The organism is Phyllobacterium chamaecytisi (genome assembly GCF_020164455.1).
Classification (GTDB): domain Bacteria; phylum Pseudomonadota; class Alphaproteobacteria; order Rhizobiales; family Rhizobiaceae; genus Phyllobacterium; species Phyllobacterium chamaecytisi.
In genome coordinates this window covers 115,343-173,013 of sequence record NZ_JAIQWW010000009.1, presented here as the reverse complement: position 1 = coordinate 173,013, position 57,671 = coordinate 115,343, and the positions used below count along the sequence as shown (strand labels likewise).

General features: G+C 57.1%; 52 protein-coding genes and 4 pseudogenes (2 of these 56 running past the window's edge). 30 read left to right on the top strand and 26 right to left on the bottom strand.

Annotated elements, in window-relative coordinates:
- The 3 genes from LB462_RS15960 to LB462_RS15950 form a co-directional block, all read left to right on the top strand.
- Positions 1–256 carry the final stretch of a DUF2161 domain-containing phosphodiesterase gene (locus LB462_RS15960; RefSeq protein ID WP_224509772.1) on the top strand. Its footprint begins 425 nt before the window's first position, so the window shows 256 of its 681 coding nt (coding positions 426–681); the start codon falls outside the window, past its left edge; the stop codon is at positions 254–256.
- 631 nt (positions 257–887) lie between these two features.
- A complete protein-coding gene (locus LB462_RS15955) occupies positions 888–2,249 on the top strand; it encodes a hypothetical protein (protein WP_224509957.1) in 1,362 nt (453 codons plus the stop codon).
- On the top strand, positions 2,246–6,715 hold the full coding sequence (locus LB462_RS15950) for an autotransporter outer membrane beta-barrel domain-containing protein (protein ID WP_224509770.1): 4,470 nt from the start codon (positions 2,246–2,248) through the stop codon (positions 6,713–6,715). The genes LB462_RS15955 and LB462_RS15950 overlap by 4 nt, the downstream gene beginning before the upstream one ends.
- Positions 6,716–6,895: 180 nt before the next feature.
- Here the strand turns inward: LB462_RS15950 and LB462_RS15945 are convergent, their stop codons facing one another.
- Together LB462_RS15945 and LB462_RS15940 are read right to left on the bottom strand one after the other, a co-directional pair.
- Complete coding sequence (locus tag LB462_RS15945) at positions 6,896–7,156, bottom strand: DUF982 domain-containing protein (RefSeq protein ID WP_224509767.1); 261 nt, start codon at positions 7,154–7,156, stop codon at positions 6,896–6,898.
- A 377-nt stretch (positions 7,157–7,533) separates the two neighbouring features.
- Positions 7,534–7,719, bottom strand: a complete 186-nt coding sequence (locus tag LB462_RS15940) for a hypothetical protein (protein WP_224509764.1) — start codon at positions 7,717–7,719, stop codon at positions 7,534–7,536.
- A gap of 653 nt (positions 7,720–8,372) precedes the next feature.
- Here LB462_RS15940 and LB462_RS15935 point away from each other — a divergent pair.
- The 6 genes from LB462_RS15935 (at position 8,373) to LB462_RS15915 (ending at position 13,575) form a co-directional block, all read left to right on the top strand.
- On the top strand, positions 8,373–8,657 hold the full coding sequence (locus tag LB462_RS15935; protein WP_224509761.1) for a hypothetical protein: 285 nt from the start codon (positions 8,373–8,375) through the stop codon (positions 8,655–8,657).
- A 5-nt stretch (positions 8,658–8,662) separates the two neighbouring features.
- A complete protein-coding gene (locus LB462_RS15930; RefSeq protein ID WP_224509759.1) occupies positions 8,663–11,035 on the top strand; it encodes a sensor domain-containing protein in 2,373 nt (790 codons plus the stop codon).
- A gap of 246 nt (positions 11,036–11,281) precedes the next feature.
- A complete protein-coding gene (locus tag LB462_RS15925; protein ID WP_224509756.1) occupies positions 11,282–12,298 on the top strand; it encodes a sensor histidine kinase in 1,017 nt (338 codons plus the stop codon).
- A gap of 530 nt (positions 12,299–12,828) precedes the next feature.
- A complete protein-coding gene (locus LB462_RS31565) occupies positions 12,829–12,969 on the top strand; it encodes a hypothetical protein (protein WP_370637189.1) in 141 nt (46 codons plus the stop codon).
- Between the two features lie 205 nt (positions 12,970–13,174).
- Complete coding sequence (locus tag LB462_RS31225; RefSeq protein ID WP_255626674.1) at positions 13,175–13,297, top strand: hypothetical protein; 123 nt, start codon at positions 13,175–13,177, stop codon at positions 13,295–13,297.
- Positions 13,294–13,575 (top strand): hypothetical protein, encoded by a 282-nt coding sequence (locus LB462_RS15915; protein ID WP_224509753.1) that lies wholly within the window; start codon positions 13,294–13,296, stop codon positions 13,573–13,575. Before LB462_RS31225 ends, LB462_RS15915 begins: the two co-directional genes overlap by 4 nt.
- A 423-nt stretch (positions 13,576–13,998) precedes the next feature.
- Here the strand turns inward: LB462_RS15915 and LB462_RS15910 are convergent, their stop codons facing one another.
- On the bottom strand, positions 13,999–14,169 hold the full coding sequence (locus LB462_RS15910; protein WP_224509751.1) for a hypothetical protein: 171 nt from the start codon (positions 14,167–14,169) through the stop codon (positions 13,999–14,001).
- Positions 14,170–15,092: 923 nt separating this feature from the next.
- On the opposite strand from LB462_RS15910, the gene LB462_RS15905 reads away from it, so the two are divergent.
- The 5 genes and pseudogenes from LB462_RS15905 to LB462_RS31560 form a co-directional block, all read left to right on the top strand.
- A complete protein-coding gene (locus tag LB462_RS15905; protein ID WP_224509748.1) occupies positions 15,093–15,548 on the top strand; it encodes a phasin in 456 nt (151 codons plus the stop codon).
- 621 nt (positions 15,549–16,169) lie between these two features.
- Positions 16,170–16,463, top strand: coding sequence for a co-chaperone GroES (locus LB462_RS15900; protein WP_224509745.1), 294 nt, complete (start codon positions 16,170–16,172; stop codon positions 16,461–16,463).
- A 73-nt stretch (positions 16,464–16,536) separates the two neighbouring features.
- Positions 16,537–18,138: a chaperonin GroEL gene (groL, locus tag LB462_RS15895; RefSeq protein ID WP_224509742.1), complete on the top strand. Its 1,602-nt coding sequence runs from the start codon at positions 16,537–16,539 to the stop codon at positions 18,136–18,138.
- Between the two features lie 171 nt (positions 18,139–18,309).
- A complete protein-coding gene (locus LB462_RS15890; RefSeq protein ID WP_106666230.1) occupies positions 18,310–18,519 on the top strand; it encodes a cold-shock protein in 210 nt (69 codons plus the stop codon).
- A gap of 161 nt (positions 18,520–18,680) precedes the next feature.
- Positions 18,681–18,800: pseudogene (locus LB462_RS31560) on the top strand (DUF6481 family protein); the annotation flags it as partial.
- 42 nt (positions 18,801–18,842) lie between these two features.
- Here the strand turns inward: LB462_RS31560 and LB462_RS31220 are convergent.
- From LB462_RS31220 to LB462_RS15845, 9 genes are all read right to left on the bottom strand, one after another.
- Entirely contained in the window at positions 18,843–18,974 is a 132-nt protein-coding gene (locus tag LB462_RS31220) for a hypothetical protein (protein WP_255626669.1), read from the bottom strand.
- A gap of 1,368 nt (positions 18,975–20,342) precedes the next feature.
- The gene (locus tag LB462_RS15880; RefSeq protein ID WP_224509740.1) at positions 20,343–21,605 is read right to left on the bottom strand and encodes a hypothetical protein; all 1,263 of its coding nucleotides are present in this window, start codon (positions 21,603–21,605) and stop codon (positions 20,343–20,345) included.
- A complete protein-coding gene (locus tag LB462_RS15875; RefSeq protein ID WP_224509737.1) occupies positions 21,602–23,083 on the bottom strand; it encodes a trypsin-like serine peptidase in 1,482 nt (493 codons plus the stop codon). The genes LB462_RS15880 and LB462_RS15875 overlap by 4 nt, the downstream gene beginning before the upstream one ends.
- Before the next feature lie 194 nt (positions 23,084–23,277).
- Positions 23,278–24,102: a glycoside hydrolase family protein gene (locus tag LB462_RS15870; protein WP_224509734.1), complete on the bottom strand. Its 825-nt coding sequence runs from the start codon at positions 24,100–24,102 to the stop codon at positions 23,278–23,280.
- Positions 24,103–24,265: 163 nt separating this feature from the next.
- Positions 24,266–25,159: a hypothetical protein gene (locus LB462_RS15865; RefSeq protein WP_224509731.1), complete on the bottom strand. Its 894-nt coding sequence runs from the start codon at positions 25,157–25,159 to the stop codon at positions 24,266–24,268.
- An 8-nt stretch (positions 25,160–25,167) separates the two neighbouring features.
- Complete coding sequence (locus LB462_RS15860) at positions 25,168–25,734, bottom strand: hypothetical protein (RefSeq protein WP_224509728.1); 567 nt, start codon at positions 25,732–25,734, stop codon at positions 25,168–25,170.
- A 25-nt stretch (positions 25,735–25,759) separates the two neighbouring features.
- Positions 25,760–27,196 (bottom strand): DUF2272 domain-containing protein, encoded by a 1,437-nt coding sequence (locus tag LB462_RS15855; RefSeq protein WP_224509725.1) that lies wholly within the window; start codon positions 27,194–27,196, stop codon positions 25,760–25,762.
- 13 nt (positions 27,197–27,209) lie between these two features.
- Positions 27,210–27,854: a hypothetical protein gene (locus LB462_RS15850; RefSeq protein ID WP_224509722.1), complete on the bottom strand. Its 645-nt coding sequence runs from the start codon at positions 27,852–27,854 to the stop codon at positions 27,210–27,212.
- Positions 27,855–28,711: 857 nt separating this feature from the next.
- A complete protein-coding gene (locus LB462_RS15845) occupies positions 28,712–29,530 on the bottom strand; it encodes an alpha/beta fold hydrolase (protein ID WP_224509949.1) in 819 nt (272 codons plus the stop codon).
- On the opposite strand from LB462_RS15845, the gene LB462_RS15840 reads away from it, so the two are divergent.
- Positions 29,525–29,755: a hypothetical protein gene (locus tag LB462_RS15840; protein WP_224509719.1), complete on the top strand. Its 231-nt coding sequence runs from the start codon at positions 29,525–29,527 to the stop codon at positions 29,753–29,755. The genes LB462_RS15845 and LB462_RS15840 overlap by 6 nt on opposite strands.
- Before the next feature lie 165 nt (positions 29,756–29,920).
- Here LB462_RS15840 and LB462_RS15835 read toward each other — a convergent pair whose 3' ends face one another.
- Together LB462_RS15835 and LB462_RS15830 are read right to left on the bottom strand one after the other, a co-directional pair.
- On the bottom strand, positions 29,921–30,469 hold the full coding sequence (locus tag LB462_RS15835) for a GNAT family N-acetyltransferase (RefSeq protein ID WP_224509717.1): 549 nt from the start codon (positions 30,467–30,469) through the stop codon (positions 29,921–29,923).
- 227 nt (positions 30,470–30,696) lie between these two features.
- Positions 30,697–31,554 carry an alpha/beta hydrolase family protein gene (locus LB462_RS15830; protein WP_224509714.1) on the bottom strand — a complete coding sequence of 286 codons (858 nt, stop codon included), beginning with the start codon at positions 31,552–31,554 and terminating at the stop codon, positions 30,697–30,699.
- Between the two features lie 206 nt (positions 31,555–31,760).
- Here LB462_RS15830 and LB462_RS15825 point away from each other — a divergent pair, with 206 nt between their 5' ends.
- The 5 genes from LB462_RS15825 (at position 31,761) to LB462_RS15805 (ending at position 38,942) form a co-directional block, all read left to right on the top strand.
- A complete protein-coding gene (locus LB462_RS15825) occupies positions 31,761–33,698 on the top strand; it encodes an HAD hydrolase family protein (protein ID WP_224509711.1) in 1,938 nt (645 codons plus the stop codon).
- On the top strand, positions 33,695–34,831 hold the full coding sequence (locus LB462_RS15820) for a phosphoribosyltransferase-like protein (protein ID WP_224509708.1): 1,137 nt from the start codon (positions 33,695–33,697) through the stop codon (positions 34,829–34,831). The genes LB462_RS15825 and LB462_RS15820 overlap by 4 nt, the downstream gene beginning before the upstream one ends.
- A 3-nt stretch (positions 34,832–34,834) precedes the next feature.
- Positions 34,835–36,754, top strand: coding sequence for a hypothetical protein (locus tag LB462_RS15815; RefSeq protein ID WP_224509706.1), 1,920 nt, complete (start codon positions 34,835–34,837; stop codon positions 36,752–36,754).
- A 92-nt stretch (positions 36,755–36,846) separates the two neighbouring features.
- Positions 36,847–37,866 (top strand): hypothetical protein, encoded by a 1,020-nt coding sequence (locus LB462_RS15810; RefSeq protein ID WP_224509704.1) that lies wholly within the window; start codon positions 36,847–36,849, stop codon positions 37,864–37,866.
- Positions 37,863–38,942, top strand: coding sequence for a carbohydrate kinase family protein (locus LB462_RS15805; RefSeq protein ID WP_224509701.1), 1,080 nt, complete (start codon positions 37,863–37,865; stop codon positions 38,940–38,942). Before LB462_RS15810 ends, LB462_RS15805 begins: the two co-directional genes overlap by 4 nt.
- Positions 38,943–39,191: 249 nt before the next feature.
- Here LB462_RS15805 and LB462_RS15800 read toward each other — a convergent pair.
- From LB462_RS15800 to LB462_RS15750, 11 genes and pseudogenes are all read right to left on the bottom strand, one after another.
- Positions 39,192–39,335: pseudogene (locus LB462_RS15800) on the bottom strand (LLM class flavin-dependent oxidoreductase); the annotation flags it as partial.
- A 151-nt stretch (positions 39,336–39,486) separates the two neighbouring features.
- Entirely contained in the window at positions 39,487–40,428 is a 942-nt protein-coding gene (locus tag LB462_RS15795) for a nucleoside hydrolase (protein ID WP_224509698.1), read from the bottom strand.
- Positions 40,429–40,430: 2 nt separating this feature from the next.
- On the bottom strand, positions 40,431–41,366 hold the full coding sequence (locus tag LB462_RS15790) for an amidohydrolase family protein (RefSeq protein ID WP_224509695.1): 936 nt from the start codon (positions 41,364–41,366) through the stop codon (positions 40,431–40,433).
- A 3-nt stretch (positions 41,367–41,369) separates the two neighbouring features.
- Positions 41,370–42,542 (bottom strand): mandelate racemase/muconate lactonizing enzyme family protein, encoded by a 1,173-nt coding sequence (locus LB462_RS15785; protein ID WP_224509692.1) that lies wholly within the window; start codon positions 42,540–42,542, stop codon positions 41,370–41,372.
- A complete protein-coding gene (locus tag LB462_RS15780; RefSeq protein WP_224509689.1) occupies positions 42,539–43,291 on the bottom strand; it encodes an SDR family NAD(P)-dependent oxidoreductase in 753 nt (250 codons plus the stop codon). Before LB462_RS15780 ends, LB462_RS15785 begins: the two co-directional genes overlap by 4 nt.
- Positions 43,292–43,311: 20 nt before the next feature.
- Positions 43,312–43,725, bottom strand: a complete 414-nt coding sequence (locus LB462_RS15775; RefSeq protein WP_224509685.1) for a nucleoside hydrolase — start codon at positions 43,723–43,725, stop codon at positions 43,312–43,314.
- A complete protein-coding gene (locus LB462_RS15770) occupies positions 43,722–44,195 on the bottom strand; it encodes a nucleoside hydrolase (RefSeq protein ID WP_224509683.1) in 474 nt (157 codons plus the stop codon). The genes LB462_RS15775 and LB462_RS15770 overlap by 4 nt, the downstream gene beginning before the upstream one ends.
- Before the next feature lie 10 nt (positions 44,196–44,205).
- Entirely contained in the window at positions 44,206–45,117 is a 912-nt protein-coding gene (locus tag LB462_RS15765) for an ABC transporter permease (RefSeq protein WP_224509680.1), read from the bottom strand.
- Between the two features lies 1 nt (position 45,118).
- Positions 45,119–46,252 (bottom strand): ABC transporter permease, encoded by a 1,134-nt coding sequence (locus LB462_RS15760; RefSeq protein WP_224509677.1) that lies wholly within the window; start codon positions 46,250–46,252, stop codon positions 45,119–45,121.
- A complete protein-coding gene (locus LB462_RS15755; RefSeq protein WP_224509675.1) occupies positions 46,242–47,783 on the bottom strand; it encodes an ABC transporter ATP-binding protein in 1,542 nt (513 codons plus the stop codon). Before LB462_RS15755 ends, LB462_RS15760 begins: the two co-directional genes overlap by 11 nt.
- Before the next feature lie 31 nt (positions 47,784–47,814).
- Positions 47,815–48,759, bottom strand: coding sequence for a BMP family lipoprotein (locus LB462_RS15750; RefSeq protein ID WP_224509672.1), 945 nt, complete (start codon positions 48,757–48,759; stop codon positions 47,815–47,817).
- Between the two features lie 166 nt (positions 48,760–48,925).
- Here LB462_RS15750 and LB462_RS15745 point away from each other — a divergent pair, with 166 nt between their 5' ends.
- The 5 genes and pseudogenes from LB462_RS15745 to LB462_RS15730 form a co-directional block, all read left to right on the top strand.
- Positions 48,926–49,933: a LacI family DNA-binding transcriptional regulator gene (locus tag LB462_RS15745; RefSeq protein WP_224509669.1), complete on the top strand. Its 1,008-nt coding sequence runs from the start codon at positions 48,926–48,928 to the stop codon at positions 49,931–49,933.
- Positions 49,930–50,349: a cytidine deaminase gene (locus LB462_RS15740; RefSeq protein WP_224509652.1), complete on the top strand. Its 420-nt coding sequence runs from the start codon at positions 49,930–49,932 to the stop codon at positions 50,347–50,349. Before LB462_RS15745 ends, LB462_RS15740 begins: the two co-directional genes overlap by 4 nt.
- A gap of 55 nt (positions 50,350–50,404) precedes the next feature.
- Positions 50,405–50,803 carry a cytidine deaminase gene (gene cdd, locus LB462_RS15735; RefSeq protein WP_224509650.1) on the top strand — a complete coding sequence of 133 codons (399 nt, stop codon included), beginning with the start codon at positions 50,405–50,407 and terminating at the stop codon, positions 50,801–50,803.
- A 120-nt stretch (positions 50,804–50,923) separates the two neighbouring features.
- Positions 50,924–51,196: pseudogene (locus LB462_RS31555) on the top strand (hypothetical protein); the annotation flags it as partial.
- 111 nt (positions 51,197–51,307) lie between these two features.
- Positions 51,308–52,322 (top strand): annotated as a pseudogene (locus LB462_RS15730) (helix-hairpin-helix domain-containing protein); the annotation flags it as partial.
- A gap of 99 nt (positions 52,323–52,421) precedes the next feature.
- Here the strand turns inward: LB462_RS15730 and LB462_RS15725 are convergent.
- On the bottom strand, positions 52,422–53,465 hold the full coding sequence (locus LB462_RS15725; protein WP_224509647.1) for a LacI family DNA-binding transcriptional regulator: 1,044 nt from the start codon (positions 53,463–53,465) through the stop codon (positions 52,422–52,424).
- Positions 53,466–54,239: 774 nt separating this feature from the next.
- On the opposite strand from LB462_RS15725, the gene LB462_RS15720 reads away from it, so the two are divergent.
- From LB462_RS15720 to LB462_RS15700, 5 genes are all read left to right on the top strand, one after another.
- The gene (locus tag LB462_RS15720; RefSeq protein WP_224509644.1) at positions 54,240–55,004 is read left to right on the top strand and encodes an enoyl-CoA hydratase/isomerase family protein; all 765 of its coding nucleotides are present in this window, start codon (positions 54,240–54,242) and stop codon (positions 55,002–55,004) included.
- 91 nt (positions 55,005–55,095) lie between these two features.
- Complete coding sequence (locus LB462_RS15715; protein ID WP_224509641.1) at positions 55,096–55,923, top strand: substrate-binding periplasmic protein; 828 nt, start codon at positions 55,096–55,098, stop codon at positions 55,921–55,923.
- Positions 55,924–56,053: 130 nt separating this feature from the next.
- The gene (locus LB462_RS15710; protein ID WP_224509638.1) at positions 56,054–56,719 is read left to right on the top strand and encodes an amino acid ABC transporter permease; all 666 of its coding nucleotides are present in this window, start codon (positions 56,054–56,056) and stop codon (positions 56,717–56,719) included.
- A complete protein-coding gene (locus tag LB462_RS15705) occupies positions 56,716–57,372 on the top strand; it encodes an amino acid ABC transporter permease (protein WP_224509635.1) in 657 nt (218 codons plus the stop codon). The genes LB462_RS15710 and LB462_RS15705 overlap by 4 nt, the downstream gene beginning before the upstream one ends.
- A gap of 5 nt (positions 57,373–57,377) precedes the next feature.
- Positions 57,378–57,671 carry the beginning of an amino acid ABC transporter ATP-binding protein gene (locus LB462_RS15700; protein ID WP_224509632.1) on the top strand. It continues 474 nt past the right edge of the window, so 294 of the gene's 768 nt are visible here — the first part of the coding sequence; its start codon is at positions 57,378–57,380; its stop codon lies off the right edge, out of view.

Genomic DNA, 57,671 nt, shown 5'->3' with positions numbered 1-57,671 from the left:
TAGTACCCGCACGCCAATTATGACGGCATATCGGCAGCAGGCGCTTGCCTGTGCGGCAACTCTGACGGCAGGACCGCTGCGAGTGCGCGATATTGGAACCAACGTACCGGACGCGGGCAAGATATTGCTTTCGAATGTTTATGGCTGGTTTGAGCGCCTCGATAGAGGCGTCTATGCGTTGACAGAAGCTGGCCGCATCGCGCTGCAGCGATGGCCGCAGCCGGATGTGCAGGGAGCCAGTAGCCACGGCACTTGAGTGTTGGTTATTCATTCCGAATGTGCGTTAGAGAAGATCGCGTCCTATGCATCGTTTGTGCCGGGTCTGCCGCCGTTCCGTAGATTCCATCTGAAGTGCGACAGGCGTGGGTGAGGGTAGTCGACGTCATAGCTGTTGCAAGTGCTGGGCAAAGACTTGTTCTGGTATTCGGCACCGGGACAAGCAGGTGAACCCCTCAACACCCGCTATCGAAGCCTATTCGCTCCGCCGCTCTCAGGCCGGCGATGTGCTGCCCAGAAACTTCCGGCCTCAAGTTCAAATGAACTTCCCATCAAATGGACATTTTTTCTGCGCTGTCGAAACATTATAAAATAAAACGATGTGATATAACTTTGTGTGATATGAGGAATTTACTGAATGCATAAAACTAAGATACAAAACTGCAGTAGTAAAAAGTGATATTTCTTCTTTATATTTTTTCTATTGCCGTAATTTATTTATGAACGTTTAGATGGTCTCCGAGAGATTAATCTAAGCAGAGCTCGTTTGAACCCAAATCCAGATTCTATTTCAACTGGCGTCAATGGTGCGCAAGCCGCGCTGGAGCGCATCTCCGTGATCAGTAGTCGCAATAGAAGCTCTAGACTTTTCTGTCCAAAGGTCCGCTGCCATGAATACGAGCACCGATATGATCCATAGCCGTTCCAACAAAGCCTTGCCGTTTGGGCTGGATTTCGGACAGGAGTCGAAGCTGCTTTCAGGCTTAAAACAACGCTCGCTGACCCATTTTGCGAAGATTTCGGAAGCAGTAACCTCGATGAAAGCAGTGACATCCGTCCTGCCGACGATGGTGTCTGCTTTTGCGCTCATCGCTGCTCTGGCAGCCACCCCCACATGGGCCGATGCCGGAGCTGGCGGTACCGCTGCCGGACCCGGGGGTGCGGCGGGTGTCAGCAACAGTGAAACCTCGGGCGGGGCGGGAAGCGGGGGAGGAGCCAACTCGTTTGGTGGTGGTGGCGGTGGTGGTGGCGCCGCCGGTGTCACCGGCGGTGCCGGCGGTAAAGGCGGGGATGGAACAATCCTGAATTCAGGAGGCGCAGGAGGCGCAGGCGCTGCGACGCCGGGGGCAGTCGGAGCCGTCGGCACAGTTGGCGCTGTCGGTGGAGGCGGCGGCGGTGGCGGTGGCGGTGCGCATGGTTTCGCTGGAGGACTGTTTCCTGGAGCAGGAGCCACTGGCGGCGTAGGCGGAGCGGGTGGAGCAGCTCCCGGGGCAGGCGGCGGCGGTGGTGGTGGTGCGGGCGGCTATGGCGCAATAACCACTCTCGGCGGAGCCCTTGGACCACTGATCGTCGGCGTCACCGGCGGAGCAGGCGGCGTGGGCGGCGCATCTGTGGGCGCCGAAGGCGGAGACGCTGGCGATGGCGGCATCGGTCTTCTGTTTACCGGAGGAGTAGCGCAGACATTCATCATCGGGGCCGCGATTACAGGTGGGGTCAGAGGCGTGGGTGGTGCGGGGATTGTTGGCGGCACTGGCGGCGATGGCGGCATCGGCGGGAGCTTGGGTGCCAATGGCACCAGCGGCGCCGGCATTGCCGGCCAGAACCTCGCTATCACAATGGGCTTTGCAGGCTTGGTCACAGGCGGTCTTGGTGCTGATGCGATCACCTTCACTGGCGGAGCCAATGCTCTGACATTTGCCAATGCAACCACGGGTCTGATCGGCAATATCTCTGTCACAGGCGGACTTGCCTTCGATCAGTCGATCATCGACACAACCGTTGGCAATATCATTTCGGGAAGCGGCTCAATTGCCAAGACCGGCTCGGCTATCATCAACCTCACCGGTGCGAACACCTATGCCGGGACGACGACCGTCACGGCAGGTCAATTGCGAGCTTCGTCGGTCAACGCACTTGGCGCCTCTACCGGTGCGCTGATTGTCGACGGCGGTATTCTCGATATCGATGTCGCACAATCCAAGGGAACTTTATCGGGTATCGGCGGCGCCACAGCACAAGTCTTATTTCTGTGAATGCCGGTGCAACGCTGGGCGGTACCGGTGTGATCGGCGGTGACGTTGCGGTAGGGAATTCCGGCGTATTGGCAGCCGGCGCGGGCTCCGGCACATTGACGATTAATGGAAACCTTCTGCTGAACGCGGTGTCGATCAGCAATTTCGAACTTGGCGATGCGGGTGTGGCGGGCGGGGCCCTGAACGATCTTGTCAATGTCAACGGGCAGTTGACACTTGATGGAACGATCAATCTGACGCCAACGGAAAGTGGCTACTACCAGCTCTTTCAGTACGGAACACTTATCAACAATGGAGCGACGGTCAGCTCGACGCTCGGCACTGGGACGCTGCAGCTTGGCATCCTCAATCAGGTCAACGTATTCGTATCGAACGGTGGTCAGCTCGTCCAGGTCTGGGATGGTCTCGACGGCGTTGGCAACGGCATCGCCAGCGGTGGCGCTGGAACCTGGAATTCGGCAAATACCAATTGGACTGCTGGGCCGGACTACAGCATCAACGATGGATGGCAAAACCAGGTCGGTGTGTTTGGCGGTGCAGCGGGACCTATCATTGTTGCAGGCACACAAAACTTCGAAGGGCTCCAGTTCGTAGCCGACGGTTATCAGTTCACGGGGGGCGTTCTGAACATGCTTGGCGATGCGCCGGGCGGGAGACCGGCCTCAAGCTTCGTCAATGTCAACAGCGGGCTCACGGCTGGCATCGGCTCTGTGATCAGTGGCGACGCGCCGAACATCGGTTTGTACAAGATTGGCGGCGGCACTTTGGTTCTGACGGGAACCAACACCTATGTGGGGGGCACGGTGATCAGCGCCGGCACGCTGGCCATTGCGAGCGACGCCAACCTCGGTGCTGCATCCGGCGGCCTGACGCTTGACGGCGGCACGCTGCACACGACCACCGACATCGGGACGAGCCGTTCGCTGACGCTGGCCAGCGCCGGCAGGTTGCTGACCGATGCGGGAACGGCGCTGACGTTGACTGGTCCGCTTTCCGGCGCAGGCAGCCTCGTCAAGGATGGCAGCGGCGATTTGATCTTTGCCGGCGCAGCAACCTATACGGGCGGCACGACCATCAGCGCCGGCACGCTGCAGATCGGCGATGGCGGCACCTCCGGCAATCTTGCCGGCAACATTGCCAATGCCGGCGTTCTTGCCTTTAACCGCTCCGATGCTGCGATCTTTGCCGGCGCCGTCAGCGGGGCCGGCAGCCTGGAGCAACGCGGCTTCGGCACGACCACGCTGACGGGAACCAACACCTATACGGGCGGCACGGTGATCAGCGCCGGCACGCTGCAGATCGGCGATGGCGGCACCTCTGGCAGCATTGTCGGGGATGTCACCAATGCTGGTGTCCTCGCCTTCAACCGCTCCGATGTTATGACGTTCGGCGGTTTGATCTCGGGCGCCGGTTCGGTCAACCAGGCCGGCAGCGGTGCCACGGTCCTCACCGGGACCAACACTTATGCGGGCGCGACGACGGTTGCCGCTGGCGGCTTGTTCATCAACGGCAACCAGTCGACGGCAACCGCTCTGACCACGGTCAATACGGGCGGAACGCTCGGCGGCATTGGCACGATCGGTGGCAGCGTGGTGGTCGGCGATGGCGGCACACTGTCGCCGGGCGATACCGGCACGACTCCCGGCACCCTCACGATCCTGCAGGATCTGACCCTCGCCAGCGGGTCGGTGCTCGATTACAATTTTGGTCAGGCCAATGCCGTGGGCGGTCTCCTCAATGACCTGACCATCGTCGGCGGTGATCTTGCGCTCGACGGCACGCTGAATGTGGCGGTATCGGCCGGGGGAGCATTCGATCCGGGCATCTACCGGGCCATCAGCTATGGCGGCGCGCTAACCGATAACGGCCTGGTGGTCGGCACGATCCCGATTCCTGATTTTTATGTACAGACGTCGATTGCCAATCAGGTCAATCTGGTCAGCACACAAGGCATGACGCTTAACTATTGGGACGGCAATGCCGGCCCCAAGAACAACAGCGTCGTGGACGGCGGCAACGGCACCTGGCAGGCCTCAACGGGCAACGATAGCTGGACGGGAGGCAGCGGCGCGGTCAACGGACCCTCCCAGGATGCAGCCTTCGCGATCTTCGCCGGCACGCAAGGCACCGTGACGGTCGACAACAGCCTTGGGGCCATCAATGCGTCGGGCATGCAGTTTGCCACCGACGGCTATCTGATTGATGGCGGGGCAATCACCCTGTCGGGAGCACCGTCATCCATCATTCGCGTCGGTGACGGCACCGCTGGCGGTGCTGCCATCGTGGCAACGATAGCGCCCGAACTCACGGGAGCTTCGGAACTGGTCAAGACCGATCTTGGCACTTTGATTCTGACGGGAACCAACACCTATGCGGGGGGCACGGTGATCAGCGCTGGCACGCTGGCCATTGCGAGCGACGCCAACCTCGGTGCCGCATCCGGCGGCCTGACGCTTGACGGCGGCACGCTGCACACGACCGCCGACATCGGGACGAGCCGTTCAGTCAATCTGGCCAGCACCGGCAGGTTGCTGACCGATGCGGGAACAGCGCTGACGTTGAACGGCCCGCTGTCCGACGCGGGCAGCCTCGTCAAAGATGGCAGCGGCGATCTGATCTTTGCCGGCGCAGCATCCTATACGGGGGGCACGACCATCAGCGCCGGTACATTGCAGATCGGCAACGCCGGCACCTCCGGCAGCATTGCCGGCAATGTCGCCAATGCCGGGGTTCTCGCCTTTAACCGCTCCGATGCCATGAATTTTGATGGTGTTATTTCCGGAGGTGGCGAAATCCGCCATCTGGGTACCGGCATGACCACGCTCATGGCGGACAGTTCACTATTCTCGGGGCAAACCGACATCTCCGGAGGCATCCTGTCGGTGAATGGCCGGCTTGGCGGCACGATGACGGTTGCCAATGGCGGTACGTTGAGGGGCAGCGGAATCGTCGGCGACACAACCAACGAGGCAGGCGGTGTGATGGCACCGGGCAATTCTATCGGGTCGCTGACCGTCAACGGCAATTATATTGGCAATAGCGGCATTCTGGAAATCGAGGCGGCGCTGGCCGGTGACAGTTCATCGGCCGACAGGCTTGTCGTCACTGGCGATACTTCCGGCAGCACGAAGGTCAGGGTCATCAATCTTGGCAGTGGTGGTGCTCAGACCATAGAAGGCATCAAAATCGTCGATATCGGCGGTGTTTCCAACGGTGCATTCAATTTGCTTGGCGACTATGTCATCGGTGGTGAACAGGCGGTTGTTGCCGGTGCCTATGGCTATACCCTGCACAAGAACGGTGTCAGCACGCCGAGTGATGGCGACTGGTATTTGCGTTCCGAATTGACACAGCTTACTCCTACTCCACCCACGACACCACCGACCACTCCTCCCACGATATCTCCGGTCACTCCGCCCACCGGCCCGATTTATCAGCCCGGCGCCCCGCTCTATGAGACCTATGCACAGAGCCTGCAGAGCCTCAACGGCCTCGCAACAATGCAGCAGCGTGTCGGCAACCGTTACTGGGTCGGCGCTGGCAATGCCATCGTGGAGCAGGGTGATGGCCCCGGCACAGCGGAAGCCTCGCTACTGCCATCGGAAGGCGGCGCAGGGGCCATCGATTACGGCGCTATCTGGACCAGGATCGAAGGCAGTCATGCCCGGATCGACTCGCGGATATCGACCACCGAGGCCGCTTACGATTACAATTTCTGGAAACTGCAGTCGGGCTTTGACGGAGCGCTATATGGAAACAATAGTGGTACGCTGATCGGAGGCGTCACCTTCCATTATGGGCACATTTCCACGGACGTCTCTTCCGTCTACGGCGATGGCTCCATCGACACGGACGGGTATGGCTTCGGTGGTTCGCTGACATGGTTGGGCCAGAACGGCTTTTATGTCGATGGTCAGGCACAGGCCACCTGGTACGACAGTGATCTTACCTCCGATACGCTCAATCGCAGCCTCGCGGACAATAATGATGGTTTCGGCTATGCTTTAAGCCTCGAAACCGGCAAGCGCATCGATATCGACCAAAACTGGACGATGACGCCGCAGGCCCAGTTGGCCTATTCCAATGTCAATTTCGACAATTTCATCGATCCGTTCGGTGCGGGCGTTTCACTCAACACGGGCGATAGTCTGGTGGGGCGTGTCGGTATCTCTGCTGCCTATCAAAACGCTTGGCAAGATGCTTCCGGCAAAATGACGCGCACCAATCTCTACGGCATTGCTAATCTCTACTACGAATTCCACGATGGTTCGAAAGTCGATGTTGCAGGCGTGCAATTTGCCAGCGCTGGCGACCGGACTTGGGGCGGCATCGGAGCGGGCGGCAGTTACAATTGGGCCGACGACAAATATTCCATCTATGGCGAAGTTTCGGCCAATACCAGCCTGACCAATTTCGGCGAGAGCTATAGCCTGAATGGCACGGCGGGTTTTCGCCTGAAGTGGTGACGAATGAACCCCGGATGCCGCTCCTCTGGCTTGAATGAGCAAATCATGCAGCCGGATAATATGGTTCTAGCGGTCACCCGATATTCGATCTGATATGGGAAATGCCAAAGTGCGCCGTCGCAATGAATCGCTGCTGGTTGGGGTTGAACTGGCAGTCTCCATGCCGATCCGCTGCGAGTTTTAGAATGGCCAGGCACTATCACGAACGTAAATGCGAGCTTCCTTTGCGGCAGCGATAAACGCCGCCCTTGCCTTCGAGCTCGACCCGTGACCGTCCAGTGCAGCGATGCAGGCCATGCGGGCCATGACATGGGCTTGGCCGCGATTGGCGGGCCATCCATTCACAAGAAAGGTAGCAGCCTGCCTCACCGAAGTGACATTTTGAAGTTTGTCATCTTCAGTCGTTTCGACGGTAACTGCCGGAAACTGGGGATTTTCCATAAATACGAAACGCCGGCGGCTTGGTAAATGTTCCGTTGCTACGTCATAAGATCGATTTTTGGATTCTCGAAGAGCTTGTGAGCGTGCGTCTAACCTGATCGCTTTCTCCTTCGCGCACCAGGAGGTCGCGCAGCCATAAAGCGCCTGGACGACACGCACCCTGGCCGGCCCAGAGCGGCTTGCTTGCTGCGGCTGGGCGGATAGTGATTGTCACATTGCCGAGCTTAATCGCACGGCGGCGTGCATCAGTGTGAACCACGATCTTTGCTGGAACGCCGTCGGTTAGGCCGCTATCGTTCGCGGCGGTCACTTGGTCGACTAGCATCCGGGTTGATCGTCAAGTCCGCGATCGATTCGCCTCAGCGTCCCGCTTTTTGTCAGCCGCTGTAACGCCTGTCGACCGCAGCCCGCGAGGCGAGGTCGATGAAATCGCTTGGTGTCCACACCTTGAGCCACGCGTCCGCACCGATGCGCTCGATCATAGCTCGCTTCAGATCGATTGGGTCGTTGGTCATGTCCGAGACAAGTGCGGCGTCCGAAATATGTACGTACGTTTCGGACATTTCTCGATGATGGGTTCCCGATAACGAGCAGGTTATGGCGTCGCGTAAAGCAGCGAAACGTGCACCCAGAAAAAAATAGGGCCATCGGAAAACCGAGGCCCTTTAGGTGTGAAGGTCAAAACCTCCAGAGGGGAACAGCTGATGCGATGGAACTGGGAGGAGACCATCGGGTGCATCAGCTGCGGGCTCAATAGCTAAAGTTCGTGCAATGCGCAAACAAATTTTGTGCAGTGCAGAAGTGCAAGAACAGCGACTCACCATCAACATGAGGTCCGAAACGTTCGCTTCTGCGGATCCGGGGCCCAGGACGCTTCCACAATGGTTAAAGATTGCGCAAATCAACTTGCAGACAGTGCTTTTTTGGCGAGGTCTTTGATCACGAACAAATTTCTTCCAAAACACTGCACGACGGCAAGCTAGGTGATTGAGCCAGATGCGTCCATGTAAAAAGGCTACCCTCAGAGCCGCCACCTGCGCTATCGAAAGATCGTTCTCCGTATCCGTCGTGGACCCACAAGTCACGGAAAGCATTGGATTTTCTCGATTGAATTGACTTGCTTGCTTTATAAGTGGACTCTGATTGGGTCGTCACGCATTCAATCGGCCGCTGGCGTTAGAGAGATCAGACGAGCTCCCGCCGAAAGGGAGCAGCCATGTCGTTTGAAGTTCTCACGTCCGTTTCCAAAGCTGCCTACAGCAAGGTGAACTGGCACATCATGGCATCAGCCTATGAACAAGCTACGTTCATGCTTGATGCATCAGACGGTCAACCTCAAAACACTGGACGTTTGGCACGAGAGGTTATGCGCTTGTTCAACAATGGAAAGCGAGACGTCAGCTTGATCGCATCGCTGGCGGCTGACCGGGAGCGGACCATGGGTTTTAGTGCAGAGATGCAGCAACAAACGAGCCGTACGCGTTCCGGCGTAAGGGAATAGCTCCCGTGGTCGATGACTATATCCAGACGCAAATGCCCTGGTTGCGGAGACTTTTCATCCGCGCTCCTTCAATCGAAGATGACGTCCATGCGGGCCCATCCGACTCAGAGAGCGGTCAATTGCAAATCCGACATCTAGCCGTGACGATGGGTGACACGGCAGCGCAAAACCATGCCGGCATTCCGGCAGGCACCGATTTGACCGCGGAACGAAATCTACTGCGGGCGATGATCGATCAGTTGCCCGACTACTTGTTCGTAAAGGATCTTGATCATCGCTTTGTTATTGTAAATCAGGCGGTAGCGCGCATCCATGGTTGTAGCCACCCCAGCGAGCTGATCGGCAAAACGGATTTTGATCTGCACCCGAATGCAGTCGCGTCTGAATTCCTGGCCGTCGAGCAGGCAATAATCAAATCAGGCATCCCGTCCATTGACATGGAGGAAGAGGTCACCGACGCGGTAACCGGAGTCAGGAAATGGCTCTCTACCTCCAAACTCGCCCTGCACAACGACAAAATGGAGATCATAGGGCTTGTTGGAATATCTCGCGATGTGACGCTCCGCAAAAATGCCAATCGTCTCCGCGACGGTCAGACGCTGGTCCTCGAAATGATCGCAATGAATTCCCCTCTTGAAGACGTGCTCGACAGGATAGTGCGGCTGATCGAAGAACAGCTTGAGGGGGTGTTGGGATCCATTCTTTTGCTCGATAGCGACGGAGGTCACCTCAAGCATGGGGCCGCGCCAAGCCTTCCTGCGGATTATTGCCGCGCCATTGATGGCATCGCGATTGGGCCACAGGCGGGCTCTTGCGGCACCGCCGCTTATCGGCGCGAGAGTGTCGTAGTAACTGATATCGCGAATGAGCCCTTGTGGATCGACTATCGGGAACTGGCAGAACTCCATGGCCTGCGTTCCTGCTGGTCGACGCCGATCCTGTCGCATCAGGGCGATGTTCTTGGCACCTTTGCCATGTATTCGGGTAAGGTGAGGATGCCTGGTTCCCTGGAGATGCGGCTCACAAAAAAGATTGTCCGGATCGCCGCCATCGCGATCGAGCGCAAGCGGGCCGAAGATCAGATAAGCTTCATGGCCCATCATGACGCCCTCACGGGCTTGCCGAACCGAATCCTCCTAAAAGATCGTCTTACTCAAGCCATGTTGCGCACGGGGCGGCACAATCCATGGGTGTCTGTGGTCTTTGTGGACCTCGACAACTTCAAAACAGTAAATGACAGGCTGGGTCATACGGCCGGCGACGCGCTTCTGAAGATTGTCGCCTCCCGAATGGTAAACTGCGTGCGGCCGATTGATGCCGTAGTGCGACTTGGTGGGGATGAATTCGTCATCCTGCTGGTCGATCTGGCGGCAAGCCCCGATGCGATCTCGGTTATCCTGCACAAGCTCATGGCGGCCATAACCGAGCCGATTGCTATTGAAGGTCACGAATTTAACATCACCTGCAGCATGGGAGTCGCCACTTTCCCCCAAGATGGCTCCGACGCGGAAACATTGCTCAAGAACGCCGATGCAGCAATGTACCAGGCAAAGAATGGTGGGCGGGACAGCTTCCAGTTTTTTACGCCTGAAATGAACACCAAAGCCCATGAACGCTTTGCCATGCAGGATGCGATCCGCAATGGCATCGCCCGGTCAGAATTCTATTTGGACTATCAGCCACAAGTCGATCTTCGCTCTGGGCGCATCTTCGCCGTTGAAGCTTTGGTTCGCTGGAGACATCCGGTTCTCGGTATCCTGTCGCCGGCGCAATTTATATCTCTGGCGGAGGAAACTGGCCTCATCGTTCCGCTTGGTGACTGGGTCCTGAATGAAGCCTGCCGTCAAAACAAAGCCTGGCAGGATGCAGGGCTTGCGCAGCTCAGCGTCAGCGTCAACGTCTCGGCCCGGCAGTTTCAGGAAAAGGACTGGCCGAGCCGGGTAATCCGAGCCTTGGAAGAAAATGGCCTCGATGCAGAGTACCTGGAACTTGAACTGACCGAGAGCCTTTTGATGCGCAATGTCGATCAGGCCATTGCAACCATGAAGGAACTTCAAGTGCTAGGGGTTCATTTCGCCATCGATGATTTTGGAACGGGATATTCCAGCCTTAGTGCTCTAAAAAGTCTGCCCGTTTCACGTCTCAAGATTGATCAGTCGTTCGTGCGCAACCTTGCCCATGACGAGGATGACCGAAGCATCATATCCGCGGTCATTTCACTCGGACAACGCCTGAACATGCTGGTGATTGCAGAAGGGGTTGAGACGGAAGACCAACTTGAATTTTTGCGTGCCAATGGGTGCGACGAGGCGCAAGGATACCATTTCAGCAGGCCGATCGAACCTGAGGCAATGGCGGATCTACTAAAGCTGCGCTGACGTCAGCGTTCACCGGCCTGTCGTGCCAGTCTCGTTCAATTGAAAGAAGGCGGACGCATAGTGAACTACCCGCCAGGTGAACCCCGACTTCTCCTCACTCTCATGCGGTATCAAATAAAGCACGGGGCATCAAGTCTGTGCTATTGTCTTCTTGCGTACACTCGGACGGACTATGGAGCGAGCAACGTTCACCCCGGGGAAGGCTTTCGCACCGCGAGCCTCCGGTCCCCACAAGGACAAAATTTCATGGCAATCCATACTGACCAGCCGGAAGGCGGTATGAGCCTTGCCTTGGCGGTCGTTGCATCGTCCAATGCGCCGCTTCTTCTCCTTGACGGCGACCTCGTGGTGATCGCGGCGAGTGAATCCTTTTGCCGCGAGTTCCAGATTGATCCGGGCAAGGTGCCGAATAGGAAACTGATGGATCTCGGGAGCGGAGAATGGAATTTGCGGCGGTTGTCTTCATTGTTGCAGGCTACTGCTTCAGGCAGCGCCGATATCCGCGCCTACGAGATCGACTTGACCCGTGACGGTCAAGAACCGCGTCGCCTCGTGCTCAATGCACAGAAACTCCAATACGGGGACACCGACGGCGTTCGACTTCTTCTATCGGTATCAGATGTCACCGACGCCCGGCTTGCCGAAAAACTCAAGGACGACCTCCTGCGGGAAAAAGCCATTCTCTTGCAGGAAATCCAGCATCGGGTTGCCAACAGCCTGCAAATCATTGCCAGCATCCTCATGCAAAGCGCGCGAGCAGTTCAGTCCGAGGAAACCCGCGTGCACCTGCAATCCGCCCACGGCCGGGTGCTGTCTATCGCCTCTGTCCAACAACAGCTTGCGGTCTCCAGACTTGGTGACGTTCACCTCCGCTCGTATTTCACACAGCTCTGCCAAAGCCTCGGGGCATCAATGATCCACGATCCCGAAAAGCTCTCGATTGAGGTGACGGTCGATGACAGCGCCGCCAAGGCGAATGTGTCGGTCAGTCTCGGTCTCATTGTCACCGAACTGGTGATCAATGCTCTCAAACATGCGTTTCCCCGCGATCGCAGTGGCAAGATCGTCGTCGACTATCGTTCCGTTGACACGAAATGGTCGATGTCGGTAAGTGACGACGGTGTCGGGGTTTCTTCCGATCCCAGGTTCTCAAAACCCGGCTTGGGCACGGGCATCGTCGATGCGATGGCAAGACAGCTCGATGCTACGTTCACGACCGTTGCAGGCAATCCGGGAACGAAAGTCTCGATTACTCATTCTTGATCCCTAGTTGTTCGAATTGCGGCTCAAGGAAGTACGGCCCCATTTGTCGGTGGCGGCAGCGTCCCTTTGGCTTTGTACTGCACAAACAGGCAAATGTCGTTGAAGGTTACGGAGCCAGCGCTAGCGGGGCGAATAGCGCGGGTGGCGGGCGCCGCGTAGAAATCGGCCTCGCGACTGGCGGAGAAGGGCTAGAAATCGGACCAGCAGTCCCTCTGGTTTTTGACAGCATAATGGTCAGGCGAGCATCAGGTTTTCGGCGGCAGACATGCCGTCCACGGTCCGCTTTCCTGTCGCTCTTTGGACATCCTGAGCCAACGTGGTCCGTAGAGCAAAACAATCAAGTCTCGCCAAGCTGAGGTCCGGTACGGAGTATTAAGGGAGGAGATGCGCACCGGACCTCGTTGCCTTCACGGGACTCACTCGCTTGGCAACACATGCTTGCGCGAGATGAAAATCGGTTCAAAGAAGATTTTTACCTTTTGCCCGCCGATCGGGAAAATAAAAACCTCCGCTGCGGGATTTAGTAGTCAATGATGGGGTTTATAGGCGCAGACGGCGCACCCACCTACAAGCGCAGCTATAAGCATTTCATTGATTTGCTCGAACCGCTCGCCCTGCAGGGCAAACCAATCGTGCTAACTGCCACAGGCGGCAGCGATCGCATGCGCTGATTATCGAACACCAGCTCCGGCCGCTGTTCATCTTCTTTATGGCCATACGCTCCCGACGGGGATCTTTGCTGTCGATCGTGACTTTCACGACCAGAAGATTGTTGCCGAACATATCAATGTGCGGATCGCCCAGGCGGTTGAAGAAGCGCGCCCATTTGTCGGCCAGTCGGCGGCTGAAGCGATCAGTGCAGCGGAGTAGCAACGAATGACGCGGGCACTGACGGTTGGGGAGACAGCAGAACTGCAGGAATTAATGCGGATTGCTGGCGCTGACCTCGCCGTCTTGTTCGGCGGGCGGGGGCAGGCCTTGCCGATGCTGCGACTGTGATCGGCGAAATCGCCAAGGGCGAACAATCGACCGCACTTATTCTCATTATGCAGTACATCAACCTTACGGCGCTGCCTGGCGGACGCTGGCCGGAGCATCTGGTCCGGCGTGTTCTCGCTGATCCAGCGCAGAACGGTCCTTTGATCAATGCCTTGAGGGTTGAGCCAGAGCTTGGAACACCGATCCGTGGTGGCCTTCCCGCCACAACAACTCGACGTACTGATGAGGGTTGGTCGCTTAGTGGCAGCACGATCTATTCGACAGGCATTGCCGGCTAACCTGGTGCATCGTCTGGGGGCGGACGGACGAAGAAAGCCCGCGCGGGTGCTTTCTTGGTTCCGGCAAATGCCGATGGTATGCGCACTGAGAAGACGTGGAACCCGATTGGCATGCGCGCGACGGCAAGCCATGACGCGATACTTGAGGAAGTCCGAATCCCCTTCGATCATGCAGTCGATATTCGCCCGCATAGCGGGGCTGCACGTAAACCATCAGAACAACAGAACCACCAACTGGATCGATGTCTGCTGGTGTGAAAGTTTAGGTCGATGATGGCACCTATCCACAAGGGCAGGTTAAAGAGGCAACCGGGAGCGCCCGCACCGGATGTGCCTCGACATAAGGAATGCGTTCTCGTCCTGCACAATAGACACCACCCAATTACCGAACTCCGATTTGCACGTCAGGCTCGAGTTCTGCAATTATGTCGATGAAACTTTGGCATTCGGAATCAAATCCGGGTCCTGCTCGTCGTTGACAGTTTCCGTCGCAGCCTTCAAAACCTCAGTATTCCAGATTGAAGTTTGATAACGCTGAACGCTGCGGCGACCGTTTTTCTTCACTTCGACGACAAATGTTTTTGCAGGCTTCATTGATACTTCTCGGATTGAAGGGGAGGGCGGCCCGTATAACCGAAAAGCCGCCCGCGAGCAACTTGTCTAGTGTCGGGGGCTTTGTATTGCGCGCAGAATGCAGCCTTCTCCTCACCCACTGGCAGATCCTTGATCCGTTCGCCGATATTCCGGCGCCGCAGGTCCCGACCACATGTCAGAATGCCAAGGCAAGCGCGCTGAAGCCGGGCACATATTGTAGTGGGCTTGCACTGGGCGGCAATGTGAGCCTTCTCCCGGCGTCTATGTTATCAAGGGCGGGGATTTCAAGATAAACGCAAATGCGTTTGTCCAGGGGGAAGGGGTCCTGATCTGTCTGGCAGGAAGCTCGCGTGTGAGTATGAACGGTAACGCGACCGTTCAACTTAGCGCACCAACGTCGGGGGTCTATTCGGGTATATTGTTTTTTGGCGATCGATCGAATGTCGGGGGATCAAACACGTTCAACGGAACAGCGGATTCACTGCTCACTGGCGCTCTTTTTTTGCAGCGCGACAGGTTCGCTATCTCGGGAACTTCTCGGGAAAAGGCGGTTGTTCGCAGGTCGTCGCCGGAACAATCGAGTGGCGCAAGCGACGTGAACCGCACCCTACGATCTCGACATATACCCGGTTTCGCGCGAACTCAGTCATGAACAGGTGATACGTGTGCGGTAACCTTCCGTTCAAAGACAACGAAAAGGGAGGAACTGCAGTCGAATTCGCCTTGCGGGTCATCAGCGCACCGATTTTAGGATTCGTCGGCCCAATCAAGATCGGACATAACGGAATTCCTGATAGGACTAATCACCAACTGAATGGTGTAACTTCGGCAATCCGTCATACTCCTGCTATCATACTAAACGATAACCTTGAAAGACAACCAGGCACCGGCAAAGTTCGATTGCCTCACAGGAGGATTTCACAATGAGCAAGACGGCAAAACAGACTGCTGATGCGTTCTCGATCCCCGCGTTTGATCCGACCGCAGTAACCGAACAGGTGCGCCAAATCACCGAAAAGGGCGTTGCTCAGTCCAAGGAAGCCTATGCCAAGATTCAGGATCAGGCAGAAGCCGCTCAGAAGAGCCTTGAAACAACTTTCGAAACCGCTCAGTCCAACACAGCTGCGCTTTCGCTGAAGGCATTGGCTGCGCTCCGCGTCAACACTGAAGCCAGCTTCGCTCATGTCGAAGCCCTGATCGGCGCGAAGTCTTTCGGTGAAGTAATCGAACTGCAGAGCGCGTTCGTTCGCAAGCAGGCAGAGGCCATCTCCGGCCAGGCCAAGGAATTCCAGGCCGATGCCACCAAGGCCATTGAAGAAATCTCCGCACCGGTCAAATCGGCTGTCGAAAAGGCCATCAAGGACGTCAAGGCCATCTAAGATCATCGTCGTTGGTGCACCATACTTTTGTGCGAGCCCCCGAGTATGAACTGCCCCCGAAAGTTGGACACCAACTTCCGGGGGTTTGCATGTTGAGACGACAGGGCAGCCACTGCAGCCCAGTTCAAGGATGCGGGCGCTGGGCTGCAGCCTCTGCAGAAAGGAATGTTGGTTGCGGCTGACGCCACCGGGGACGCTGGCACAATAGACCTTTGCTGGCTCCGCATAAAAGCGCGGTGTTGGCAAATCGAGTAAGACCGGTGCTTTCGACATCCCAAAACCCGTTAGCAGGGATTTTATGCGGTGGGGGAGGTGCCTCCGCCATTCAGGGATCGTTGATATTCAGGTCAGCCAATGGTGCGTCATATGCTAGCCGATTCGTGCGTCGTTTACAGATAGTTATCCGGATAAAGATAAGGAGATTCCCAACCCTCCTAGGGCCCTTAGCCAAAGAATAATTCTTTTGTAGCTTATGTTCCGAAAATGCCCCCTATCGAATGATTCGGAACAGCTATTGTCCCCTAGTATGTCAAACCCGTTAGCACTCCTATCATTCGAGTGCTAATAAGCGTACAAAGGCTGAGTGGACCACATTGGGCTGGCCACAGAAAGAGTTCCCACATGAAATTCCGGCCACTTCACGACCGCGTCGTCATCCGGCGCGCCGAAGGCGATTTGAAATCTAAAGGCGGGATCATTATCCCGGACAATGCCAAGGAAAAACCACAGGAAGGCACCGTTGTTTCTGTTGGCCCAGGATCCCGCGACGAAAGCGGCAAACTGGTCTCGCTCGACGTTAAAGCCGGCGAAGTTGTTCTCTTTGGCAAATGGTCCGGGACTGAAGTTAAGATTGACGGCGAGGATCTCCTGATCATGAAGGAGACCGATATTATGGGCATCGTAGCGACGAAATAAATGACCGGGTAGCGCCCCCCCGCGAGGCGCACCCAGCACTACTCATTTTAACAATGAATTGGACCAATCAACAATGTCTGCCAAAGAAATCAAGTTTTCCATCGACGCTCGCGACAGAATCCTGCGCGGGGTCGAAATCCTGAACAACGCCGTCAAGGTGACCCTGGGTCCGAAAGGCCGCAATGTCATCATTGACCGCTCATTTGGTGCACCGCGCATTACCAAAGACGGCGTGACCGTCGCCAAGGAAATCGAACTCGCCGACAAGTTTGAGAATATGGGCGCGCAAATGGTCCGCGAAGTCGCATCAAAGACCAACGACCTTGCGGGAGATGGTACTACCACAGCAACAGTGCTTGCGGCCTCTATCTTGCGCGAGGGGGCGAAGCTCGTTGCTGCCGGAATGAACCCGATGGATTTGAAGCGCGGTATCGACCTTGCCGTTGCTGCCGTCGTCAAGGACATCCAGGCCCGGGCCAAGAAAGTCGAATCGTCAGACGAGATCGCCCAGGTCGGCACAATCGCCGCCAACGGCGATGCCACAGTGGGCGAGATGATCGCCAAGGCCATGAAAAAGGTCGGCAATGAAGGCGTGATCACCGTCGAGGAGGCGAAAAGCGCCGAAACGGAACTCGAAGTCGTCGAGGGCATGCAGTTCGATCGCGGCTATCTTTCACCCTATTTTGTCACCAATGCCGAGAAGATGCGGGTCGAGCTCGAAGATGCCTACATCCTTCTGCACGAGAAGAAGCTCGGCAACCTTCAGGCGCTGCTGCCAATTCTCGAAGCCGTGGTCCAGAGCGGAAACCCGCTGCTGATCATCTCCGAGGATGTTGAAGGTGAAGCCTTGGCCACCCTCGTCGTTAATAAGTTGCGCGGCGGTCTCAAGGTTGCGGCCGTGAAGGCTCCAGGCTTCGGCGACCGTCGCAAGGCCATGCTGGAAGACATCGCAATCCTTACCGGCGGTCAGTTGATCTCCGAGGATCTCGGCATCAAGCTCGAGAACGTCACGATCGATATGCTCGGACGGGCAAAACGCCTGCTCATCGAGAAGGAATCCACCACAATCGTTGCTGGCTCCGGGGACAAAGCTGGTATCGCAGCTCGTGTCCAGCAAATCCGGGCACAGATCGAGGAGACCACCTCGGACTACGACAAGGAGAAGCTCCAGGAACGTCTGGCGAAACTTTCCGGCGGCGTCGCGGTCATCCGTGTTGGTGGCGCAACCGAAATCGAAGTGAAGGAGAAGAAGGACCGCATCGACGATGCATTGAACGCCACACGTGCGGCGGTGGAAGAGGGAATCGTCGCGGGCGGCGGTGTGGCACTCCTGCGCGCCAAGACAGTTTTGGCGGCTCTCAATGGTGCAAATCCTGACGTGACGGCGGGTATCTCGATCGTCCTAAAGGCTTTGGAAGCGCCTATCCGACAGATCGCCGAGAATTCCGGTGCCGAGGGTTCGATTGTGGTTGGTACACTCCTGGAGAGCACGAAACCCAATCAGGGGTTCAATGCGCAGACCGAGCTCTATGTCGATATGATCGAGGCAGGCATCGTCGATCCGGCCAAGGTTGTTCGAACGGCCCTGCAGGATGCCGGCTCGATCGCTGGACTCCTGATCACGGCAGAAGCCATGATCGCCGATGTCTCGCCGATCGGGGATAAGGCAGCATGAGGTTTGTCGCATTAGACGAGTTGATGGGTCAGGCATAGAGCTATATCGCTGCCCCCTTAATTTTGGATCGCTGATGCGTGTCAACGCTTCAGCGCACCTCTCTTTTAAAACGGGATAGAAGCGGGCATCATGCACGATGCTCAAGTGTTGTTGCTACAAGGAAGGTTCACGATGGCCACTGGTACCGTTAAATGGTTCAATTCCACCAAGGGTTTTGGTTTTATCCAGCCCGATGATGGGGGCACCGATGCGTTCGTTCATATTTCTGCTGTGGAACGCGCCGGTATGCGCGAAATCGTCGAAGGTCAGAAAATCAACTACGAGCTGGTTCGCGACAAAAAGTCGGGCAAGTTGTCCGCGGATCAGTTGAGCGCTGCGTAATCAGCGGCAGCCTTGCAATGGCCACAGTGGTGGCCCATCGCAATAGAATATAAAACAAAGGCTAGGCTCGTGCCTGGCCTTTTTCATCGGCAATCGGTTCTTAGAAGCAAAAGCCATTACATACCCCACAGGACGACTATCGTCCGGAAAATCACAAAGATTTGAGTGAACGCCGTTCAGCCGCGGCGCAAACGAAGGAGCAGCAGCTTCTCAAGAAGCTCGGGGCCATGCCAAAACCGAGCGACCCTGCTGTAATTGCCAAACGCGCCGAACGGGAAGTAATTGCCTCGGCACGTGAAGCCAGACGAGCAGATCGGGAACGATCAGTGCAGGAGGCCTCGCCCGTCGCGCTGCAGAGGCTGTTCAGCAGCGGCTTCTTCCAAGGTTTGCTCCAGGGCCCAAACCAGACCCCACGCAGCCGGATGAACCATTGCCGATGCCGGACGATGATCCATTCCCGGCACCTCCGAAACCGCCTTCGAAAGAGCCTTTACCGGACGGTCCGAAGATTGGTGACAACACTGATGATGTCCCGCGTTCGCGTGAAGGGTAGGGTTCTGGTGCGCCGACGACAGAACATTGGCGTATCGCATTATGAGGCTGAGCGGTGTAGGTACGCCGCCGACTGACGAACAGTGGCGGGGCCGAGGCTCTGTCATTCGGGTTCCCGGCAGATGATGACAGTTGAGACTCGCGATCGGGAGCTTGGCTTGAATCCATGGCCGAAGCTCATGAGGCATTGTGCGTGCCTCGTACTTGCCGAGAAAAACGCCTTGGGGATTCATGATGCGGAGCCTTTCGAATCCTGCTGAATTCCTGTCTCGCAATTCGCCAATGTCCTGAGAACGTTTTTGCAAATGGGGAGAGCGAGTTACAATCGAGGCCAGGAAGGACTTCGGAGAGATTTGCCGGACAGATCCAGATCGAATTACGTCGAGAGCGCCTCCGGGACGGCGAGATCGGGCCGTCGATCGACGATCGCAAGAAGATCATGTAACCTTGCAGAGCGCCGAGCGAGCAGGAAGATGGAAACTCTCTCTCTCCTTCGACGGATCTGGCCCCGACTGCAATTCCTTTCGGCCGGTGCAGGACTAGACAAGCATTCGAACGGTCTTCGGAACCGCGGAATTTTAAGAACCCACAATGGACGTAGTGCCAAGGGCTGCCGGGCCGGTCATGGGGGGCGGTCTACCATGTTGAAGGAGATGCTCGCGTTTTTCAAGCCCGAACCGCGCTCGGATCGTGGCTTGCGGCTGCTCTCTCGTTGGTCTCTTTAGCCTGCCGTTTCTGCTCTACCGCACCATCACGGAGGACCGAATTCTTTGTGTGGAGCTTGCTGGCTATTCGGATTACGCCGCGCGGGTCCGATGGCGGCTTCTCCCGGGTATTTGGTGAGAGCCAAACCTCCTTAGGAAGCGTGCTGCGAAGGTCGTCGCGGCCTGCCAATGCAGCTAATTTTTGCCGTGGTCCTGTAGGCTCACGTTTTGCGTCCGATGTGTGCAATTCCGAAAACGATGGCTCTTGGCAGTTGATGCCACACTGCGAGGTATTTTTTGGTTCGCTTCCCCGATCGTAGTCGGGAAGACAAATGGGGGAGGCCTTTCCATGACTGCAGTGATTAGAAAATACGGGGAGCGTCCCCGACGTGGCGGATTGGGAAGTGCCGCGACCGATCATGACCAAAGTACTATTCTAGAGATGCCCGCCCAATGGCAATATTGACAAGCCGTCGCCGTCCTTGAACGGCACAGCTTCGCTGCATTCAATGGGACGGAAATCAAGGAATAGTGTTACCTCACTAGGCGCAGAGGTATAGGGTCGCGTCAGCGCTGCACAAAGAATGCGCGTAACTGTTGATTTGTCATGGTATAGGGGGAGGTCTCGGATAGGACCACGAGAATTACGCCGTTTGGTAGCTCCGCGATCGCACCCGAGGAAGCAGCGTCCACCAACACCAGAGTCTGGGTAGCGAGCATGGATCCGGCGCCGCTGACGAATCCAAGCAATGTGGATATGGGTTGGCGGTGATAGAAGCCCAAGAGCAGTGCGACGTCGCCGTTGCTTAAGACCTCACCACTCATCGAAAGCGGGCCATACTGAAAATCATGGACGTCAAATTGCCATTCAGGTGTGCATCCGACGCAGGTGCTGACAAGCCAGACGTTACGATCGTTGTCGCTGTCGTTGTCAATATAGATAACATGATCCCTATAAGCACCAATAGGAAGGGGATGTATAATCTTGTCTGGGTCGGAGGTATCTGCCACCGAAACTCTCGACGCAATCCCATCGCTGGACACCTCGGCGGTCAGGAGTTTGGTCCATGCATAGGTACGCTCGACCGAATTGGTCGCAAACATCCCCGCAATCGCAAACCTGTTATTTCCGAGCGATGAAATCCCTCCGATTGAACCGTCCCATAAATCGGGATCATCAGGTGCTTGAATGATTTCCTCGTGACGAATCGCTCCCTGCTTATCCAGTTTCAGTATCCAGGGATGTGTGGTTGTCGACCCGAAGATGCCGTTCGGAGGTTGCTGGCCACTTGCACCAACAACTATGAACCCATCGCGCAACAAGATAATATCGCTGAAGGAGTCAGAGCGAACGCGCCAAGTATCGCGCGTGAAGCCAAGCTTGCCGAGAAACTCACCGCCTTCAATATTAAATTTGGCGAGTATGGCTTGCTTTGGGAGGAGGTCATTTTGTGATATCGGGCGACCGGGGCTTTCGGAGCCAGCGACGACCAGCGTGCGCTGATCGAGTTTGACCGCCGAAGAAAATGATGAATCACCAGGTCCTGAGAAAATACGCGTCCAAAGCACCCTTTCTCTCGTGAAACGCTGTAGATACCCATCAGAATATTCTGTGTATCCCAAGCTTGGCGTCTTCTTTGTCCCAACGGCGATAAACGACCCATCCCCAACCACGATTATCCGTGCCACGTCATAGGTGCCACCAGGCTCGCTCAACTCAAGTTGAGAAACAATTTTTGAAGCTTGGGCGCGTGGAGCGATCACCAACACAACGATGCAAATAAGCACTGCGCCAAGCAAGTCGATGCGGTAAGGCTGAGACGAAGTCATTTGCCGGACTCGAAAATCGGCGCGAACGTCGGGTTGATGACGGCAGCAATGTTAAGATCGCCCTTTAATTCATCGGGATGCAATTCGCCGGATGACTGTACGGCCACGAGCGTGACGACGCTCGTTCCTGAATCAGCGACATCTCCGGAAAAGAGTGGTGCGCCACTTGTGCCATTGAATGATTGGCACAGATGCTGGATCTGGTAGTCATCCGAGTATGCAGCGAAACATAGCGGACTGTCATCGGCAAAAAGATTAGTCGCCCAATCGCCTGATTCCAAAAGATGCGAAACGGACTGGATGGGCGAGAAGCTGAGTCTGGAATGGAGTTTATTGCTCCGTCCCAGAAATTCGTGGTAACCGACCATCGTCAGTCGATCACCCATACTAATCTGCCCCACTCTTATGTGGAGCGTCGGGTCGAGTGGCAGGTTCTCGGCGAGCCTCACGAAGATTACATCGTTAGATGTGTCCGGCGGGCTACCAAGCAACTGTATATTCGACACGACTCCAGCACTTGAGACCTCGCCGACAATTTGGTCTGGCGAAACGATTTGATTTGCTGCTTTCGCCAATCCGGGGTTTGGGAGGAAGTATGCGGTAAAATCGTTGGTTACATCATCCACCTGTTGTAAAAGGCTCCGCAAGAAGCAATGACGAGCCGTGACGATGGTGTTCGTATTAATGAGGGTCGCCGTGCAAAGTAGGGCAGGCGATACCGGTCCGCTCGTACCAACGATAACGCCAATTCTATTAACGATCCTTTCGCTCGCGATTGCCGTGGGAGTCGACAGGCAGGATTTTGCATAGGCGTCGTAGAGAGCCGAACACTTGGAGACGGTCTCGACCTGCATGTCGGAAAGAACTTCAAGGGAACCGAGATCCTCACTGGCAAACATGCAGGACCTATTGAAGTCATCGATCGCGTTATCTCCAAGGCCACCTGGGGAGAATGTGCGCAATCCCGTCACCGCTTTCGAGCACCCTTTTATCCTGGCGCTTTCGATAGCAGTCGGGCTAACAACGAAAGTTGGGATCTTTCCGGAATAGCCTAGGCCCGTAGTGTCGGAGTAAGGAGTTTCAAGAAATGCGACTCCAGCTTCAGGTTCCATAGGCTGGCAATTCAGGCAGAGACCTTTCAGCCGGTCCTGCAGAACATTAGTTCCGCCAAACGGATCATGGACATCAACTGGTGTTGATGGATCGGTAAGAATGGAAACGTATTTGCCAACAAGGTTTCCAAAACTGACGGTGGTGCCGGATGCGCGAAGATTATGAAGTGACTCCCATGTCAGCGGCAAGGTGAAGCCGTTATTATCGATCGAAACAGTTCCTTGCGCACCCAACACGATTGGAATGTCCTGGTCGAAGGGCAATGTCTGACTACCCGGACCGATGGTTATCGTGCCCGGTGGAAAAGTCTGCGTGTTAAAGTCGCCGGTCTCAAAATTGCTCCACTTGGATTGCTGTCCCTGCAAACCTGGCGTTCCAAGGCGCAAACCACCAATCGGGGGAAATGCAGTCGTTCCATTGCCACCGCCCGAGAAACCCGGGCTGCCGCCGAAGCTTCCTCCACCCGAGAAGCCGCCACTAGGCGCCCCGCCGAACCCGCCATCTTCGGCAAGGACGGGAGCGCTTAACAATAGGCTGATTGCGAGCACCAGGCGCTGTCTCATGTCGTTAGACCAGCTTCGAACAGGAATGATTCCAAATCGCGCCGCTCCAAAAGCCCCTTCATGGCTGGATCTCCCTCCCAGATACGCTTCATCGCCGTTATCTGTCCAGGAATAGCGGAGAAGTTTTGCGCAACCATCAACTGATGGATGTTGTACATCTCCTTTCGTCGTGCATTGCCTGGAGATACCTTGCTTCCGCGGTTGTAGACAAGCGATACAAGAGCACCGAAGCTGTTGTCTGTGAGTTTGTCGGTGTTCGGAAACGCATCTTCGGTCTCCGCAATGACGCACGGCAGAAAGTTTCTGAATTGCTTCATGGCGGCGTCCCACGGCACTGCTGTACTTTTGACAGTTGGCAGGGCGGCGCTAGCTTTACCCCCCGTGAGATTGGCTACAGTCTGCAGGAGGCCTATGGCTTCACTATCAATGATGCTCTTCCAGTCCTCAGCGAACTGGGCCGCATTAACGTATCCGATGTCATATCCGACGCCGATGGTGACCCCGGAGTTTCCTTTCGGCCAAATCGGGTGGACAAGCTTCCTTTCGTAAACCGCCCGCCCCGATACCTCGAAACGCACGATGAGATCGATGGCCCGCTCTGAAATATTTCGCTTTGAGCGCCGGCGATAAGCCTTGCCCTGAGCTTCAACTTGCTTGAACGTTCGAAAATCAAATTCGCGCTGCCTCTGTGCATTGAGGATGTCGATATCGGAAACCGCGGCGAGGCCGTTGTCAAATGCTTGAAATGCATTTCCGGATGCTGCGAAAAGCCGACTCGAATATATTACTCCGGCAAGCGCCAAAAAACTGCGTCGATACATGGCTCAACTCCAAAAATGCTGTTCGGGTTATAGTTTGGTATTTGTTTCCCGTGTTCTAGGCAGTCGATAGTATTCTCTATGCACCAGCAATTCGATTTTATACTAGAATTATTACTTCAACCGGAAAATGAGTGACACAAATTGATTGTCGTTTAATCCTAGTTTAGAAACCGAAGGATCGGATCAAGGCATCATTTCGCATCAGGATGCCCGGCGTCACCCCTTGCACAGCGCTGTTTCCCGAATTCAATTTGTTCAACGTTTGGATTGCATGATCATTCACGGCTTTGGCATCGCCAATCTTACCGTTCTGAATGAGCTTTGGAACCAGCCCCACCATCCGCACCCCTTCACTGTCCTTTTCCTCTAGGGCTTGGCGGATGTCTTCCGCGCGCAGCGGAGAGAACTGAGCAGCACTGACGTGCTGAACGTCGATGTGTTGTATAACATCCCTCAGAATGTCGACAAGATCATCTTGGAGGCCATACGGACTGAAGCTCACCTTGTTGGTGCTGCGCGTGTATAAGAAATAGTTTGCCGTAAACCAGCCATTGACTGCCCTCTTGTAGATCCCCGACATCGGCTTATCGTTCTTGGCCAGAAACAATGCCGACGCTCTGCAAATATAAAGCGTCCTGAAAGCAGTTGGCAGCAAACTCTGCCGCATACCGTTGCAATGGGTCGCCACGAGCGACGAGACATTCTCCGATGTTATCATTGGGCGCGATAGAAATAGATCGATCTCCTGGCCGCCGAACGCGGCGACACTGAATACAGGTATTGAAGTAGCCTCTTCGGAATCATGCCATTTGAGAAAAATCTGTGTCGGCTGCTTTTGAATGTCGTCTGGAGACAACGACACCGAGATCGGGCTTGTACCCAGTTTGTCAACAATCGGTTTGGCGTCAAAAGCGCTATTAATCCACAACGAGTCATCAGCAGTCGTATCGGTTGCATAAACCTTCAGTGATATTTCGTCACTCCAAGCTACGCGCGGGATCGCTAACAAAATGGAGGAAGCGATGAGGCACCACAGAAGCGAAACCGTCTTTTTCATGACATACCTTACGATTTGGGGGGAGCTTCACCCATCTTGAGACCAACAAGCATCATTACGTAAACTGAGAGGGTGCCTGCAGTATTGAGAAAGAACTGGCTGATTGCCTCACTGTCTGGTACCTCGATGTTCGACGTAGCGATGCTGAAAAGCAAAGCATTCACGATGCACGCAAAAACAGCCAACAACGGAATCAGAAATAAAACCGCTGACCAACTCGTCATAAAAATGCTTCGATAATTGACCGCGGTCAGTGCCGTGGCCACCGGCAGCAACATCTGCGTTATCGTGTTGGTGTAGTTCTTGGGATCGGCGGAAACCGTTTTGATCGCGTTGACAATAACGCCTTCAATCAAGCCCGACTGGGTAAAAAAGACGTAATAGACAAAAAAGCCGAAGACAACGATAACCGGGCCACAATAAAACAGAAGCAACATCACCAAAAGCAGCAACTGCGGTGAGTAAGCGCTTGTGGCATCCGGTTGTTTTGCCCCGTCTTCCGGGGCATCCTCTAGAGCTGGGTCTTTAGCGCCTTCTGCTGCCGGTGTACCAGGGGTTAATGTAAATGTTGGCATTACTTTGTTCCTTCACTCGCCTAAACTAACCAATCAGCGCCATCCCCAAACCTTTATCCAGCATTGCCTGCACTTTTGAAGCAGCCTCCCCCTTCGTGATGATGCCATCGGAATTCACGTCCAGTCCGCTATTCTGCGAGTATTGCACGCTGCCCCTGGCAAACAGCGTCGTCGAATCCGAGTCTCCCACGGCGGCTGGCCAGAGAATGGCCATGTATACGTCGGAGAGACCTCTGAGTTTGCCGGTGAAGCGCTCAAAATATTTTGCCACGAAGTCCATCTGGCGTACGGCGTTCATACCTGCCAGCTGTTCTATGGATGTGCCAAGGTCTCGCGCAGTAGTTGGCATGAATTGAATTAAGCCCGTCGCTTTACTTATCCTATTTTGTATTTTGGGTGAAAATGTCTGGCCAGTCTCAAATGCCATTGCTGAGACCAGGTGGTTGGGATCGCACTGCAGCCCCTGCGCTACCTCAATGATCTTTGCCTTTAACGCTGGATCAAGAACTTTTCCCCACGCGATTTGCATTGCGCTGCTGCGATCGCGACCTGAAGGCAAACTGATAGCGTCTGCTTGCAGCGCTGCTGGTGGAGTGGCTAAGTTTGCTGGCGAGTCGATCCTGCATTGCATTAGAGCAAAAAGGTTCTCGCCGTTCACCACGATAGGAAAGAGGTAACCGTCAGGTCTGAGAGGCAACGGCCGCTTGGTGACCGAATTCCCGACATTGCCGCCGATAATCCAGACCTTGTCTGCTTCCACGCTGACTACAATATCCGAGTGACCGTGGTAATTGCCTTGCTGTTGGTTGTCATAGTCGATGCCGGGTTCTCGTCCCCAACACACTATGTCGCCGACTGCAGGCTTTTGTTCGTTTAGCCGCCATCCCCAATAACCAGCCGCTTCACGACTACTTAAACGATCCCGAATGGCTTGATAGATGAATACCGCATGAAGGGTTGAATAGCGAAACCTGTCTTCGGCACCCGACATCTTCATGATCCAAGAAGTGAACGCAGCCGACCAGGGCATCCCGATATTAAGCCCATCAACTCCATGTGTGCCCGTCCCGTCGAGCCAATAGACACCAATCCGCTGATAAAATCCGTCTTCCTGTTCCTTGCGACCAATTTTGATCGCTCGGCCGTCTACGTCGTATTGTTGATTTCCAAAAAAGTTCCACTCGTTGGTCGCTCTGCTAATCGCCTGAGATTTAAAGGAATTTCCCCCCGCTTCGGCGTCCTCGACCAGGCCGTTCACTTGCGGATATATATCCCGGCTCGGACCATCTGGTTCAATTTGCGCTACCGCAGGCGCATCCTTGTCCGGATAGGTTGCAACGAGGGTTAACTTACCAGAGTCCGACGGAACCAGTACAACCGACGCCCCCTCTCCCTCAAAAATGACCTTCAATTGATTTGCTTCCTCAGCACTTAGATCACGCACGACAACTGGCCCCGGCATAGCTTTCCGCTCCCTAATTTGACAGCCCGGCATCGCGTGCTAGTTGCGCCGCTTCTGAGCTATACGTTGGATTTGAAATGACAATTTCCAAGCGCTCGGTGACCCCTCGTCGCTTCAGAAGGGATTTGAGCTTTTCTGCCTGAGCAGCATTATATTTCCCGTTTTGGACCAAGGAGTTTCGAAGCAACACAGATGCGCTATCACGGGACAAACTGTAGACGATTGCCGCCTCCTTATCGTCCTGAGCGAGCTGCTCGGCGGCGCTAACAGTCGCATTGGCTTTTATCACCCCACCTGTTAGAGTGCCTGCTCGGTAATATTCCTCGATGTCAGACAAAGCGAATGCAAGCGGGTAGTCACTGTCGCTCTGCCTCATCCGTCGAATTATGAGGCTGGCGACAGCGGCCCGATTGGCGCGCATCTGCGTTTGAAGCAGTTGCGTTGTTTGCTTGAAGAGAACGGAATCGTTGAAGTTGGCAGTCGTCGCATTAAGGAACGACGCCGAACCAGTGAGTATATTTTTCGTGCCAACCGGTGTAATCAGAGTCGCCGTTGTTGTCGCCGCGTTTGCGGCTGTGCTGGATAGAAAGCCAAACGTTTGTGACTCGGTGGTTAAAGATGCTTCATAAGCCGTATACGCCACGTCAATCGCATACATTCTCGCGGCTATCAGGTTGTTTCGATACGCAATTCGCGCTGGCCCGGTAAATCCCATGTAAGAACTAAAGTCGACATGACCGAATTGAGATCTAATGGTGGCAGTTTCTTCTGAGACTGGCATTAGTCGCTGGGGACCTGACTGAAGCGAAGGTGTACAAGCGACACATATCGTCAGCGCAAGCATTGGCACTACCCGCAATAATTTTGCGGTGCTTGGCACGCAACTCATCGATCGCACAAACGATGTTGCGCAGACGATCTGACACACATTTGATATATTTCCCCCTATAGGAAGAGGAAGCTCCAATAAATATACTTTGGTGTCAAGTAAATTCTCTGGATAAGTTTGTTATTATGCTTGGATTATAATGATGTACATCCTTCGATTTAGATCATTACGCTTACGGTTTTTTAAAAAATGTCCTTAGTTGACATATTTTGCCGACAAATCTTAAGTACAACGTATAAGTTTTCTCTAAATATAGGGATTAAAAATATATCTGCGGTGACTTTGCGACGAAGCGATATAGAGTGGTGATATCATGTGCGTTAAAAATGGTTAACACGATAAGATGATGAACATGTCACAATTACGAAGCAATATAAGTTCTATTGGATATTGTCAGAACACACACGCTTACCCCGAAACTTGCACTTTTTCTCGATATAACACCGTGCCTTTCTATGGATTTGCGCTGGATGCATAAGTCCGGGAGCGGAGATAGCAATTTAGACGGGCGGCATTGGAGCCTGAATCCGTCGTTGGCCACAATTAGGTTCATAATGCGCTCGTCATTTCGTCTTCTTCTTGCAACGAACGCACTTCGGGCGGGTGTGCCCGCTTTGGATCACCGCCTAAAACAGGCTTAAACCCAGCACCTGCGTGCTTTTTCCTCCGCGTTGGCTCCCCCTCAATAACGATCCACGTGCCAATTTGCACATTGACGTGAACATGGCGATCGTGATCAGCGGTCCTCCTATGTCCAGGCGGCCGTGGATCAAGATACCGGGAATGCCAGAAAGAAGGCCCGCGTTCCGAATCAGAATACCATCCTCAAGCCATCCCTTGTGCCGCCAGTAGTGCGTGACGAGACGGGCAAAGCCTAGTCGAAATGAAGCGTTCTCCCAGCGAGGATGTGGCTTGTGGTTTGAATGCACCGCTACGATGGCCATTTCCCAGTCAGCCCAACAGCGTGCGGCCTTATCGCGAACGGCGGGATCAGGACTCATCAGCAGATGGTGATAAGCCTCGGCAAGATTGCCACCGCAGTCCACTGCGGCAGCACCATCGCGAAACCGCTCCCACGCCTCCGGAAAGAACATGCCAACCCCGCGGGTCATCCAGTCAATTTCTTGAGCAGTTGTTGTCGCGATACTATAGAGCACCATTTGTGTGACGTGGGCAGGATACCGCTGCGCATGGGCCAGTGCCAACGTCGATCCCCAAGAACCGCCGAGCACCAACCATCTGTCAATGTCGAGATGCCGGCGCAGCCGTTCAATATCAGCGAGAAGATGGTCTGTCGTATTGGTGGAAAGATCGACGTTCGATTCGCTGGCATGCGGAGTGCTTTTGCCCGAACCGCGTTGATCGAATAAAACAATACGATAAACTTCTGGGTTGAAGTAGCGCCGAGCCGTTGCTGAAGAACCAGAGCCTGGACCGCCATGCAGAACAAGGGCGGGCTTGCCGGATGGGTTGCCACAGACCTCTCAGTAGACACAATGACCGTCACCGACATCAAGCTGGCCCGTGGCGTACGGTTCTATGTGTGGGTAAAGGACGGTCATCAACGTCGATATAGATCGTTCCTGTATTACTTTTACGACGACCGCCACCGCCTGCACCGCTATCAGCGTTGGTCAGTTGCGGACGGCGAAAAACGCGCAAAATCATAGGGCATTGCTAGTATCAACGATTGGTCCTTGTGTGGGTACTTGTTGTCATTGGCCACCCTTGATGCCAAGCTGGCTACCCGTCGCATCCACAGCACCTCTCGGGTCGGCGATCTTGCAAATCAGGCGTCTGCGACAGTCAGACAGTGGGCTAATATCGATCACCAATCAGCAGCGCAAGCGAGCCATGCCAAGAGCATCGACAAAGGTTCCCGCCTTGAATGCGTAGGATCGCCGTACCCCCTCGCGTTCGAAGCCGAATTTTTCGTATAAACGGATCGCTGGAGCGTTGTCAGTGTAGACCGTCAGCTCAAGACGTTTAAACGCTAGCCAGTTGTCAGCTGCGTCGATCAGCTCTCCTATCAGCGCCGTGCCGATTCCTTTCCCAACATGATCGTCATGCACACCGATCCCCAACTCGGCAGCATGAGCACGGCGTCCAGAGTAAGGATGAAGACCAGCCTGACCGACTATGACACCATCAATCAGAGCGACGATGCTGAGCGAATTCGGCCCTTGGCTTTCCAGCCATTTCTTCGTCTGTTCGGGTCGTTGATACGGCAGACGTAGCGTGCCGGCCCGAAAGCCCGGTAGATTTATCAGAGCTGACAGGCCCTCAAAGTCTTCAATGCGCGTTGCTCGGATCGACAGCCCAGGTGGCTGCCTCTCGGCGAGCGGCTTTAAAACGTCGGATGACTGGTCGGTATTTTGGTTCATGGTCGCTCTCCATTTCTGTGAGGGAGGAGAGCGGAGTGTTGCGACCCTGCTCGCCTCCGCAGGGTTCGCAGGTTGATCGATCGCGACTAACGCAACGCCACTCCCGCACACCCTTCAAGGTGCGAGGTCATGAGTATGATGGCGATGCGAGCGTTGATCATGGACCAATGATAGCGAATCCGGACCGTTCAGCAAGAGTAGCTGAAAAATCAGGATATTCGCGACATTTAAAGACCGTCAATCAGTTCACGTCCCGCCAAGAACCGGATGGACGAACCTGCAAGATCATCCCCAGCGGGTTCGCATAGGCCCCCGAGGTGTTGGGCCAAGAATGCCTCCACCACAGCATGGTAAGAGCGACGGTTTTCCATCCGTTGAACACCGTGCCCCTCATCGGGATAGAGGACGTAGGTGACCGGGATGCCGTGCCTTTGCATGGCGGAGACGATTTGCTCCGATTCCGACGCCTTGACCCGAACATCATTCGCGCCCTGCACAATGAGCAGCGGTCTTTCAATTCGATCGACATGATTTAGGGGCGCGCGTTCCTCCAGAAAGCGCCGGCCCTCTTCCGTACTGAAATCTCCAAGCCGAGACCTGTAAACAGATTTCCGCGTTTTCCAGTATTCGGGGATTGTATCGAGGAACGTTAAAAGATTAGAGATGCCAACCAAATCCACGGCGCAAGCGAACTTGTCAGGGGTCAAGGTGAGACCTGCAAGAGCCGCATAGCCCCCGTAGCTGCCGCCCATGATGGCGATGCGGTCAGGATCGGCGATCCCTTCCGACACCGCCCAATCGACAGCATCAATGAGATCCGTCTGCATCTTGCCGCCCCACTCTTTGTTCGCGGCATTGAGGAAAGCCTTGCCGAACCCTGTAGAGCCTCTGAAATTGACGCTCAGAACGGCGTATCCACGGTTCGCCAGCCATTGGTGTGTCGGATTTAGGCCCCATCGATCTCTCATCCACGGTCCGCCGTGAACGACAAGCACTATCGGCAAGGGCCCGGATGCTATGGATGGCCGAGACAAATAGCAGACAAGTTCAAGGCCATCCCTTGCCTTCACGATAACCGGTTCCATGCGTGCTAAAGCAAAGGTTTCTAGCTTGGGCTGCGCGCGCCTATGAAGGCGCTTCTCACCTCATTCTATAGTTGTTGATTGTTGTATCCTTCCGGGAGCCGCGCATTGTAAGTTACTAAAGATTCGATCAATCTCCCGAAGAACGATCCCCGTGCGTCGATGGTCGGGACCTTTCCAAAATAACATTCAACATCGACAGGACTATCATGGCCAGACCGTACGCCACCGAAATGGAGCATCTCGATGAAACCTTCGAATGGGCAAAAAACGTCGAAATCGACGCCCTCAGGGCGGCGGTGCGGGTGGCCGCAACGCTTCCGCTCCAGGCGATCGGATCGGGTGGCTCCCTCACAGCCGCGCATGCCCTTGTATATCTTCACCAGCACTTGGCAGGGCGACTGGCAACAGTATCAACGCCACTAGAAGCGGTCAGCGAACAGCTAGGGGGACTATCGCACTGGCTAATTAGTGCTGGGGGCCGCAACGTCGACATCGTCGCTGCAGCTAAGACCCTGCTTCTTTACGAGCCAAAGCAACTTACGGCCATGTGCGGTCGCCTCGACAGTCCGTTGTCCGATCTCTGCCACAGCCACCCCTATTCCGATCTACTGGTTTTTCCCCCACCTGCAGGCAAAGACGGGTTCTTGGCGACAAACTCACTCCTCGGCTTCGTCGCCCTGTTGACGAGAGCGTACGCCCTCGAATTCGGCGATGGTGATCTATGGGATCACTGTGCCTCGGAAGTCAGCAGCCTCCTTCAGTCCAGCGCTTCCTCGGCTTTTTCTTGGCGGAGTGAGACAGACGGACTTTGGCCCCGCAGCACCACACTTGTCGTTCATGGTCCGACGACCAAAGTCGGCGCGATCGACCTTGAATCGAAGTTCACGGAAGCGGCTCTTGGTAACCTGCAAATCGCCGACTACCGCAACTTTGCGCATGGCCGTCACCATTGGCTGGCAAAGCGCGGCGAGGCGAGTGCCATCCTTGCCTTCATTTCGGATGATGATCGGGAACTTGCGCATCGGACGCTCGCACTCATCCCAGATGGTATTCCGATCGCAACCATTTCTCTATCGGGCCGTCCTGCTGCCGCCATGCTGTCGTCGCTTGTCGCTGCGCTACGCATCACTGAATGGGCGGGAATTGCCCGCGGCATCGATCCCGGCCGTCCTGGAGTCCCAGATTTTGGCCGCAAGCTTTACAATTTGCCTCTTCCGCGACCACGTCCGAAAACTATGCCTGTTGCGCTCAGTCCGCGTGAAGAAGCTGCGATAAGGCGGAAAGCCGGAAAGCCTGCGGCGAGCATGCATCGTGACGAGCTGATAAGGTGGAAGAAGGCGGCCATAGCCTTCCGATCTCAACTCGTAGGCAAGGACTTCTCCGCGATCTGTTTCGACTATGACGGAACATTGGTGGACACGCGCCATCGCTTTCACCGCCCAATCGAACGGGTCAAAGATGAGATTGTCCGGCTGATTGAAAGCGGCGGTCGGGTAGCGATCGCCACCGGTCGTGGTGCTTCGGTTGGGCGTGATCTTCGCGACACGCTCCCGAAGCAGTATTGGAACGACATCCTTGTTGGCTATTACAACGGGGCGGACATTGCCCTTCTCGCCGAACCTACTGCCCCAGATGGAACAGCCGCTTGCTGCCCGGAGCTTGCGCCACTCGCCGCCGCCTTGCGTACCCACCCTGAGCTTGGGGAATGGGCAAAGCAGACCGACCGTCCTTTCCAGATTACGCTTGAAACAGAAGGCGCCGTCCCAGAGGGACGGCTGTGGGATCTGGCCTATCAGGTCATCATTGCAGCCGGCGCTTCCGGCGTCAAAGTGACTCGGTCCAGCCATTCGGTCGATATCGTCGCTGCTGCAGTCTCAAAGCTCAATGTCGTTCAGCGATTACAGCAAGAGGTCGGTGGCGGCAGCGTTTTGGCCATCGGTGATCGCGGCCGCTGGCCGGGAAACGATCACGAACTTTTGGATAGCGTCGACAGTCTGAGCGTGGACGAGACTAGCGTCGATCCGGCACGTTGTTGGAATTTCGCCAGCGGCGGCCAGCGTGGCGTTGAGGCAACGCTCGAATATCTCCAGCTCCTTGTCATGCGAAACGGGCGACTGAGGTTCGAAGAGGGCGCGTTTGTATGAATGAAGACCTCGGGCTGAAAATCCTCAGCGAGATTATGGCGTGGGACGACGAACAGGCTCGCAGGGAATTCGCATGGCTTCGCCTGATGTCCAGGCTCAAATATGATGGCTATCGCGATTTTCAGGCCGGGATGCGATTCATCGAAAGTCTCGCGACCTGGCTGCAGCAATTTGAAAAGATAGAACGGCCGACCGCCTACTCCTTTGTCCGGGACGTGCTTGTTTACGTCGGGCCGAATGAAATGAACCGGTTGGTGGAGCAGCTCTATCCGGCAGCCGTGCGCGAGCAAATCGTGGGTATGGTTGCGCGGGAAAGGTCCATTCCACGCTACCGGGTCCTGGCCGACGATCAAGCCCGGGCCGCTGTGGAGCGACTGCGGAAACAGACTCTATTCATGGGGCTGAGCGACGGCGCCCATATCGATGGTATTCGCCACTCAACCGTTGGATTGTTGTCCAATGAACAATTTGTTTTGGCGACACAGCTCGACCAGCAGAAATGGCAAGACCTGGTCAAGGACCTTCGCGACCGTGTGGAGGATGAGACAGCCCGGTTCCGTCTCGTGTACCTTATCGACGATTTTGTTGGAACCGGAACCTCATTCCACCGGTGGAATGAGGACAAAAGCAAGTGGTCCGGAAAGCTGCAGCGGTTCAAGGAGTCGCTTGAGAGTGCTGTAAAGCTCATTGGAGAGCACGTTTGTGCGCCCGGCTGGGTTCTCTGCATCCATCACTACATCGCCACGGATGCCGGAGCGAAAGCCATGGAAGACAGGGTTAATGGTGCGCTCGAGCACCTTCAAACCAACGGGTGGGCAAAGGAAATCCGCTTCACGTATGGCTCCAAGTTGCCCGCGGAACTTCCCATCTACACTACGCAGCGTTTTGCCGATTTCATTGCTTTGACGAACAAGTATTACGATCCTGCAATCGAGACAAAGCACACGGCCATTGGCGGCGTCCCGCATATCGGGTTAGGTTACGGTGGCTGTGCCTTGCCAGTCGTGCTTGACCACAACACCCCCAATAATTCCGTCGCTCTTCTTTGGGCAGAAACCGAAGGCGGTGAGCGGGACGGAGAAAAAGCGCCGGCAATGCGTCCGTTATTCCGGCGCCGTCAGAGACATTCATAACCCATGGTCAATCCCTTCGAAAAACGCGCAACCGAATATCTTCGTGATGACGAGGCTTTCCTGGCCGTCGTCACGCCGGAGCCCTTGGCGACCTTCTTTCAAAAGCATGCAGAGCAGGGCAAGCTTTATGATCGCCTGACCACCATCGTCGGCACGCCGGGTAGTGGTAAGACGACGCTGGCGAGGCTGTTCCAGTATTCGACCTTGCGAACCCTGTTGCGCAACGGCGGACAGGATCTTTATGACGACCTGATCGATACGTTGGGCACGTGCGGCGCAATCCATGAGGGTATTCCCGCAGTCATTGGTGGGCGTGTGCCGCTTGAGGCAGAATATCGCGAGTTCTGGGAGTTTCCCTACCCCGAAGAATTGAAGAGCGCGCTGATGATTGCACTCTTGCAAGCCCGCACCGTGCTCGCCTGGTTGCGCAATGTTCAAACCTCCGGTGTTCGTCTCGACAATGTCGAGATCACGGCACGCCCTGATACCGAGGCGGCCCTGACCGCGATCGGTGGAACGAGCGGGCAGGGACTGCTCGCAAGGGCGCGAGAGATCGAGCTGGCAATCTACAATATATCGGCGGCGCTCGTTCCGCCTGATCTGAATGACATCGATCACGACGGAGCAGCTGCAGCCTATCGTCCATTCGACGTCATAGAAGCATTCAAGGTGAAGGATGGCAACCGTGTCCTTGCGCTCAAGCCGCTCGCCATCTTCGACGACGCACATAGTCTGCACCCGGCCCAATTTTCGTCTTTTCACCGCTGGTTGAGCCGCCGCGAGATGCGGGTGTCGCGGTGGGTCCTTACCCGTCTCGATGCATTGTCGCCATCAGACGTGCTTCTGGAAGAAAGTGAGGATCCGCAATCGGATGACCCTGGCCTCAAGAAATCACGCGAGACGACAACGATCTGGATGCAAAGCGGAGGCGATCGCGCCAATCAGCGCCGGGCCTTCCGCAAGATGGCCAAGGGCATGGCCAACCGTTACCTCGCGCAAATGGAGATATTCCGACGAAAGGGCTTAAGAGATCTCGGGAACCTTTTGGCGGTTCAAGTTGATCCGATCGCCCTGTCGAAGCAAGACAAGCTCATCGACCAGGTGGACGCCCTTCAACGGCGCTACAATATCACCTTCGAAAGACGTGCGATGTTGGAGGAGGAGATTGCCAATGCGCTGCGCGACAGCGGCGAAGATTGCCAGGAAATGCGGCTCGCTATGTTGGCGATCCTCATCCATCGCTACGTGAACCGTGTCCCCCAGCATGGCTTGTTCGAGGACGAGGGGCAGGATGTCGAGCCGTCCAGGCCGCTGGTTGCAGACGATAAGGTCTTTGAAGGTGCCAAGATTCACCTCATGCACAGGCAGGACCGGCCTTATTTTTACGGGATCGATCTGCTTTGCGATGCGGGTTCGGAAAACGCCGAGCAATTCCTTCAGCTCGCCTCCCGGCTGGTCGCGCAATCGGAAACGCAAGTCATTCGCTCGAAGTCACCCAGCCTTGCAGCTGCAAAACAACATAGTCTTTTGCGCGAACGGGCTGCGGAGATGATCCGCGAGTGGGACTTTCCTCATCACCAGCAGGTGCGCAAGCTCTGCCATGGCATTGCGATAGCCTGCATCAAGAAAAGCCTCGAGGGCAATGCGTCTCTTGGCGGGGGAGCGAACGCTTTCGGCATACCGCAGGATGAGTTCTTCGAAATTCCCCGCACCCATCCCGAGTTGGCCCGGATCTTGAAGTTTGGTATCGCATACAATGCATTCGTTCTAGTACCGAATCACGGAACCAAGAAAAAGCTTTGGGTCCTGATCGAGCTGGGCGGCGCACCGCTCCTGCATCACCGTCTGACGTTCAAACGAGGCGGTTTCTTGGAGCGGAGGACCAGCGACCTTGTGCGGATACTGGGGGAGGCGCAAAAGTGATCCATCGATGGCGGTGGGACCCCTGCATCTCGCACAGCGGACCCGAGGTAAGCACCTTTATCCGAGACTATTTTCATGGGGCGGATCGGAACGTGCTTCTAATCGCCGGTGCTGGTTTCGATCCCCGCGCAAAAGTGATTGCCGAGCAGATCGCTGCAACCAATGTTCCACGGCGCGGGATCTTTATGCGAGAAAACCGGCCAAATCCAGCCGGTCCCCTCGTCAGCCGTGCATCAGGCAACATCGAAGGCCTGGCATCGGCCTTTCCGGTGCACGAGATCGCCCAGATCCAGATATTCGAGACTGATCTGGCGGTTGTCGGGGGACGGAATGCTGCCAAGGTGGTGGCGCGTCAGAACTTCAATGGCGTGACAGACGTCGTCATCGATGTCAGCGCCTTGTCAGTTGGGACAAGCTTTCCGATCATCCGTCTGTTCGTCGAGCTGATCGCCAAAGGTCTGGCCCCTGCAAACCTGCATCTGTTCGTCGCCCACGATCCGGTCCTTGACGCAGCCATCACGCCCATAGCTGGAGATACGCCCGGCTATATCCATGGGTTTGTCGGAGGCGCGACGCTGGACAAGAACGGCAGCGCGGCAAAGCTCTGGTTGCCGCAGCTTGCAACCGGCCGCCGCGGTGCGCTCGGCAAACTTCACGAATTCGTCACGCCGCATGATACCTGCCCGATCCTGCCATTTCCGGCGCGAGATCCTCGGCTAGGCGACCGCCTAGCCGAGGAGTTTCTGACTGAGCTCGAGAGCGCATGGTCGGTGGACGCGCGCGATATTGTCTACGCAGATGAAACTGACCCACTCGACCTTTACAGGACGATCCTTCGCCTGAACGATCTGCGACGCCCTGTGTTTTCCGAAGTAGGCGGCTCTGTTACGGTCCTGTCGCCGCTTGGAAGCAAGGTCATGGCGCTTGGGGCGTTGATGGCCGCGCTGGAGCGGGATTTACCAATCGCTTACCTTGAGGCGTTAGGCTATGATTTGAACACGGCCGTTGCGGAAGTTGCCGGACCGCCCCATTTCGTCCATATCTGGTTGGAGGGGGATGTTTATCCGCAGCCTCGCCCGCCGTTGCACAATGAAAGGACGAACGCCCGATGAAGCCGACCGTCAACAGACCTAAAATATTCGGCACCGGTCTTGTTGCGTTAGATCTCGTAATGGGTGCTGATCCCAGTACTCCAGTGCAATCGTGGGCCGGCGGGACCTGCGGCAATGTGATGGCGATTATGGCCTATCTTGGCTGGGACGCCTTCCCAATTGCGCGGATGAATGGCGACCCGGCCTCGGAGCGCGCTCGCGCCGATTTCGGTGCTTGGAACGTTCATCTCGATTTCGCAAACTGCGCACCGACCGGCCATACGCCGATCATCATCCAGCAGATAAAGCAGGGCCGCGATGGCCAGCCAACGCACCGCTTCCTTTGGACGTGCCCCCATTGCGGTCAACGATTGCCTGGTTACAAGGCTGTCACTCAGGCAGCCGTCGATTCCATCGTTCCCAACCTCGATGGCTCGTCTGTTTTCTTTTTTGATCGCGTCTCCCGTGCTGCTTTGACACTTGCCAAGGAGGCTTCGGAGCGCGGAACGCTCGTAGTGTTCGAGCCGTCGGGAAAAAACGATGACCGTCTTTTCGCTGAGGCGATGGCGCTCGCTCACGTGGTCAAATATGCCGACCAGCGTTTGGCCGATGTAGGAGCAGCGATCACGAATGACCGAGCAGCCCTTGTCGAGATCCAGACAATGGGCGCTGACGGCCTGAGATATCGTGAGCGGCTGTCTGGCTCTCCCTCAGACTGGATGAGTGTCCCTGCATACCTGGCTCCGGCGCTGGTGGATAGCTGCGGCTCGGGTGACTGGTGTACAGGAGGTTTTCTGGCGAAAACCGCATCGCGCGGCCTCTCAGGCTTTCATCAACTCACGCCATCAAGCCTTCGAGAAGCACTTCGTTATGGGCAAGCCCTCGCCGCCTGGAATTGCGGTTTCGAGGGCGCGCGAGGCGGGATGTATATGGTTTCACAGCGTCACTTTGAGCGGCAGATCCATGCAATCCTGAAGGGCCGCCCGGCGCTGGTCGCGGTGGATGTCGCGATCGCCCCAGGGTCCCTCGTGGCGTGCCCCGCATGCGCTGAGGCTCGTCCCCATTCGAAGAGAACGAGTGCAAAATCTGCCGCATGAAGCAGTAGGAGTTTATTTGAATAGTCCTGTCTTAGTGTCGCGGCTGCGGACTACTTGCTTACATCACTCGACGATCAAACCAAATATGCACTAACAACGTAAAGATCCATCCGCGCGAGGCCCGGAAAGAGTTGAATCTCCGGGATTACTGACAAGTACCGAGATTTCCCCCCCATTCCGACGTCGGTAGTGAACCGTTCGAGCTGATAACAATGGCAAACTTACAAGGTACGCCATGGGGGTTCTGTTTGCTCGGTTCGCTTCGCCGTCAGCCCAGGCCTGCTCGGTGGTGTCACGCACCAGCGTGGTGATCCGCAACCCGAACTCCAACGCAGGGAGGTCGCGGTCCAATTCCTTGCTCAGTGCCTTGAGCCGCTCGATCCGCTCCTGAATAGTTCAGGAACCGCTACAGGTGCGACTGAGCATGGTGAGGAAACTGACGCGACCGAGACAAGGACGACGCAAGCCGTAACCTGCGGCCCGATCTTCCGCACGGGATCGAATGCTGATTGTCGAATGGGCGATCGTGAAAGACGCTGGTGGACTACGGTAGGCGCCCAATCAGCTTGGCGATCAGTTTGAAATAGGCGTCGGCGTCGCCGTCCGTCACGTACAGCACGTTTTTCGGTCGGTCGGTGACCTCCCAATAGTCGACCACCGTCATACCCAAAGTCAGTTCACCGCATATTTCGACCGACACGTTCACCTGTCGTCCTTTGAACATTCCGGGCTCGATCATGAAGGCCGGAACGGTCGGTCCGTGCAGCGGCGCGCCCATCCAGCCGTATTTCCGAAGGTCGAAGCTCTCGGAAAAGCCAAGCATGTTGGCCACGACTTTGCCGCCGCGGTTTCCGAGCCCTGCGAAGCACCGGAGCCGTTCGGGCGTGGAGAGCAGCTTGTGAGTCACATCGAGCGGCAGCATGACGGTCGGGATGCCCGCCTTCAGCACGATATCAGCAGCCTGGGGGTCGACATAGATGTTGAACTCGGCGCTCGGAGTGATGTTGCCGACTTCGAAATAAGCGCCGGCCATCATCACGATCTGGCCAATACGCTCGGCGATGTCTGGCGCCTTCACCAGCGCCATGGCAAGGTTGGTCAGCGGCGATTCGGAGAAGATCGAAACTTCGCCGGCCGGCTGCGCCCGCAGCGTCTCGACGATGAAGTCGACGCCGTGCTGCGCCCGCAACGCGACGGTGGGCTCGGGCAGGTCGGCGCCGTCGAGTCCAGTCGGCCCGTGGACGTGCTCCGCCGTAACCAGCGGTCTGCCGATCGGCCGCGGGCAGCCCGCAAAAACAGGCACATCCGTCCGTCCGGCGAGTTCGACGAGGGCACGTGCATTCCGCTGCGTCTTGTTTAGATCGATGTTGCCGGCAGATGTGACGATACCCAGGATGTTAAAGCTCTCTGGCGCCGCCAGCGCCATCAGTATGGCGACTGCCTGGTCTTGGCCTGGGTCAGTGATGATGATAACCTTGCGCGGCATAGCTAATCCTTGATGCGGTAGATGCGTTCGGCGTTGGCTGCGAACAGGGCGCGGCGCTCGTCGGCACTGAACGCGGCGGTGATGGTGTGGAATGCCTGCCAAACCGCGGCATAGGAGGAATAGAGCTTGTCGACCGGAAAGTTGCTAGCGAACATCGCGCGGCTTGACCCGAAGATGGCAATGATTTCCTCGACCACTGGCCGCAGGCTGTCGACAGTCCAATGGTGGTCGACCATTCCCAACCCAGAAATCTTCACTGTGATGTTGTCGTGACGGGCGAGCGCCCGCATACCCTTGCGCCACAGCGCAAAGCCTTCCGGGCTGCGGTCAACCGGCATGCCGCCGTGGTTCAGTACGATGCTCGTGCCTGAAAAGTCTCCAGCGAGCTTGTCGGCCTCGTCCATCTGATGAGAGTAGAGCTGGAGGTCGAAGGAGAGCCCCCTCGGTGCCAGCATGGCAAAGCCGCGGCGCCATTCCGGCGTTCGCATCAAGCCCTTCGGCGCGCCGAAGGTGAGCATGGAATCGGCGTGCCAGTTCATGATCTGGCGGACACCGCGCACACGACCGGATGCCGCCAAATGTCCGTCCAAGATAGCGGCGACATGATGGTCCTGCAGCTTGGCGTACGCGACGATGCCAGTAGGCAATCCGTGCTCGTACGCCTGCCGGTTGAGCCAACGTGTCTCGCCAATGGGATCGGTCGGGTCCCAGTCACACTGAAGATGCACGGTCTTGGTCACGGGAAGTGAGCCGAAGTCGGCGCGCAGGTCCCCGACCAGATAGCTGTGACGGATCGGCCTTATATCGCCGCAGACGAGTTGTGGCGGCGGTTCCTGTTGGAGCCACGGATAGCGATTGTTCTCCAGGTCCCACAGATGATGATGCGGGTCGACGATGGGCATATCCTGCGGCCAGTCCCGTGTCTGCTCGTCACTCATCGGCTACTCCTTGTGGCTGCGGATGTCGTCGAAGACATAGTCCGATGCCGGAACCCGGTGTCGCTGGTTCCCGGCGATCTCCAGCGTGACGCCATGGCCCGCTATGGTCGATGGGAGGGCGGCGCCGCGCACAACGCGGATCGCCTCGCGCGCCAACCCCAAATCGTGGAGCGAGCCGCCGCGCACATTCTCCAGCACGAGGCCGTTGTCCACCGCACAGAGCGCGTGCAGCGACAGTTCGACCAGGAAATGCGGCGCCACCGGCCGGTTGCAGGCGGCGGCAAGGTTGGCAATCCTCAGCCACGGCGTCAGCCCGCCCACCCGCGCGATGTCGGCTTGCACGATATCGACGGCGTCGGCGACCAGATAGTCGCGTACGGACTGTGCCGTGTAGAGGCTTTCGCCGACCGCCAGGGGAATGCCGGTCTTGCTGCGCAGCGTAGCGTGGCCACCAATGTCTTCGGGCGCCAGCGGCTCCTCGATCCAGCTAACGTTGAAGGGCTCAAAGGCGCGGCAGCGGCGGACCGCCTCACCGAGATCCCAGCTCTGGTTGGCGTCGAGGACAAGGTGTGCGTCGGGGCCGATCGCCTCGCGCGCGGCGGCGATGCGGGCGATGTCGTCGGCCTGGCGGGGGAGGCCGACCTTGATCTTGAACCATTCATAGCCTTCGGCCTGCTTCACCTGTTGCAGTCCGAACAGCTCCTCCGGCGAAAGGTGCAGGTCGATACCGCTCGTATAGGCCGGGATGGAGCGAGCGCTGCCGCCCATCTCCAGATGCAGCGGCCGGCCCGAAGCCTGCGCCCGCACCTCCCAGAGCGCAACATCGATCGCGGCCAGCGCAAGTGTGGTGATGGCACCCATGCCGGTGCGGTGGAGATGGTAGTAGAGGCTCTTCCACGCGCCGATCACGTAGCGCGCATCGCGCCCGACAAGCTGCGATAGGCAGTAGTCCTGAATCAGCGCGCGTACCGCTGTGCCACCGACGCCGACCGTGTAGCTGAAGCCGTAGGCCGGCCTGCCGTTCACAGTCAGCTCCAGCACGATCACCTCGATTGCAGGCACGCGGTGGGTGGCGTCCTCCCAGGGCACGCTGGGCGGCATCCGGAAGAGATGGACGGCTGCTCGCTCGACGAGCAGGGCCCGGTCGTCGGCAAAGGTAGTCGTTTCCTCCATCATCGTGCCACGTACCCGCCGTCGACCATCAGCACGTGCCCGGTGACGAAGGAGGCGTCGTCGCTCGCCAGATAGGCGATCGCCTTGGCGACCTCCTCGGGCGTGGCCCAACGGTTCATCGGGTGTGCGGCGCGTACCGCGTCCTCGGCCGCCTTGGGATCGGGCTGTGCTTCGATGTAACGGTCGAGGAAGGGCGTGGCGATGGCGCCGGGGCCGACGGCGTTAACGCGGACGTTGTTCGCGGCATATTCGACGGCGAGCTGCCGCACGAGCTGGACGACCGCGCCCTTAGCCGCGCAATAGGCGGCCTGCGAGACGAGCCCGACTATGCCAGAGATGGAGGCCGTCGCAACGATCGAGCCGCGTCCGCCGGCGAGCATGCCGGGGATGGCGAGCTTGGAGAGCATGAATAGGGCCTTGGCGTTAACTGCGAGCACCTTGTCCCATTCCTCCTCGCTGGTTTCGAGGATTGGCTTCGGCACGATGAAGCCGGCGTTGCTGATCAGGACGTCCGGATGGCCGAAATGCGCGACCGCCGCTTCGTGCAGCCGGCTGCAGCCGGCCGAAGTGGAGACGTCGGCAATGATACCCAGGCAGCCGGCGTCGTCGGCGGCCTTCTCGATCGAGGCAGCGGCGTCGCCCGCCACGACGGCGGCGCCTTCCTCGATCAACTGATGCATCAGCACGTTGCCGACGCCGGTTGCGGCCCCCGTCATCAGCACCCTGCGGCTCGAAAAACGTCTGGTGGACATGGTTTCTCTCCGTCCTTCGGTCATAGCACTCTACCGCACATCGCCATGACGTGCGCGCGGAAGGCGGCGGCATCGACCGCCTTGAATATGGTGACGTTGGGCGTCTTGCCGGCGAGCCCGACCCAGTCGAGCAGCGTGACGCCGCGGCTGTGTTCGCCGCCGAGTTCAACGCACATGTACATATTGGCCCGATCGAGGATTTCAGCGGGAAAGAGCGGCACGGTGACGCCTATGATGTCGGAGTGGATCGCCCCGCCGAACTCTTCCACATTGGTCGTGTAGGAGTAGAGCGTCTGGGTGACGCGGTGGAAAAAGCGGGCGACCGGTGTGTCCATGCGGCCTATCTCGTCGCGCTCGGCGAGCGACAGCACGGCGTCCCGCTTGGCGGTCTCCCACGGCGTCACCACCAAAGGCACGCCGGCGCGCAGTATCATGGCCGACGCCTCGGATCGACCCAGACATTGAACTCAGCGCCCATGGTGATGTTGCCGACCGCATGCAGCGTCGCACCCGACCGCGATATTAGTGAGCGGCGCCAGAGCGACGATCTCCAGCTCGCCGCCAGCGACCTCGCTGCTACGATGATTATGTCGACGGCATGGATGCCCGAGGGTTTGGTCGACGGAACCGGATAGTTGGCGCCGCTGAAGCCGTCAGGCCCGAACACTTCGGGCACCGTGCGGTATCGCTTCAGCAGCGGCTCGCGGCAGCCCGGATGGACGGGGATGTCGGCGCGGCCGGCGAGTTCCAGCGTGTTGAGGGCGTTGCGCACCTGCTGGTCGAACTGGATATTGCCGCAGTTGATGGTGATACCGTGCACCGTGATGCCTGGCTGCTGCAGCACCATCAGAATGGCGAGCGCGTCGTCGGCCGCAGTGTCTGTGTCGATGATGATATGGCGCATTCGGTCCCCGTCAGGCTGAGGTTTTGTCGCGGCGTGCCGCACGCCAGCGGCGTGCCGAGACTGCGCAGAGTGCCAAAAGTGTAACCACATAGGGCAGCATCTGCGGGATCTGGGCCGGCACGTCCGCCTGCTGCAGCTTGATGCCGATGCCGTCGGCGATCCCGAAGAGCAGGGCTGCCAACACCAGCATCCAGGGCCGCTGACCGACGAGGATCACGATTGCCAGCGCGACGAAGCCGCGACCGGCCGACATACCTGAGCTAAAGAGAGTCAGCGTTCCCAGCGCAAGCTGTGCGCCGGCCAGCCCGCAGAGCATGCCGCAGATCATCTGGACGCCGAGTCGCATCCGTGCAACGTCGAGGCCGGCGCTGCGCACGGCGTCGGCATTGTCGCCCAGCGCCCGCAGCCGCAAGCCGAGCGGCGTCGAGCGCAGTACGTAGCCCCAAGCAAAGACCATCGGCACGACCAGCCAGGCGACATAGGTCTGGCCGGAGAGCACCGGCCCGAGGAGAGGAACATGCGCCAGCGGGCCGATCGGCATGATCGGGATACCGGTGAGCTGCGGGCTGCTGAAGGACCCGCGCACGCCGAAGATGATGCTGAGCAGCAGCACGGTCAGCGCACCGAGCAGGAAATTGTAGGTGATTCCGACCAGGAATACGTCGCCTTTCAGCGTGACGATCATGACGCCGAACAGGAGTCCGAGCACGCCGCCGACTAGGATTGCGACCGCGATGCCGAGCCAGGGCGACCCGAGAATGTAGGTGACCAGCACGGCGACAAAGGCGCCGGCCAGCATCTCGCCCTCGAGCGCGATGTTGAGATCGCCGGCCGTGAGGCTGATCTGGCCACCGAGCCCGGCATAGACGATCGGCACCGCATAGGCGATGGCGGCGGCGAGGAGGAAGACGGCGAGATCCATGTCAGGACTCCTCCGCAGGCGGCGGGGCAGGGGGCGTAGCGGGCAAGGGCGCCGCCGGCTTCGACAGATGTCGGACCTGCGCGACGATCCACGACACCAGGCCGGCGCGCACCGCGACCCCGAGGATCACGATGGCGATCACCACCTGCGCGAATTCGGAAGGGATGCCTATCTCCTGCTCGATGCCGTCGGCGGCAAGCAGCATCCACGAATAGGCGAGCGCCCAAAAGGAGACCGCCAGGATGCGGTACCGTGCGATCATGGCGATCAGGATTCCGTCGAACCCGAGGCCGAGGCCGAGGTTGGCGAAGTAGCGGTGCTGGGTCGCGCTGACCATGAAGGCGCCGGCGAGGCCGGCCAGGAAACCGCTCGACGTCATGATGAGCATGCCGAACCGCCTGGCGTCGATGCCGCAGTTGCGCGCTACGCTCGGGCTGCGTCCCATCAGCGTCCAATCCTCGCCGAGTTTGGACCGGTGGAGCAGCCAGTAGAGCACGGCCGCAATGGCGACGACGATGGCGAGGCCCCAAGTGAGCTCGGTTCCTTCAACGAGCGTCGACATGCGCGCGCTGGGCGCGATGCGGTGCATGGCGCCGTTGAAACGCGTTGGGTCGCGGAACGGGTAGGTGGCGAGATAGATGGCGAAAAGGATGACGATGTAGTTTGAGAGCAGCGTGCTGACCACTTCGTCGACGCCGAAGCGGACGCGCAGCCAACTGAGGGCCCAGGCGACGATCCCGCCGGCGATGCCGCCCGCCACCAGCACCATAGCGATGTGAAGCGGCGACCAGAAGGGGCCTACATGGGCGCCGACGATGGAACCGATCGCGGCGCCTAAGATGAGCTGACCTTCCAGTCCGAGATTGTAGAAGCCGCCCTTGAAGGACGCCGCAGCAGCGAAGCCGACAATCATCAGCGGCAGGCTGAGCGCTATCAGGCCGGCGACCTCGTACTGCCCCGCAAGCGTTTGGCGTAGCGCCGCTGCAGCCGCGGCGAGAGGGTCGGCGCCCATGACGGCGACTGCGACCGCGCCGAGGAACGCGATGATCGCGAACGTCGTGACAGCTTCCATCGCGAAAGTCACAAGGACATGCCGGCGCGCGACCGGGACAGGCGCCATCGCGTCAAATTGCATGACGGGCTCCGGTCATGTAAAGCCCTGCGTCGCGCGGCGCGGCGCTGGCCGGGTCGAGGCTAGCGGCCAAGCAGCCCTCATAGAGGACGACGATGCGGTCGGCGACGGTGAAGAGCTCGTCGAGATCGGCAGAGACGAGGAGCACGCCAGCGCCGCGATCGCGCGCCGCCCAGATGCGGCCGAACAGCGCCTGGCTGGCACCGATGTCGATGCCGCGGGTCGGCTGCCCGAGCACGATCACCTTCGGATCGCGGGAGAACTCTCTCGCAAAGACAAGCTTTTGCTGGTTGCCGCCCGACATCGAGCGGCAGGTAGCCAATGGATCCGGCGGCCTTACGTCGAACTTGCGCATCAACTCGGCGACTCGGCGACGTTCCGAACGCGAGGCCGCAGGCCTCAGCCAGTCGCTCCAGTGCTGCGGGCGCCTGACCGCGTTGAAGCTCTCCAGGGCAGTCGCATCGAGTGCCAGCGCGTCCCGGTGCCGGTCCTCCGGGACATAGGCCAGGCCGACGTCGCGTCGTCGGCCTATGTCCTCGCCCGTGACGTCCCGGCCGAACATCGCCACGGTCCCACGCAACGGCGCTTGGACGCCGGCGGCGATCTCGAGCAAGTCCGCCTGCCCGTTGCCCTCGATCGCTGCGATGCCGACGATCTCGCCGGCGGCAATGTCGAGGTCGAGGCTTTTCAGTCCTGCATTGCCGGGGCGAGGCGGCGTCGCGATGCCGCGCAGGCTGAGCGCCGGGCTGCCGCCAGCGACGCGTCCTTTCGGGACGGATGGCTTGTTTGTCGACGCGTCCGAGCCGACCATCAGTCCAGCGAGCTGCTCGCGCGTTGTCTCGGTGGTCGCGAGCGTTGCGACCGTGCGGCCGCGTCGCATCACCGTCACACGATCGGAAAGCGCCATGACTTCACGCAGCTTGTGGGAGATGAAGACGATGGTGATGCCGCCCGCGCGTAGGATGCGCAGGCGGTCAAACAGGCTTTCCACCTCGTCCGGCGACAATACTGCAGTCGGCTCGTCCAGTATGAGGATGCGTGCGCCGCGATAGAGAGCCTTGAGAACCTCAACGCGTTGCTGGGCACCGATAGCGAGATCCCGGACCGGCCTGTCGAGCGCTACTCGCAGGTCGAAGCGCTCGGCGACCGTGCGGCCAAGCGACACGGCCTCGCTCAGCGACGAGCGCGTTGCCGTGCCAGGTTCGAAGCCCAGCACGATGTTCTCGGCGGCGGTAAGGGAGGCTGCGAGCATAAAATGCTGGTGGACCATGCCGATGCCGAGCGCGATCGCCTCACGAGGTGATCGGAAGCTGCGCGTGACGCCATCCACGACGATTTCGCCCGCGTCCGCCGCGTGCAACCCGTGCAGCACGCCCATTAGCGTCGACTTGCCGGCACCGTTCTCGCCGACGACCGCATGTATCTCACCAGTCCGGAGCTCAAGATCGACGCCGTCCACGGCGACGATCGGCCCGAACGTCTTGGTGATGCCGCGAAGCATCACGCAAACCTGTGGTGCCGGAGCAGCAGCCATGTTCGTCGCAGCCTCCCTCGCGTCTTCCAGCCTATCGTGCGGACGTCACCTTGATCTCGCCGCTGGCGATCCTCTTGGCAAGCGTCTCCACCTGCTCGCGGATGTCGGCGGAGACGAGCTTGTCGTTGTAGACCATGGTCAGGCTACCCTCGGCGACGCCTTCGGTCTCGGTAAAACCTTTCTGAAGCTTGCCGTCGATAATGCCGGAGGTGACACGCAGGATCGTCTGGTCGACGCGCTTCAACATGCTGCCCGGCACGAACCCTGGCGCCAGCGACGACTGGTCGAAGCCGGCGCCGAGCGCGTAGCCTGCGCTGCCGCCGCGCACATTGTCGAAGCCGCCTTCGCCCGACAGGCCGGCATACTGGTAATTGATGTCCGAGCCGTCCTGGTTGAGCGACTGGTTCACGATCTTGCCCTTTGCCGGATCGGTCCAGGATCCGACCCAGGCGCTCTTTACCACCGTTTCAGCATCGATAACGGCGGCACCTTGCTTGTAGCCCGCTTCGCAGTCGCGGATGACCGGCGAGTCGACGCCGCCGACGAAGCCGATGACCTTCTGCGGATTGGCGAGCGGCAGGCCGGAGACGGTGAGCCGCGCCGCCAGTGCGCCGACCAGGTAGCAGCCTTCAGAATCGCGGTAGCCGACCGAGCTCACCTCCGGGCTGTCGAGTGCTGCGTCAATGAAGATGTAGTGTGCCCTCTCATTGGCCTCAGCGGCTTGCATCATCGCGTCGATCGCCTCGAAGCCGAGCACGAAGACGAAGTCGTTGGCGCGGCCGGCGTCGGAGAGCTGGCGGAAGAACTTGTCGGCCTGCTGGCGGCCTTCGTAGGTCTGCACCGTCGCGCCGTACTGCTTCTCGACCAGTTCCTTGCCGCCGAGTGCGATATCTAGGAAAGCCCGGTCGCCGAAGGAGTCGGCGACGAAAATGCCGACCTTGGGACTGTCCGCATTTGCGTCGCCCAATCCCGTCATTAAGGCCGCTCCAAGGATCACTGAAGTGTATATGTGCTTGGTCAGGCTGTGCATGCTGCGCTCCTTTGACGTGAAATGGAGATCCGAATGACATCGATACCATAAATGCTATTGACGCATGATATCGATGTCAATAGGTGTTATGAGCACTTTGGAGTAGCGGTACATGGCATCAAAGTTACCCGTCAGCCTGAAGGACATTGCCGAAGCAGCCGGTGTTTCGACGATTACGGTTTCGCGTGCCTTGCGGGGTCTGCCCCTTGTGAAGCCAGACACGCGCAAGCAGATAACCGAAATCGCCAACCGTCTCGGCTATGTTCCAAACCAAGTGGCCAGCAGCTTGCGCTCACGGAAAACCGGTCTTATCGCCGTAATCGTGCCGACGGTGGCGGGGTCAATTTTTTCGGATACGGTGAACAGCATTTCGAATGAACTCGGCAAGGCCGGTTACCAGATCATCATCGGGGAATCCTCCTACGATATTGACCAGGAGCAGGCCGTGCTCGAGGCTCTGGTCCAGCGCCGGCCGGACGGCGTGATTATCGCGGGAGTGAACCACACCCGTACTTCGCGTGAACTTCTGGCTTTGATGAATGTTCCAGTAGTCGAAATCTGGGACATGACCGATGATCCCGTAGATTCCGTTGTAGGGTTCTCCAATCGAGGCGCAGCCTATCAGTTTACACTGGCACTGATCGAAAAGGGTTACAGGAAATTCGCGATTGCTTCCGGGCCAATGGAGCACCGGAATCGTGCACAGCAGCGTGCCGTGGGCCATTGCGAGGCGCTTGCTGAAAAAGGGCTCTCCTCATTCGGCTCGATCGTAATCCCACACTTTATGGGCATGCTTTCAAGCGGTGAAACCCTTCTGAAATTCGTGACGGACACCTCGGATGTCGATTGCCTGTTCTGTACAAATGAACTGATCGCAATCGGCGCCACCGTGCAATGTCGGCGCGCCGGCATGCGCATTCCGGACGACATTGCAATCGTCGGGTTTGGCAATGTGGAAGCAGCTTTGATCATTGATCCACCGTTGACCACTGTGACTATTCACGGTGCTGAAATGGGACGGGAAGCCGCGCGAATAGTTTTCGAATGTCTCTCTGGCAAGCGAGATGGGCACGTATCTATCGATGTCGGATACACAATAACCTGGCGAGGTACAGCATGAACCAAATCAAAAATCGTGATTCTCTAATTCAAAATATGTTTGAGGCAGCAGTAACTGCGCACAAGAATGCCGTCGTTCCGTACTGCAAATTTCCAGTGAGCGCCTGTGTCACGGGCAAGGGTTCCTCACTGTACGTCGGCGTTAATATCGACAACAAAGTGCCGGGGCAGACCATTTGTGCAGAATCGGTGGCACTGGGGTCGATGATCGCGGCAGGAGAAGACAGGCTGAGCCATGTGCTTGTTATCGCGGGTGTGTCGGGCATGGAGCGGTTCTGTATGCCTTGTGGCGGTTGTCGGCAGCGGCTCTTGGGCTTTTCCGATAAAAATACGCTTATCCACACGTGCTTGCACGACGGGCGTATCATGTCTCGGCCTCTGTTCGACCTAATCCCATTTAGGAAAGCAATATGCTGATATTGTTCAACTTTTTCTCAGTCTTATTCAGATACAGATAAGGGAGGAAATCGTAGTGTCTCAGGATTTGTTTGAAGCGGCTCGCAATGCGATGAAGAATCATTATTCTCCTTACTCCGATTTTCCATCGGGTGCTGCCATTCGTGGCGAAGACGGCAAAATATATGCTGGCTGCAACATCGAGGTTGCTTCCTATCCAGAGGGTTGGTGCGCGGAGACTACTGCTATTGGCTGCATGATTGTTGGGGGGGCTCGAAAAATTCTTGAGGTGGCTGTCATCGCCGAAAGAACGGACGATTTTACACCTTGCGGCGGATGCCGGCAGCGCCTGGCGGAGTTTGCCGATCACGATACACCGGTCCACCTATGCGATCGAAATGGTATTGTCAAAACAGTGACAATGACAGACCTCATGCCATTTGCCTTTGGCGGAGAAGCACTGGCTGACAGGTAGTGGACTTGATCTTCCACTGAATCTTCATCCAGCGGCGAATGGAGCCTCGGCGTAGACCCGTAATTTCTCTGGGGTCAGGCAGGGCGGAGGAGTGGCGGTTTGGGCTTGAACAGGGGAAGCACCTTCCAGGTCGAAAGCCGGGTACAATAGCGATGCTGCCGCGCATGAAGTCTCGGACATTTTAGATCTCGTGATCCAGGTGGCCATCGTTCGACCTAGCCCGATTCAGGGCGACATGGGTGCCCTATCTATGCCGCCGCGAGGGCAAGGAGGTAGTTGTCTATCCGACCCCCGAGCTGGAAGCGGTCCTCGGCAAGACCTTGGCGTGCCACGTTGTAGTAATCCGCGATGAGGGTTGCGATGGTCTGCACCGGTTTCACTGGTGGCGAGGGGTAGTGTCCAGAATTTTTCGCTCTTTTGATTTCAGGCAACAGCAGCTCCAGTTCGGGTGTCGTCAGCATGATAGAGCGGCTGCACGTTCATGCAGCGTTTGGTCGGCATGGTCCGAACGGCTATTTACCCGAGTTTGCCGAAAAGACATTCTCGCAGCTCGAGGCTTCGGGTCTTGCGGGTTTCCGGAAAGTCATGCCGCGAATTTTGCGCTCATCGCCTATTCCTCGAGCTATATGAAATGCCATTACCCCGACGCATTCTGTGCGCCCCTGATCAACAGCACTCCATGTGATTTCATGTCGTTGCCCAGATCGTCGGCGACGCTAGAAAAAATGGTGTTGAGATCCGGCTAGTGTGCGTTAATCGCTCGCGATGGGATTGCACACTGGAGCCCATCGAGAATTCTGATCGTAGTGCCGTTCGACTGGGCATGAGGCTCGTCCGCTGTTTCGCGCCGCCGATGCGAATCGAATTGCTGCCGCACAAGTCGATCAGCCGTTCGACAGTGTTGACGACATGTAGCACCGCTCTGGCGTGCCGACGGCATCATTGGTGGGCCTCGCTGCGGCCGATGCCTTCCTGCCGTCACTAGATCTCGAAAGACCTGATGCACTCTGGGCAATCAAGGCGCTCAGAGACGGCCCTTGTTCGCCGTCGCGGCGGAGCGGGAGAGGACCACGATCGCGGAGCAGCAGGAGCCGACCGTCACTCTTCAGCAGATGACCGACGGGCACAACGTTATCCAGCATTACAGCCACACCGAGCTGACCCTCCGCCAGCATCCGATCGCGTTTCTTCGCAAGGATCTGTCAGCACGCCAGATCGTGACCTGCGAGGAAGCCATGGCCGCTCGCGACGGCCCATGGCTGATGACGGGAGGGCTCGTTCTCGTCCGTCAGAAACCTGGATCTGCGAAGGGAGTCATATTCCTGACAATTGAAGACGAGACAGCACCTGCCAATGTCGTCGTGTGGCCTAAGCTCTTTGAACCCGGCGGCAGGTTGTGCTCGGGTCGAGCATGATGGCGATCAACGGCAGAATTCAGAGGGAGGGCGACGTGGTCGCTCCGCTTCCATCAAGCAGTCTAGATAACAGCGCAAGGTTTGAAAGCTGTAGTCAACGCGATGACATGTCCATCGGCCGGAACATCTCTTGACAGCGTATCCAAAAGTCCCGTTTCTTGCTGGTCCGTTACTCGTTCCATTATCCTGCCATGGATGATCCTTCATGCACGGGCTGGGCCGCATGTGCCGCGCACGATCAGATTGGTCTCCAGTTCGACCCTTGAATGGATGTTAAGGTTTTCCTGGTCGGCTAGGAAAAAGTCTCCGACCTGTTCGCCCATCAATCGCGCCGGGACGTCGATCGTGGTAAGGGCCGGTATGAGATAATCTGCAATGTCCAGGTTATCGAATCCGATCATCGAGATATCTTCCGGAACTCTCAGCCCGGCATCCCGGCATCCCCGCATCGCACCGATCGCTAGGACGTCGCTGGTACAGAAGATAGCCGTCACATCCGGGCTTTTCTCGATGATGATTCTAACAGCGGCACGCGCCCGGCTGAATTCGTAGGGCGCCTCGACAAGGGCAATGCTCGACCGATCTATGCCGCGGGCCAGAGCAGTTTCGAGGAATCCGTCGCGGCGCGCCGACGCACGATCGTTGTCGTGGGTAATTCCCGAGATGACCGCAATGTTCCTGTGTCCCAAGTCGGCGAAATAGGAGGCCGCCAGCGCGCCGCCTTTCTTGTTGTCGAAACCCATGCAAGGAATGGTTGGATCGTCGGATAGGGCATAGGAGACCGCGAAGCGGACCTTACGTTCCCGCAGAAGACCCAGCGTTTCAGGGCGATGTATGGTGCCCACCAGAACGACACCGTCGACGCCCTTCTCGATCAGGTTGCGGACGAGCTGGAATTCGCGGTCGAGATCGTACCCGGTCGCACATTGAATAAGCGACGCGCCGGCCGGCGCCAAACGACTCTCCAGTCCCGCCAGCATTCGCGTGAAAATCGCGTTGTCCAACGTAGGAAAGATCGAGCCGATTAGACGCGACCGCGACGACCTCAGCGCGCGAGCTGAGCCATTCGGAACATAGCCAAGTTCGCCCATGACCTTGAGAATGCGCTCACGTAGATCCTTACCGACGCTTTCCTGTTCGTTTATCACTCGCGAGACGGTTGCAATGGAACACCCTGCGCGCTTCGCGACTTCGAATACCCTGGGCGATTGGTTTACGTTGGTTATTATCTTCTTCGCCTTAGACATGTGCGTTCGATGCTGCCTTGTAAAATCTGCTACGTCAATTTCAAGAATACGTTTACCACGGCGCGTCATGAAACGGAAGAGCTCGGTTCAAATGGACATCGATCTCGGGTTTCACTGCGCAACCAGGCCACTTGGGCACGGGCAGAACCCGCTCATTTTGTAGGTTCACCCACCCGAACCAAATGGGTTCTGCTTTGTGAGTTCGAAGAGCCGTTTGAGATGTCGGAAGACTGCCACCCGCCCCGCTGCATCGGAAGGATGAATAGGATCGATAGGATGCATTTTTTTGGCAGGCCTTATAACTAACGGATATAACTGAATATTCTTCCACATTCTAATCATCGCCTCGTCGGCTCATTGTGGCTTGAGGCTGGCATGCTGCTAAAACTCGAGCCAGCGCCAAGTCTCATCAGCACACCTAAATTGGCGATCTAAGGTGGCTCAGACCAGCAGGTCGACCATGAAACTTCCGTCCGGGCTATCGGGTCTAGATCGGGTCGAAACTGATCCGGTGGACCCTATAAGATCGATGCCTACCTCGACCGTACTTCGCACAAACGTCGACTTTAGACAAGCCAAGGGCGACTCTACAAAGAACAGATAAATGATAATGAATATCAATCGCTTATGGAAAATTTTCCGAATCGCTTTTGAGTTAAAGCATCTAGCGCGCCGATCTAACTCTTGCATTAGATCAGAATTGGAGTAAACGTATTCTCAAAATTCAGACGCGGCCTTTCGGGGTTTCGGCTTCAAATTTGTGGAGAGGAAGAAATGAGATTTGTGGTACGAGAGCGCACCAAAGCCATCGAGGTTCTGGCTTTAAACCGGCCCGAGCGGCGCAATGCGCTCGGCGAAGACCTCCTTGAGGATCTTGAGTCCGCGATTGAAAACGCGGCTGCGGATCGGGCGGTGAACGTCATCGTCCTGGCCGGGAATGGTCCGGGCTTTTCCGCGGGCGCCGATCTCAAGGACTATGCGGCAAGGACTTCACAGGAGCGTGCAGTCTTAGATCGCCGCCTCGGCGCGTTTGTCCGTTCTCTAGCTCTTATCGAGAAGCCGGTTGTCAGCGCAGTGGAAGGGTTCGCAATGGGCGCTGGCTTCATGCTGGCCGCGGCCTGCGACGTTGTCGTGACCTCATCGGCGGCTCGCTGGCACCTGCCAGAGGTCTCGCTTGGCTGGCTTCCGGGTTTCGGTCTCAACGCCTTGGCGATGCGTGTTGGCCCCGTCGCGGCCCGATTCCTAACCTGGAATGCGTCGGCCATCCAAGGCGAAGAGGCGTTTCGCCTTGGCCTCGCAGATATTGTCGCGGACCCTGATGAGACTGCACGCGACGCGGCGTTGCGATATGCCGCTGTTCTCGCGGATCTGCCGCCTCACGCGGTGCGAACAACCAAACAGTATTTCGCGCCACTGATCTCGTCGGGGTCCGAAGTCATGGACAGCTTGGCCAACCGCAGTTTTGCGCAGGACGTGCAGCACGAGACGGCGCAAGCAAACATGAATCGCTTCCGGCGCGGAAAGCAGGCCCAAGCGTAAAGCTAAGTTTCGCGGCGATCGGGGAGTAGCGAACGCCAGTCAAATGGAAATTCGGCCGACCAATTCGGCGAAATGAGGAGGAGAGACCAAAATGAGAATGAAATTTGTCAGCGGCCTTACGGTCGCCTTTTATACTGTGGCGGCAACGATCTGCTGGGCAGCAGACCTTCCTGCTCCCGGGCAGAGCCCTCGGATCGATGCGATTAAGGATGCCGGCGTAATTCGCGTCGGCGTGTTGCACAACATGCCCTGGCTAGTGGAGAATACCAGTGGCGAGGGCGAAAGGTGGAGTGGCCCCGCATGGTTGCTCGCAAATGAATTTGCTTCGCAACTTGGTGTCCGCCTCGAAGCTATCCCGGTCAGCCACGAAACCAAAATTCCCGCCCTTGCGGCCAATCAGGTCGACATTACGATCACGCCTTTAGGAGAGTCACCCGAGCGATTGAAAGTCGTCGACTTCGTGCAATATTCGACCACCAGTGTCTGCATGTTCGGTCTGAAGAACAATCCGAAATTCTCGGAGGCTAAATCCGTGGATGATCTCAACAAGCCGGATCTGACGATTGCCTTCCTCCTAGGTGCTGTCGAGGAAACCTGGGTTAAGAAGCGGTTCGACAAGGCGCAGCATCGGGGCATCATCACATCGTCGGTCGTTCCAATCGACGACATCATGTCAGGTCGCGCGGACTCGGCACCAATTAACCGGGTGCAGTGGCCGGCCTTGCAGGCAAAACTTCCCGCGCTCGGCATCCTGCCATCCGAGAACAATTGCCAGGACAGTAAAGAAAAAGCTCAGTCCATCGGCATGGCAATCGACAAGGGTCAGGACGTGTTTCTTCAGTGGCTAAGGGCCACGACCGCCGAAGTCATGCCGAAAGTGCAGGAAGAAGAAAAAAGAGTGATCGCCGAGCGGCTCTAGGTTTCGAACTGCGCTTGAGGTCGCGCACGGCGGTCTGTCTTGGACAAAATCAGTCGTGATTATCTCGGGCAGGCTGCTGTATGCCCGAGATGGCCTCTCGCGACCGCGTTGTTTGCATATGGAGGATGAAATGGAATTCGATTTTTCTCCCATTTTTGAGAACTGGAGATATCTGCGAGATGGGCTCCTGATCACAATTTCACTATCCGTTCTGTCGATCATCGCGGCCAGTATCTTGGGCGGTGCGATCGGTCTGGCAAGGGTCTACGGACCACGCTGGTTAGCTGGAGTTCTAGCTTTCTATGTCGACAGTGCACGGTCAATCCCAGCGCTTGTAGTGCTGATTTGGATGTACTTCGCCTTTCCCTTGATGGTCGGAATTTCGCTTCCCCCGTTCTGGGCTGCTTTCATCGCCCTCAGCGCCTATATTGCGGCTTATATCTCGGAAATCGTGCGTGGCGGCGTACTGTCCATTCGATCCGGGCAAACCCGAGCCGCAAAAGCCTTGGGTATGAGCCAAAACCAAACAATCTTGAAGATCATTCTGCCGCAAGCAGTAGTAAGAATACTGCCCCAATACGGCAATATGCTTTCGATCACTGTGAAGAACTCTGCCATATGCTCGGTGATTGCAGTTCCAGACTATCTTCAGAATTCTGGAATTGTTGCAGCTCAGACCTATAGGCCGTTAGAAATCTACACGGTGGCTCTCATCGTCTACATAGCGATGATCTTGCCTCTGACGCGATCAACGGACTGGCTTTATTCACGGCTCTCACATCTGGGGCGGTCATGAATCTCGATTGGTCGATAGTCTGGGAATACCGGTGGGCTTTCCTTTTCGGCGTGATGAACACCGTTTTGCTGGCTGTGGTTACGATGTTGGTCGCGATCCCCGGAGGAATCGTGATCATGCTCATGCGAAATTCTCCGGTGCGGGCTTTGCGGGGAATTGCCACAGTTTACGTAGAGACCTTCAGAGCGACGCCACTCATCTTGCTCGTCTATTGGATTTTCTACGTTATGCCGCGATTCGGCGTCCATCTGCCGCCGTTTCTCACCGGCGTGGTGGCCCTCTCGCTCATTGTCTCGGCCTACAATTCTGAGACATTTCGCGCCGGCGTCAATTCAATCCGGAAAGGCCAGAGCGACGCTGGACTGGCCTTAGGTATGAGCAAATGGCAATTGCAAGTAAAAGTTATCCTGCCACAAGCGCTCCGTCGGGTCCTGCCAGCATTCAGCAACACTTGGGTCTCGCTTTTCAAGGACACGTCCCTCGTCTCTGTGATCGCGGTGAGCGAATTGTCCTATGTGTCGCTTCAGGCCAGGGCAGAAAGCTTCCGCATATTCGAAATTCTGACGGCGATGGCTGCGATTTACTGGTGCCTCGGATATCCGCAGGCAAAGTTGGTCGATTGGCTGAATAGGAAATATGAGGTGAAGGAATGAGCCGTATGGATCATCAAAGAAACGCAATCGGCAAGCCGCCAATAGTCACCTACAACAATGTGGAAAAGTGCTACGGCGACTTCACGGCACTGAATGGAGTGACGGCCGAAGTCAACAGAGGCGAGGTTGTCTGCTTGATCGGTCCGTCGGGCTCCGGGAAGTCGACTCTGCTTCGGTGTACCAATGCACTTGAGCAGATCAACGGCGGTGAAATAATCTTCGATGGCGCGCCGCTACCCAAAGGTGAAAATAACGTCAGGCTGGTGCGACGACGGATGGGAATGGTTTTTCAGAGTTTT

Bases quoted from the DNA above. Each gene is read 5' to 3' on its own strand.
- LB462_RS15925 (WP_224509756.1), top strand. From the start codon at position 11,282: ATGGCAATCCATACTGACCAGCCGGAAGGCGGTATGAGCCTTGCCTTG.
- LB462_RS15715 (WP_224509641.1), top strand. From the start codon at position 55,096: ATGAGAATGAAATTTGTCAGCGGCCTTACGGTCGCCTTTTATACTGTG.
- LB462_RS15765 (WP_224509680.1), bottom strand. From the start codon at position 45,117: ATGGATCTCGCCGTCTTCCTCCTCGCCGCCGCCATCGCCTATGCGGTG.
- LB462_RS15760 (WP_224509677.1), bottom strand. From the start codon at position 46,252: ATGCAATTTGACGCGATGGCGCCTGTCCCGGTCGCGCGCCGGCATGTC.
- LB462_RS15815 (WP_224509706.1), top strand. From the start codon at position 34,835: ATGGTCAATCCCTTCGAAAAACGCGCAACCGAATATCTTCGTGATGAC.
- LB462_RS15775 (WP_224509685.1), bottom strand. From the start codon at position 43,725: ATGATACTGCGCGCCGGCGTGCCTTTGGTGGTGACGCCGTGGGAGACC.
- LB462_RS15740 (WP_224509652.1), top strand. From the start codon at position 49,930: ATGAACCAAATCAAAAATCGTGATTCTCTAATTCAAAATATGTTTGAG.
- LB462_RS31225 (WP_255626674.1), top strand. From the start codon at position 13,175: ATGACGCGGGCACTGACGGTTGGGGAGACAGCAGAACTGCAGGAATTA.
- LB462_RS15780 (WP_224509689.1), bottom strand. From the start codon at position 43,291: ATGTCCACCAGACGTTTTTCGAGCCGCAGGGTGCTGATGACGGGGGCC.
- LB462_RS15825 (WP_224509711.1), top strand. From the start codon at position 31,761: ATGGCCAGACCGTACGCCACCGAAATGGAGCATCTCGATGAAACCTTC.
- LB462_RS15905 (WP_224509748.1), top strand. From the start codon at position 15,093: ATGAGCAAGACGGCAAAACAGACTGCTGATGCGTTCTCGATCCCCGCG.
- LB462_RS15945 (WP_224509767.1), bottom strand. From the start codon at position 7,156: ATGGAAAATCCCCAGTTTCCGGCAGTTACCGTCGAAACGACTGAAGAT.
- LB462_RS15805 (WP_224509701.1), top strand. From the start codon at position 37,863: ATGAAGCCGACCGTCAACAGACCTAAAATATTCGGCACCGGTCTTGTT.
- LB462_RS15870 (WP_224509734.1), bottom strand. From the start codon at position 24,102: ATGTATCGACGCAGTTTTTTGGCGCTTGCCGGAGTAATATATTCGAGT.
- groL (WP_224509742.1), top strand. From the start codon at position 16,537: ATGTCTGCCAAAGAAATCAAGTTTTCCATCGACGCTCGCGACAGAATC.
- LB462_RS15840 (WP_224509719.1), top strand. From the start codon at position 29,525: ATGCAGAACAAGGGCGGGCTTGCCGGATGGGTTGCCACAGACCTCTCA.
- LB462_RS15720 (WP_224509644.1), top strand. From the start codon at position 54,240: ATGAGATTTGTGGTACGAGAGCGCACCAAAGCCATCGAGGTTCTGGCT.
- LB462_RS15745 (WP_224509669.1), top strand. From the start codon at position 48,926: ATGGCATCAAAGTTACCCGTCAGCCTGAAGGACATTGCCGAAGCAGCC.
- LB462_RS15935 (WP_224509761.1), top strand. From the start codon at position 8,373: ATGTCGTTTGAAGTTCTCACGTCCGTTTCCAAAGCTGCCTACAGCAAG.
- LB462_RS15940 (WP_224509764.1), bottom strand. From the start codon at position 7,719: ATGTCCGAAACGTACGTACATATTTCGGACGCCGCACTTGTCTCGGAC.
- LB462_RS15880 (WP_224509740.1), bottom strand. From the start codon at position 21,605: ATGACTTCGTCTCAGCCTTACCGCATCGACTTGCTTGGCGCAGTGCTT.
- LB462_RS31565 (WP_370637189.1), top strand. From the start codon at position 12,829: ATGATGGGGTTTATAGGCGCAGACGGCGCACCCACCTACAAGCGCAGC.
- LB462_RS15795 (WP_224509698.1), bottom strand. From the start codon at position 40,428: ATGCCGCGCAAGGTTATCATCATCACTGACCCAGGCCAAGACCAGGCA.
- LB462_RS15860 (WP_224509728.1), bottom strand. From the start codon at position 25,734: ATGCCAACATTTACATTAACCCCTGGTACACCGGCAGCAGAAGGCGCT.
- LB462_RS15890 (WP_106666230.1), top strand. From the start codon at position 18,310: ATGGCCACTGGTACCGTTAAATGGTTCAATTCCACCAAGGGTTTTGGT.
- LB462_RS15790 (WP_224509695.1), bottom strand. From the start codon at position 41,366: ATGAGTGACGAGCAGACACGGGACTGGCCGCAGGATATGCCCATCGTC.
- LB462_RS15900 (WP_224509745.1), top strand. From the start codon at position 16,170: ATGAAATTCCGGCCACTTCACGACCGCGTCGTCATCCGGCGCGCCGAA.
- LB462_RS15705 (WP_224509635.1), top strand. From the start codon at position 56,716: ATGAATCTCGATTGGTCGATAGTCTGGGAATACCGGTGGGCTTTCCTT.
- LB462_RS15955 (WP_224509957.1), top strand. From the start codon at position 888: ATGAATACGAGCACCGATATGATCCATAGCCGTTCCAACAAAGCCTTG.
- LB462_RS15785 (WP_224509692.1), bottom strand. From the start codon at position 42,542: ATGATGGAGGAAACGACTACCTTTGCCGACGACCGGGCCCTGCTCGTC.
- LB462_RS15850 (WP_224509722.1), bottom strand. From the start codon at position 27,854: ATGTATGCGATTGACGTGGCGTATACGGCTTATGAAGCATCTTTAACC.
- LB462_RS15910 (WP_224509751.1), bottom strand. From the start codon at position 14,169: ATGAAGCCTGCAAAAACATTTGTCGTCGAAGTGAAGAAAAACGGTCGC.
- LB462_RS15750 (WP_224509672.1), bottom strand. From the start codon at position 48,759: ATGACGGGATTGGGCGACGCAAATGCGGACAGTCCCAAGGTCGGCATT.
- LB462_RS15725 (WP_224509647.1), bottom strand. From the start codon at position 53,465: ATGTCTAAGGCGAAGAAGATAATAACCAACGTAAACCAATCGCCCAGG.
- LB462_RS15835 (WP_224509717.1), bottom strand. From the start codon at position 30,469: ATGAACCAAAATACCGACCAGTCATCCGACGTTTTAAAGCCGCTCGCC.
- LB462_RS15855 (WP_224509725.1), bottom strand. From the start codon at position 27,196: ATGCCGGGGCCAGTTGTCGTGCGTGATCTAAGTGCTGAGGAAGCAAAT.
- LB462_RS15865 (WP_224509731.1), bottom strand. From the start codon at position 25,159: ATGAAAAAGACGGTTTCGCTTCTGTGGTGCCTCATCGCTTCCTCCATT.
- LB462_RS31220 (WP_255626669.1), bottom strand. From the start codon at position 18,974: ATGGATCATCGTCCGGCATCGGCAATGGTTCATCCGGCTGCGTGGGGT.
- LB462_RS15820 (WP_224509708.1), top strand. From the start codon at position 33,695: ATGAATGAAGACCTCGGGCTGAAAATCCTCAGCGAGATTATGGCGTGG.
- LB462_RS15770 (WP_224509683.1), bottom strand. From the start codon at position 44,195: ATGCGCCATATCATCATCGACACAGACACTGCGGCCGACGACGCGCTC.
- LB462_RS15710 (WP_224509638.1), top strand. From the start codon at position 56,054: ATGGAATTCGATTTTTCTCCCATTTTTGAGAACTGGAGATATCTGCGA.
- LB462_RS15755 (WP_224509675.1), bottom strand. From the start codon at position 47,783: ATGGCTGCTGCTCCGGCACCACAGGTTTGCGTGATGCTTCGCGGCATC.
- LB462_RS15830 (WP_224509714.1), bottom strand. From the start codon at position 31,554: ATGGAACCGGTTATCGTGAAGGCAAGGGATGGCCTTGAACTTGTCTGC.